The organism is Pseudomonas sp. NPDC089408, from assembly GCF_044749445.1.
Lineage (GTDB): Bacteria > Pseudomonadota > Gammaproteobacteria > Pseudomonadales > Pseudomonadaceae > Aquipseudomonas.
In genome coordinates this window covers 1-57,671 of record NZ_JBIVHY010000014.1, presented here as the reverse complement: position 1 = coordinate 57,671, position 57,671 = coordinate 1, and the positions used below count along the sequence as shown (strand labels likewise).

Below are 57,671 nucleotides of genomic sequence, written 5' to 3'. Positions count from 1 at the left end.
ATGATCACCGAAGACACCCATTACACCGTAGGCAAAACCACCTTCTGCCAAGGCGAAAACGGCACCCACCCTATGTTCCGCATCGAGCCAGGCATTCCCTGCCGCGACGCCCGCGAGCAATCATCGGAGTTGATGGGCTACGTACGCGAACTGACTATCACCGGCCTGATGGACGAGAAACCGATGATGATCTGGGCCGCCCACTACCTGAGTGCAATGGCCAAGGCGCTGATGGATGATGCCGAGCTGGGCATGATGCGCTGAGGCTGACGTTGCCTGGGGCCAGTTGGCTGTGTTGCACCGAATACCAGCCACTCCCCCAGGTACCGTACCTATATGGCTTGCCGGCGATGGGCCGCAACGCGGCAGTTCGACGCCTCGATAAACGCGCTCCTACAAAGGTATGCGTACGCCCGAATTATCAAAAATCAATCGTACCGGAGAACTTCACCAAGCGCGGATCACCTTGGGTCAGGTAACCGCCGTTAGCCGAAGCCCAGTAGTTCTTGTCAGTCAGGTTCTCGACATTCACCCGTAAGGTCAGGTCCTTCTCCGCCACCCTGAGCTTGTAACGGGCGCCGGCATCGAAACGGTTCCAGGTTGGCAGGCTTACGGTGTTCGCCGCATCGACGAACTGGCCACCGGTGCGCAGCATGCGCGCATTCAGCGCCAGCCCCGGTACGCCCGGCACATCCCAGTCGACGCTGGCATTGAGCTGGAAGGTCGGTACACCAATGGCGTGGTTGCCATCGTTGCTGCCGTTGGCAGTATTCTTCTGCTCCGAGGTCATGCGCGTGCCGCCGGCCATCAGGCGCAGGCCTTCGACAGGCTCGCCGAATACACTCAGCTCCAGGCCTTTGTTGACCTGTTCGCCGTCGCGAATGAAGACATTGTTCAAGGTATAGCCGTCCGACGGTTTCTCGATGCGGAACACGGCCAGGTTCGCACCAAAGGTCTGCCGGTCGAACTTGATACCGGCTTCAAGCTGCTTGGTTCGGCCCGGCGGGAACATCTCGTTGGCGTTCGACACAGTGGCTGGCGGCGTCGGTCCTTGAGCCAGGCCTTCAATGCGATTGGCATACAACGAAATGCTGTCGGTGGCCTTGAACACGATGCCGTACACCGGCGTGGTGATCGACTTGTCGTACGGGTCACCTTTACGGCTGCCGTCACTGGCTGGGTTGGGCGCACCTCGGAGTGTGCCACCATCGTAGTTGTAGCTTTCCACCCGCAACTGCTGCCGGCGCAGGCCGTAAGTCAGCAAAAGGCGGTCATCAAAGACGCCAATAGTGTCGGAAATCGCGATGCTGCGGGCGCGGGTCTTGCCAGTGACACCGGGGTCGCCCATATCGCCACCGGTGCTGGTAACAGTGCTCGGTTTGGCCTGCTGCACGGTGTCGTAGATGTGGGTGCTGATCGGCGAATAGAAGGTATAGGCGTTTTCTGCCTGGGTCCACAGGGTGTTGGCGCCCACGGCGATCTGGTGGCTGACCGGCCCTGTCTGCAGCCGGCCATTCAGGCCGGTGCTGAAGCTGGTGTTGTCTTCGCCGTGGACAATGTCGGATGGGGTCATGGTCGCTGCACCGCTGTTGCCGACCAGCACCGGCGTGCCATAGGTGCCCTGCTCGCGGCTGTGGCGAGCACCACCGGCGAGGTAGGCGGTCCAGTTGTCGCTCAGGTCCCATTCGCCACGGACCATGCCGAAGGTGTCTTCCGACTCGCTGTAGCTCCAGCTCTGGCCATAGTTATGGTTGGCATCCGGCGCGGTCGGGGCCTTGGTGGTGGTACTGCCCAGGCGCACCGAGTTGCGCAAGTGGTTGATTCGTTGCTTCTGGTAGCCGATATCGGTCGACACACGAAAGTTGTCGCCGCGGTAGTCCAGGCCAGCGGTGAATAGCTTGGTGCGCTGGTCCTGGTCGTCGACGGCGGTTTCACCTTCGCGCTGGCTGAGGTTCAGGCGCGCGCCGAAGCGGTTGTCTTCACCAAAACGCTGGCCGATATCCAGATGCTCGCCCATACGGCCATCCGAGCTGATGTCCTGGGTGTAACGGCGGGTCGGCACGTCGCCAGCCCGCTTGGGCTGCAGGTTGACGTTGCCGCCCAGGCCGGTGCCGGTCGGGCTCACGCCGTTGAGGAAGGCATTGGGCCCCTTGAACACTTCGACCCGCTCGACACCGTCGGTGGACATGATCTGGCGTGGCAGGATGCCGTACAGGCCGTTGAAGGATATATCGTCGCCCGCCAACGGCAGGCCACGAATCACGAAGACCTTGGACTGGTTGCCAAAGCCGAATGATTCGCGCACCGAGGGATCGTTGGCCAACACGTCGCCGATGTCTTCGGCCTGCTGATCCTCGATCACCTTGGCGGTATAGCTGGTCATCGTAAAGGGCACGTCCATGTAGTCCTGGTTGCCCAACACGCCCATCTGCCCGCCGCGTGCAACCTGGCCGCCAGCGAATTCGTCCGGCAATGCACCTGGCCGCGCTTTCAAGGCATCCGCACTGACGTCGGTTGCCTCCAGCTGGATCGGCTCGGCAGCTTGCGCCATCAGCGTAACGGAACAGCAGATTGCCAATAATGCAGGGCGTGAAGGCGTAGGGAGCGGCATTGGGTAAGTCCTGACAGCGCGGGGAATGCAATAAGGCACAAATGGTAATTATTAACAAATGCAAACATCAACCATCCCCATAAAAACGGATCACCATTCATCAGAAATTCTGATTACGATCGTCTTTCATCATCAGCCAGAGTGGGCATACAGTCGCTTCAGTCATCCCAGTACCAACGGTAGAGCCCATGTCCAGCCAACAACAACAAACCGCCTCCCCTGCCCTCGACCAACTGATCCAGCGCTCCAGCCTGCCCGGCCCGGCGCTCAGCGAAGCCCAGGCGCACGCCTTGCTGCAGGTGCATTACGGCGTGGCTGGCGAGTTGTCGGCGCTGGGCAGCCAGCAGGACCTGAACTTGCGCGTCGACTCGGCGCAGGGCAACTTCGTGCTCAAGGCCTGCCATGGCAGTTACGCCCAGGTCGAACTTGAGGCGCAGCATGCCGCCCTCGCCTACCTGCGTGAGCACGGCCTGCCGGTGCCCACCGTGCGCGCGGCGCACAGCGGCGAAACCCTGCTGGCCGTGGACATCGAAGGCCAGCCATTGCGCGTACGTCTGCTCGATTACATCGACGGCCAACCGCTGACCCGCCTCAAGCATATGCCGACACAGCTGATGGCCGAACTGGGCAGGCTCTGTGCACGGCTCGACAGTGCCCTGGCCGGCTTCGACCACCCCGGCCTTGCGCGCACCCTGCAATGGGACCCGCAACACGCCCAGGCGCTGATCCAGCACCTGCTGCCCGTGCTGCAGAACGCCGACCAGCGCAGCCGCATCGAACAGGCTACCCGAGTGGCCGCTGAACACCTGGCGCCGCTGGTAGATCGCCTGCCGAGCCAGGCCGTGCACCTGGACATCACCGACGACAACACCGTGTGGGCCCGTGACGGCGAGCGCCAGTGGCAACTGCAAGGGGTGATCGACTTTGGCGACCTGCTGCGGACCTGGCGCATCGCTGACCTGTCGGTGACCTGTGCTGCGCTGCTGCACCATGCCGAAGGCAACCCGCTGCGGATCCTGCCGGCGATCAGCGCTTATCAGGCGCTCAACCCGCTGACCGAAGCCGAAGTACGCGCCCTGTGGCCACTGGTGCTTAACCGCGCCGCGGTCCTGGTGCTGAGCAGTGCGCAGCAACTGGCCGTTGACCCGGGTAACCAGTACACCCGCGACAACGTCGCCCATGAATGGGAAATCTTCGACACCGCCACCTCCGTGCCGTTTGCGCTGATGGAGGCGGCCATCCTGCAGGCTGCCGGCCTGCAACCCGCCGCGCCGGACCTGAGCGGTTGTGCCCCGCTGCTGCCCGAGCTGCAGGGGCAGGCCGTGACCCGCCTCGACCTCGGCGTGCTCAGCCTGCATTGTGAAGCAGGCAACTGGGAGCAAGCCGGCTTCGACCAGCACCTGCTGAGGGCGCAACCCGCCCCGGCCTGCAGCCTGCACGGGCAGTATCGCCTGTCGCAAACCTATATCGACCGCCCCGAAGAGCCGGCCACCTGCGCCCTTGGCGTTGAGTTGCATGTGCCCAACGGCAGTTTGGTACAAGCACCAGCAGCCGGCACCTGGCAGCGCCATGGCGATGGCCGTGGCTGCCTGCGCAGTGCGAACTGGGCATTGTGGCTGCACGGGCTGGAAGGTGCCCCGGCAGATGGCCAGGTCTTGGAACAGGGTCAGTCGCTGGGCAGCAGCTGTGGCTTCCTCAGTGTGCAGTTGTGCCTGGACAACAGTATCCGGCCGCCGTTCTTCGCCGCCCCCTCGCAGGCTGCTGCCTGGCTGGCCCTGTGCCCGTCACCGGCCGCGCTGCTGGGCTTCGATTGCGATGCCGACCCGCTGCCAGACCCACAGGCCCTGCTGGCCCGCCGCGATGCCAGCTTCGCCCGCTCGCAAAAGCACTACTACGCACAACCGCCACACATCGAACGCGGCTGGCGCAACTACCTGATCGACATGCAGGGCCGCTCGTACCTCGACATGCTTAACAACGTCGCGGTGCTGGGCCATGGCCACCCACGCATGGTCGCCGAATCGGCGCGGCAGTGGTCGCTGCTGAACACCAACTCGCGCTTCCACTATGCCGCCATCACCGAATTCTCCGAGCGCCTGCTCGACCTGGCACCGGATGGCTTCGACCGGGTGTTCATGGTCAACAGCGGCACCGAAGCCAACGACCTGGCAATTCGCCTGGCCTGGGCCTACAGCGGCGGGCGCGACCTGCTCAGCGTGCTGGAGGCCTACCACGGCTGGTCAGTAGCCACCGATGCCATCTCTACCTCGATCGCCGACAACCCGCAGGCCCTCGACACCCGCCCGGACTGGGTGCACCCGGTTGAAGCACCGAACACCTTCCGCGGCCGTTTCCGCGGGGCCGACAGCGCTGCCGACTACCTGCGCGATGTCGACGCCAGGCTGGCTGATCTTGATGCCCATGGCCGCCAGCTGGCCGGCATCATCTGCGAACCGGTATACGGCAATGCCGGCGGCATCTCGCTGCCCGCGGGCTACCTGCGCGAAGCCTATGCCAAGGTTCGTGCCCGCGGCGGCGTGTGCATCGCCGACGAAGTGCAGGTCGGTTATGGTCGCCTGGGCGAATACTTCTGGGGCTTCGAGGAACAAGGCGTGGTGCCCGACATCATTACCATGGCCAAGGGCATGGGCAATGGCCAACCACTGGGCGTGGTCATCACCCGCCGCGAAATTGCCGAAGCGCTGGAGGCCGAGGGCTACTTCTTTTCCTCGGCCGGAGGCAGCCCGGTCAGCTGCCGCATCGGCATGGCCGTGCTGGACGTGATGCAGGAAGAAGGCCTGTGGGACAACGCCCGCGACACCGGGCGCTACTTCAAGGCGCGGTTGCAGGCAGTGGTAGACAAGCACCCGCTGGCGGGCGCGGCACATGGGTCGGGTTTCTACCTGGGGCTGGAACTGGTGCGTGACCGTGAAACGCTGGAGCCGGCGACCGAAGAGACCCTGTTACTGTGTGATCGGCTGCGGGATCTGGGTATTTTCATGCAGCCGACGGGAGATTACCTGAACATTCTCAAGATCAAGCCACCGATGTGTACCAGCCGGGCCAGTGTGGATTATTTTGTCGACAGTATTGACCGGGTGCTTGGCGAAGGGTTGTAGGGAATTGGGTGGGGCTGGGGGTGTTGGGCTTTAGATCTTTAGCGCCTGTGAGATCGAGCGCCGCCCGCGCGGCGCTTCGCGGCGCAAGGCCGCTCCCACATTTGTTTCGGGCCAATCTCTCCTGGGCATTCACCTCTACCCGCCTTGTTTGTTCGCTTCGATTTCGAGGGTTGCACACCTGCTCTTCTGCAAATTCCTGTGATACACCAAGGGCGCGCGCGCCTGTGGCACAGGATTAACTGGCCCGAAACAGATGTGGGAGCGGGCTTGCCCCGCGATGCGCCGCGCGGGCGGCGCTCGATCTCACAGGCGCCCTGAAACTCACGGCCTACCCTTTGCTGCAACATCAATTACCCTTCGATTAAAAAGGTTCACCCATCATGGCCTTCTCCAGCGATTCCCTGGCAATCTTCCTCGCCGTGCTGGACGCCGGTTCATTCTCCGCCGCCGCCCGCAAGCTGGGCCGTGTGCCTTCTGCCGTGAGCATGGCAATCGCCCAGCTGGAAGCCGAACTGGACCTGCCGCTGTTCGACCGCGCCACACGCAAGGCGCTGCCCACCAGCGCCGCCCTGGCCCTGGAACCCCAGGCCAGGCAGGTGATCTGCCAGCTCAACCTGCTCGACGCCCAAGCCCTGCAACTGCACAAGGGCCTGGAAAAACGCCTGACCATCGCCATGGCCCCCGAGCTGCAGACCGGCCGCTGGAGCCAGCCCCTGGAAGTCCTCGCCCAGGCATTTCCAAGCCTGGAAATCGAAGTGCGCTCGGCCACCCAGACCGAAGCCATTCGCCTGCTGCACGACGGCAGTGTGCAACTGGCGCTGGTGTTCGAACGCCCCGGCATCGATGAACGCGAGTCATTCCTTGAGGCCGGCAGCCAGTTGCTGGTGGCCGTCGCCTCGCCGCGCCATCCGGCCGGGCAGAACAGCGGCACACCGTTGCCAGAAGAAGCCTTCGCTGAACAACGGCAGATCATTGTTGCCTCCGGCAAGGCCACCGGCTCGGACCCGCGCATGGTGCTGTCGCGGCGCATCTGGCTGACCGACAGCTACCTGGCCACGCTCGATCTGGTGCAATCCGGGCTGGGCTGGGCCTACCTGCCGCAGCCGCTGGTTGAACCACTGATTGCCTCAGGCGCACTGGCTGAGGTGCGTTTCGACAACATGGCCAGCCGCCTGCGCTTGTGGGTGGACATCATCTGGATCAAGTCACGGCCACTGGGCCTGGGCGCCCGGCGCTACCTGGACGTCATGCGCCAATGCTTTGAAACAGAATCACCGAGGTCCTGAGCGATACCCGGCTACGCTTCGAGCAGACCAATGGTTACCCGGTAAGGACACTGACATGACCATCACTCGACGCGACTTCCTCAATGGCGTAGCCCTCACCCTCGGTGCAGGGCTCACCCCGCTGCAGATACTGCAGGCCGCAACGTCCGGCCGCTACTACCCCCCTGCCCTCACCGGCCTGCGCGGCAGCCACCCCGGCGCGTTCGAGGTGGCGCACCAGATGGGCTGGGAGAAGAAGGTATTCGACACCAGCAGCCTGAAGGTAGAGGAGCACTACGACCTGGTGGTGGTCGGCGCCGGCATCAGCGGCCTGTCCGCCGCCTGGTTCTACCGCCAGCAGCACCCGCACGCACGCGTGCTGATCATCGAAAACCACGACGACTTCGGCGGCCACGCCAAACGCAACGAGTTCCAGGCCGGTGGGCAACTGGTCCTCGGCTACGGCGGCAGCGAAGCCTTCCAGTCGCCCAACCACCTCTACAGCGAAACGGTCAATGGCCTGCTCAGGCAATTGAACGTGGACGTGAACCGTTTCCAGACCGCCTTCGACCGCAACTTCTACCCCAACCTCGGTCTGTCTCGTGGGGTGTTCTTCGACCAGGCCGGCTTCGGCGAAGCAAAGCTGGTCAGTGGCGACCCAACACCGATGGTCGCCGACGACATCGCCCCGGACAAACTCAACGCGCGCAGCTGGCGCGCGTTCATCAGTGACTTCCCGTTGCCCGAGGCCGACCGCCAGGCCTTGATCGACCTGCACGAGGCCCCCCGCGATTACCTGGCCGGCAAAAGCCTTGAGCAGAAAGAGACCTACCTGGCCAAGACCAGCTATCAGGACTTCTTGCGCAAGGACGTTGGCCTGAGCGAAGTCGCAGCGCGCTACTTTCTCAGCCGCACCAACGACTTTTCCGCGCTGAGCATCGACGCCGTGGCCGCCGCCGATGCCTATGGTGTGGGCTTTCCCGGCTTCGCCGCCATGGGCCTGGCGCCAATCAGCGCCGAGCTGAAAGCAGAAATGGAAGAGCCCTACATCTACCACTTCCCCGACGGCAACGCCTCGCTGGCACGCCTTCTGGTACGCAGCCTGATCCCCGCTGTTGCGCCCGGCAACACCATGGACGACATCGTCCTGGCGCCCTTCGACTACACCAGGCTGGACCTTGCGCAAAGCCCGGTGCGCCTGCGCCTGAACAGCACCGCCGTCAGCGTCAGCAACCGTGATGGAGGCGTCGATATTGGCTACAGCCGGGCCGGCCGGCTGCATCGGGTACACAGCAAGCACTGCGTACTGGCCTGCTACAACATGATGATCCCCTACCTGCTGCGCGACCTCTCCGCCGAGCAGGCTCACGCCTTGGCGCAAAACGTGAAGTTCCCGCTGGTGTACACCAAAGTGGTGATTCGCAACTGGCAGAGTTTCATGAAGCTTGGCGTGCACGAAATCTATGCCCCGAACCAGCCCTACAGCCGTGTCAAACTGGACTACCCGGTGGACATTGGCGGCTACCGCCATCCGCGCGATCCCAACCAGCCCATCGGCCTGCACATGGTCTACGTGCCGACCACGCCCAACGCCGGCCTCGATGCCCGCAGCCAGGCCCGTGTCGGCCGCAGCAAGCTGTACGCCATGAGTTTCGAGCAGATGGAGGGCATGGTCCGTGATCAGCTCCAGGCCATACTCGGGCCGGCTGGCTTCAACTACCAGACGGATGTGCAGGCCATCACCATCAACCGTTGGCCGCATGGTTACGCGTACTATGCCAACAGCCTGTTCGACGACCAGGAAGAGAGTGAGAAGCTGATGAACCTGGCCCGGCAGAAAGTCGGAAATGTGGCGATCGCCAATTCCGATGCGGCCTGGGAAGCGTATGCACATGCCGCTATCGATGAGGCTGCGCGAGCAGTCAACGAGTTGAGCTGAAACTGAGTTCCCAAGCAGTCCGCATACCCTGAGGGAGCGGCTTTAGCCGCGAAGAATCCAACGCGGTGCATGGCACCGGCTGCGCCGGTGTTCGCGGCTAAAGCCGCTCCCACAGGGTCACTGCCAAGTCAAAGAGAGCGGTTCCGGGGTTATGCTGTCGGCGCCACCAACCTGTACCCCACCCCTGCCTCGGTGATGATGAACCGCGGTGCCGTGGGGTCATCGCCCAGCTTCTGCCGCAGATGCCCCACCACGATCCGCAAATAGTGGGTGTCCTCCACATGGCTAGGCCCCCAGATTTCCTTGAGCAATTGCTGCTGGGTAATCACCCGCCCCGGGTGACCGGCCAACAGCGCCAGCAGCGCATACTCCTTGCGCGTCAGCGCCACTTCCACACCGTCCAGGGTCACCCGGCGAAACGCAAAATCCACGGTCAATGGCCCAAAGCTGGCCGCCACCTCCGAACCACCGGCCTGCGGTACCTGGCGCAGCAAAGCACGCACCCGGGCGAGAAACTCCTGGATGCCGAACGGCTTGGTCACATAGTCATTGGCACCGCCATCCAGCGCATCGACCTTCTGCACTTCACTGGCGCGCACCGACAGCACCATCACCGGCACCGCGCTCCATTCGCGCAGCTCCCGCAGCACCTGCTGGCCGTCCATGTCCGGCAGGCCCAGGTCGAGCACCACCAGGTCCGGCTTGCCCAGGGCCGCCTGAGTAAGGCCTTCGGCGCCGGTCGCCGCCTCGAGCACCTTGTAGCCTTGCGAGGCCAGGCTGATGCGCAGGAACTTGCGAATCTGCGGTTCATCGTCAATGACCAACAGGGTGGCGGACTGGCTCATGGGCGTTCGCTTTCGGCTTCAGGTTGAGGGGGCAGCGGCAAGCATAGAGTGATGCCGGTGCCCTGGCCATCGATGCCTTCACCCACCAGGATCTGCCCGCCATGGGCGCCGATCATGCCCTGGCAGATCGCCAGGCCCAGGCCGGTGCCCTGCCCGCCGCGATCGCCGCGGGCGGCGGTGTAGAACATGTCGAAGATCTTCTCGCGGTCGGCTGCCGGGATGCCGGGGCCCTGGTCGCTGACGGTAATGCGCAACTGCTCATCCTGCACCGCCACTTGCAACTCCAGCCGCCCATTCGCCGGCGAGAAGCGTGCGGCGTTCTCCAGTACATTGACCAGCGCCTGTTCGATCAGCGCGGCATGCACGAACAGCAACGGTAGCTCGGCCGGCACGTCGGTGTGCACGCGCAGCGGCGCCAATACCACGCGCAGGCGGTTGAGCGCACTGCCGACAATGTCCGCCGGGGCTACCCAGTCGCGGGAGAGCTTGAGGCCACCATGGCCCAGGCGGGTCATGTCCAGCAGGTTCTGGATATAGCGGTCGAGGCGCTCGGCCTCGTTGCGGGTGCCTTCCAGCAGCTCGCGGCGGTCTTCGGCCGGGATTACTTCGCCCAACGCCAGCAGGCTGTCTATGCTGCCGCGCATGGCGGTCAACGGTGTGCGCAAGTCATGGGATACAGAGGCCAGCAAGGCGCTGCGCAACTGCTCGGTTTCGCCATGCAGGCGCGCGGCCTCCAGCTGTTCGGCCAGGCGGGCGCGGGCCAAGGCCTGGGCCAGCGGCTGGCCAAGGGCGACAAGCAGGCGGCGGCGCGGGTCGCTCAACGGCTGAGCGGAGCGCGGGCGCACGCCCAGCAGCGCCAGCGGCTGCTCGTCCACCGCCAACGGCCACCACCACCAACGGCCATTGGGCAGGGTGTCGCTGCCGTGACCAGCGGCCTGGCCGTGCTGCCAGGCCCAATCGGCGGCGGCTCGTTCGGTATCGCTGAAGGCGTGGGCTGCGCCGCTGGCCACCTGCAGTTGGCCTTCGGCGTTGCGCTCCAGCAGGCACACCTGCATGTCCTGCCAGCCATCAAGGTGCTGCCCGGCGGCGTTGAACACAGCCTGGCGATCGGTGGCCACCGTCAGCCGGCGCGACAGGTCGAGCAACTGGCTGGTCTGCGCCTGGGTTTCGCGCAGCGCCTGCAACTGGCGGCGCTGGCGGGCAGCCAGGTTGCCGGTAAGCGCGGCCATCAGCAGGAAGAACACCAAGGTCAGCACGTCTTCTTCGCGCTGAATGCTGAACGAGAAATTGGGCGGGATAAACAAGAAGTCGTAGGTGAGGAACGACAGCGCGGCACAGGCCAGCGCAGGCCCCAGGCTGCTGCGTACCGCCACCAGCAGCACCGCAGCGAGGAACACCAGCGAGATATTCGGCAGCGCCAGCACGCTCGACACCGCCCAGGCCAGGCCCGCAGCCATCACGGTCGCCAGCAAGGCCAACAGGTAATGCCGCCATACCCACACCCGACGCACCGCCGAGCGTGGCGCCGCAGGCTGAACATCGCGGTCCAGCACGTTGATTTCCAGGCCATGGCTTTCGCGCAGCAGCCGCGCAGCAACACCGGCCCCGAACAGCCGCCGGTATAGCCGATCGCGGGACTGCCCGACCAGCACCAGGCTCGCACGCCGTTCGGCCGCATGCTGGATGAGCGTGCGCGCCACTTCGCCAGCGCGCAGCAATACCACTTCCCCGCCCAGGCGCTCGGCCAGCTGCTGGGCGGCCTGCAGGCGCAGGCGTGCGGTTTCGTCACGCAAGCGGCCGTTATCCACATGCACCAGGCTCCACGGCAGGTGGCGGCGCTGGGCTACGCGGCTGGCGTGGCGCACCAGGCGCTCGGCCTGGTCGTCACCGTCCACACCGACCAGCAAGCGCCCGCGCAAGGCCGGGGCTTCCTGGCCGCGCTGGCGATAACCGTGGGCCAGGTCGGCATCGACCTGGGCGGCGGCCGTCTGCATGGCCAGTTCGCGCAGGGCGGTGAGGTTGGTTTGCGAGAAGAACGCATCGATGGCCGCCCGCGCCTGCTCGGGCACGTACACCTTGCCTTCGCGCAGGCGTTCGAGCAGCTCGCGCGGCGGCAGGTCGATCAGCACCAGCTCGAAGGCTTCCTGCAGCACCCAGTCCGGCAGGGTTTCGCGCACTTGCACACCGGTGATGTCACGAATTTTGTCGTTAAGGCTTTCCAGGTGCTGGACGTTGACCGTGGTGTACACGTCGATGCCTGCAGCCAGCAGTTCCTGCACGTCTTGCCAGCGTTTGGCGTGGCGGCTGCCGGGGGCGTTGGTGTGGGCCAGCTCATCGACCAGCGCCAGGGTGGGCGCGGCTTGCAGCAGGCCGTCGAGGTCCATTTCCTCCAGGGTAACGCCACGGTACTGGCTACGCAGCATGGGCTGCTGTTGCAGGCCGGCAAGCAGCGCCTCGGTTTCGCTGCGACCGTGGGTTTCGACGACGCCGGCCAGCACCTGCACGCCTTGGCGTTGCTGGGCGTGGGCGGCCTGGAGCATGGCGAACGTCTTGCCGACACCGGGGGCGGCGCCGAGAAACACCTTCAGCCGGCCCCGGCCGGTTCGCGGGAGAGTAGCCAACAGCGCGTCTGCGCGGGCGGAATCACTCATGTTTCATCCTTTAGTATTGCGGCGACCTGCAGGTTCTTTGGGCCTGCTTTGAAGGCCCCAATATCAGTGATTCAACTGATCAAGCGCCTGGTTCAACGCCAGCACATTGACCACCGGCGGACCAATCAATGGGTGGAGGGTGGCCTCTTCCTGCAAGGCTTGCAAGCGCTCCACCGGCAACTGCCGCGCCGCTGCCACCCGCGGAATCTGGTAAGCCACTGCCTCCGGTGACAAGTGCGGATCAAGGCCGCTGCCCGATGTCGTCAGCAATGCCTGTGGCACCGGCCCCTGCTGCGCCTGATACAGCGCAGCCGCATCAGCCTTGACCCGTTCCACCAGCGCCGGGTTGCTCGGTGCCAGGTTGCTGGCACTGCTGGCCACGGTAGCGTAGGCACCTGCCGAAGGCCGCGAATGGAACCAGCCATCGCCCTGGAGGTCCTGGGCGATCAGCGCCGAACCGCGCACCTTGCCCTGCTCATCGCGCACCAGGCTGCCGTTGGCCTGGTTCGGGAAGACCACCTGGGCAATACCGGTCACCGCCAGCGGGTAGAGCGCCCCCGTCACCAGCGTCATCAACAAAGCCAGGCTCAATGCCGGGCGTACATAAGCATTCATGGCGGCCTCCTCAGACCAGGTGCAGGGCATTGAGCAACAGATCGATCAGCTTGATCCCGGCAAACGGCACGGCAATGCCGCCCAGCCCGTAGACCAGCAGGTTACGCCGCAACAGGTGCGCAGCACTGGCCGCCTGCACCCGCACGCCTCGCAGCGCCAGCGGGATCAACACGATGATGATCAGCGCGTTGAACACGATGGCCGACAGAATCGCGCTCTGCGGGCTGGCCAGTTGCATCAGGTTGAGCACGCCCAGCTGCGGGTAGATGGCGGCGAACAGCGCCGGCAGGATGGCAAAGTACTTGGCCACGTCGTTGGCGATGGAGAACGTGGTCAGCGCACCACGGGTAACCAGTAGCTCCTTGCCGACCTGCACCACGTCCAGCAGCTTGGTCGGGTCGCTGTCGAGGTCGACCATGTTGGCCGCCTCGCGCGCTGCCTGGGTACCGTCGTTCATGGCCATGCCCACGTCAGCCTGGGCCAGTGCCGGGGCGTCGTTGGCACCGTCACCGCACATCGCCACCAGGCGGCCGTCGTTCTGCTCCTGGCGAATGCGCGCCAGTTTCTTCTCCGGCGTAGCTTCGGCGAGTACATCATCCACCCCCGCTTCAGCGGCAATGGCAGCAGCGGTCAGCGGGTTGTCGCCAGTTACCATCACCGTGCGGATGCCCAGCTTGCGCAACTCGGCGAAGCGCTCGCGGATTCCGGGCTTGACCACGTCCTTGAGGTGGATCACCCCCAGCAGGCGCTTGTCCAGGCACACCAGCAGCGGTGTGCCGCCGCTCTGGGCAATGCGCTCCACTTCACGGGCTAGCGCCGGCGGCATTTCCAGGCGCTGCATACCGACGAAAGCCAGCACCGCGTCGACGGCGCCCTTGCGGTAGCGGCGCTGCTGGAAGTCGATGCCCGACAGCCGTGTTTCGGCACTGAAGGCCACGGCCTGGTACTGCCCGGCAGGCGGTTCGACAAAGTCATGCAGCTGGCGCAGGTATTCGACAATCGACTTGCCTTCGGCAGTGTCGTCGGCCAGCGAAGCCAGCAAGGCGCCTTCCCCCAGTTCACGGGCGGTGACGCCCGGCGCAGCATGCAGCGCACTGCAGCGGCGGTTGCCGAAGGTGATGGTGCCGGTCTTGTCGAGCATCAGCGTGTGCACGTCACCGGCTGCCTCTACAGCTCGGCCCGAGCGGGCAATCACGTTCAGCCGCACCAGCCGGTCCATGCCGGCAATACCGATGGCCGACAGCAGGCCGCCGATGGTGGTAGGGATCAGCGTCACCAGCAAGGCGGCGAGGAAGATCAGCGGCAGGCTGCCGCCGACAAAGTGGGCGAACGGCTGCAAGGTCACCACGACGACCAGGAAGATCAGGGTCAGGCCGATCAGCAGGATGTCGAGGGCGATCTCGTTCGGGGTTTTCTGCCGCTTGGCGCCTTCGACCAGGGCAATCATCCGGTCCAGGGTCGACTCGCCCGGGTTGCTGGTGATGCGGATCAGCAGCCAATCGGAAACCAGCCGCGTGTTGCCGGTCACGGCGGAGCGGTCGCCGCCTGATTCGCGAATGACCGGTGCAGACTCGCCCGTAATCGCGGCCTCGTTGACCGCAGCGATACCTTCAAGCACCTCGCCATCACCGGGGATCATTTCGCCGGCCACCACGCGGACCACATCGTCCTTGCGCAAGGCACCGGCGGCAACGGTCTCGTAGCTGCCATCACGCTGGCGACGCTGGGCGGTGAGGCCCTGGCTACCCGCCTTGAGGCTGTCGGCGCGTGCCTTGCCCCGGCCCTCGGCGAGGGCTTCGGCGAAGTTGGCAAACAGCACCGTAAACCACAGCCACAGGGCGATCTGCACGGCCACGCCGGTGCTGACGCCGCTGCCGGGAGCTAAGCACAACACGGTTGTCAGCACGGCGGTAAGGGCCACCACCAGCATGACCGGCGAGCGCTTGAGCTGACGCGGGTCGAGTTTGACGAATGCCTGCACCAGTGCCGGCCGCCACAGCGCGGCGAGCCGCGTCTGGTCCTTGGCACTGTGACGGGCTTGTACTTCAGGAATGGGCATGTTCATGGTCAGTCCTCAGAAACCCAAGCTCAGGTGTTCAGCAATTGGCCCAAGGGCCAGGGTCGGCAGGAAGGTCAGGCCGCCGACCAGCAGGATGGTCACCAGCAACAGGCCGGTGAACAGCGGGCCATGGGTGGGGAAACTGTTCAGCCCCTGGGGCGCGCTTTTCTTCGCTGCCAGGCTGCCGGCCAGCGCCAGGATCGGCAGGATGTAGCCGAAGCGGCCGATGAGCATCGCCAGCCCGATCATCAGGTTGTGGTACACCGTGTTGGCGCCAAAGCCGGCAAAGGCCGAGCCGTTGTTGGCCGTGCCCGAGGTGTAGGCGTACAGCAACTGGCTGAAACCGTGCGCCCCCGGGTTGCTGACCGCCCCCGCCGGGCCTGGCAGGCTGGCAGCTATCGCCCCCAGCACCAGCACGCCAACGGGCATCACCAGCAAGGTCGCCACCAGCAGTTGCACTTCACGCGCCTGCAGCTTCTTGCCCAGGTACTCCGGGGTGCGGCCAATCATCAAGCCGGCCAGGAATACGGCGATCAGCACAAACAGCAACATGCCGTACAGCCCGGCACCGACGCCGCCGAAAATCACCTCGCCAACCATCATGTTGACCATCGCCACCATGCCGGTCAGCGGGTTGAGGCTGTCGTGCATGGCGTTGACCGAGCCGTTGGAAGCGGCGGTGGTGGTCACTGTCCAGAGCACCGAACCGGTGGTGCCGAAGCGGCTTTCCTTGCCCTCCATGGGTGCGCTTTGCTGTACCTGCGCGCTTTCCAGGGCCGGGTTGGGCTGGTGCTCGGACCACAGCGCCGTGCTGCCGCCGATCAGGAACAGGGCCAGCATGCAGGCCAGGATCGCGCGGCTCTGTCGCAGGTCCTTCACGTAATGGCCGAAGGTAAATACCAGGGCCACCGGAATAAGGATGATCGACGCCACCTCGAACAGGTTGCTCCAGGCCGTGGGGTTCTCGAACGGGTGCGCCGAGTTGACGCCGAAGAACCCGCCACCGTTGGTGCCCAGTTGCTTGATGGCGATCTGGCTGGCGGCCGGGCCCAGCGGGATGGTCTGGTCAGCACCCTGCAACGTCAGCGCGTGTGCATAGTCGGCAAAGCTCTGCGGTACGCCCTGCCATACCAGCAGCAATGCCAGCAGCAGGCACAGCGGCAGCAGGCCGTAGAGGGTGGCGCGGGTCATGTCGACCCAGAAGTTGCCCAGCGTCGAAGTACTGCGCCGGGCAATACCTCGGCACAGGGCAACCAGCACGGCCAGGCCGGTGGCGGCGCTGACAAAGTTCTGCACAGTCAGGCCTAACATCTGGCTCAGGTAGCTGACCGACGCCTCGCCGCTGTAGGCCTGCCAGTTGGTGTTGGTAACGAAGCTGACGGCGGTATTGAACGCCAGCGACCACTCCTGGCCCGGCAGGTGCTGCGGGTTGAGCGGCAGATGGCCCTGCAACAGCAGCACCGCAAACAACAGCAGGAAACCGGCCAGGTTGAACGCCAGCAGGGCCAGGGTGTACTTCCGCCAGTTTTGCTCCTGGCTGGCGTTTACCCCGGCCAGCCGGTAGCAGGCTTGCTCGACCGGGCCCAGCAGCGGCGACAGCCAGGTGCGCTGGCCTTCCATGACCTTGTAGTAGAACCGCCCGAGCCAGGGTGCCGGTAGCAGCACGAGGGCGAAGAATGCCAGGAGCAAGGCGTAATCGTAACTGTGCATGGCCGCTCCCTAGCTGCGATCGGCGCGCAGCAGCGCCACCAGCAGATAAAACGCCAAGGCCACTGCCAGCAGCAGTGACAGCCCGTCGAGCATGTTCATGAGTGGTTCTCCCCGTGGTGCGGCTTGGGCCGCTTTGGGGGAATTGTCCGAGGGAGGGGCGTAAAGGGGCGAGATCGAGGGGTGGGGGTGGGTATAAAGAATGCGTAAAGATCAGCGTTTTGAAGGGTCTGGACCGGCCTCTTCGCGGGCTTGCCCGCTCCCACAGGAGGTGTGCAGGACCTGAGGCTTATGCATGACTTGGGGGAGCGGGCAAGCCCGCGAAGAGGCCGGCACACAAACATGTACAAACACCAATCAAAACAATTCTCATTTGTGGTATTTTGCCGCCCTCGCTCGCTCGTCCGCCAAGGTGGCCCATGTCCGGTTCAGATCTGAAGGCACTCTATCTCGCCCATCGCGAAGAGATTCAGGCGTATCTTGACCGCCGCCTGCGCTGCAAGGAAACCGCAGCCGACCTGACCCAGGACACCTTCATTCGCCTTTCTGAACAGATGGGCCGCAGCCGCATCGAGAACTTCCGCGCCTACCTGTTCTCCAGCGCGCGCAACCTGTTCATCGACCATACCCGTCGCCAGCAGCACCGCAAGAGCGAACCACTGGACTCGCCCGAGGCCAACGCAGTGGCCCAGCCCTGCGCAAACCTGGAACAGGCGGCTATCGCCAATCAGCAACTGGCCGCATTGAACAGCGTGATCCAGAACATGCCCGAGCCCTGCCGCGAGGTCTTTCTGATGGTGCGGGTCGAAGGCATGACCTATGTCGACATCGGCGCCCGCCTGGGTATCTCCCCCAAGACGGCCTACAGCCGCATGGTCAAGGCCCTGGAACTGTTGAAACAAGGCATGTCCCGGTAATGCAAGGCCTGCCACAATGCACCCACCCTGCTCTTGCCTGTGAAGCGTTGAACCCATGAACCGCGAACCGCCGTTTACCGACCCCGCCTCGCCCGCCGACGACATCGGTCAGCAGGCCAACGCCTGGTTCGCGTTGTTCCATGGCGGCACGCCCAGCCCGGCACAGCGCGAGGCTTGGGCTGCGTGGGTGGCGGCGGACGCACGCCATGCCCTGGCCTATGCGGAACTGGAGAATCTTTGGGCCGCCTCGGCGCAGCTGTTGCAGCCGCCTGTGGCCAGGCAAGCGCCCCCAGCACGCCTCTCTCGCCGCCGCTTCATCGGCATGGGGATCGCCGCCAGTGCCGCAGCCGCCAGTGCCAGTGCCGGCTTTTTCTGGCTCAAGGGCATGGACACGCCCTTCGCCGACCTGGGCACCGCAGTGGGACAGCGACGAATCGCCCGCCTGCCGGATGGCTCGACCGTGGAGATGGCCGGGCATAGCGCCATGAACCTGGATTTTTCGCCAACCCGTCGTGTAGTCGAAATGCTGCATGGGCAGGCGTTCTTCATGGTACGGCCGAGCAGCGCAGGCCCATTCACGGTTGTCAGCAAGGCCGGTGAATTGCGCTGCAGTGAGGCCGAGTTCTCCTTGTCCTGCCACGCGGATGCCGCGCAGGTAGCGGTGCACCGACATCGCGTTCAGGTACTGGCGGCCACCCAGCAGACCGAGCTGGAAGAAGGCCTGGCGCTGCGTTTCAGCCCACGCTCGACCGGCGATATACAGCGCGCCGAGCTGGAGCAGGTACTGGCCTGGCGCAGCGGGCGCCTGGTGTTCTTCAACCAGCCGTTGCAGGCGGTGGTGGATGAACTGCAGCGCTGGCGCGAGGGGCGTATCTTCATCATGGACAAGCAACTGGCGGCCCGGCGGGTAAGCCTGATCCTCAACCTGGAGCAACCTGGGCAAATGCTCGATGTGCTGTCCCGCGCGTTGGCGGTGCGCACGGCACGCTATACCGACCTGGTTACCCTGCTCTACCCCGCCTGACCGCAAAGCAGGCGCGGTTTTGTTAAAAAACTTCAAAGTCCCATCAGACATTCAAATGCCTCATGCGTCTTAACGGCACTGAGCGTTATTCGCATATTTGCATTTGCATGGGGCGCCCCGAATGGCCACGCAACACGACCGCAACCTCTTGATCCACCCACGCTGGCAGCGCAGCGTGCTCAGCGCAGCAATGGCCTGTGCCATGCTGGCCGGCGTCCCCCAGGCGCAGTCGGCCCCCGCCACGCCGGCGGCAAGCGCGCCACACAAACTGTCGCTGAACATCCCGGCCCAGCCGCTGCGCCAGGCGCTGCTGGTGTTCAGCCAGCAATCCGGGCAAAACGTGCTGCTCGACGGCAATGTCGATGCCAGCCTGCGCAGCACGGCGGTGGTCGGCAGCTACTCGGCCGATGACGGCCTGGCGAGGTTGCTGCAAGGCAGTGGTTACAACTTCGCACGTACCGACGCCGCAACCCTGTATCTGCTGCCTGGCGAGAGCCAAGGCACCGGCCACCAGGTGACCTTGGCCCCGACGCAGGTGCAGTACCTGCAGGCCCAAAGTAATGGCCAGAGTCGCGGCTACCAGGCCAGGCCCGCCACCAGTACCACACGCCTGGGCCTGAGCAATCGTGAAACGCCCCAGGCGGTGTCCAGCGTCACCCGCGAACAACTCGACGACTTCAAGCTCAACAGCGTGAAGGACGCGCTGCGCAACGCCCCCACCGTCACCGTCGAGCAGTTCGAAACCGACCGCACGGCATTCACCTCGCGCGGCTTCACCATCGATAACTTCGAATACGACGGCATGGGCATGCCCTTCTCGTCCGGTGTACTGCTGGGCGACCAGGACCTGGCCGAGTTCGAGCAGATCGATGTGTTGCACGGTGCCAACGGCCTGATGAGCGGGGCCGGGAATCCATCGGCCACAGTCAACTTCGTGCGTAAAAGGCCGACCGACACCTTCCAGGCCAGGATTGGCGCCAGCATCGGCGCCTGGGACAACCGCCGCGCAGACCTGGATGTGAGCGGCCCCTTGACCGACAGCGGCAACGTGCGCGGGCGCTTCATCTACGCCCACGACAAGGGCAACTCATATCTGGACCGCTACAGCCACGAACTGAATGTCACGGCGGGCCTGCTGGACTTCGACCTGAGCGAAGCAGACACCTTGACCGTGGGGTTTTCCGAACAGAAAAGCGACGCCAACGGCAGCACCTGGGGCGCACTGCCGATGGCCGACTACCAAGGCAACCCGATTCACTACGCCAGCCGCAGTTCGAGTATTGGCCAACCGTGGACCTACTGGAATATCCATACGCAACGGGCCTTTGCGGAACTGGCGCATGACTTTGGCGAGGGCTGGCAAGGCAAAGTTACGCTGACCGGAGTAAACCAGCATCAGGATACCCAGATGCTATACGCCATCCCTTTCACCGCCGATGACGTCTTCGCCTATATCAACCGCACCACCAGTACCGAACACCAGCTCATTGGCGAAGCGCAGTTGTCAGGCCCCTTTGCCCTGTTCGGGCGGCAACACGAGCTGACGCTCGGCGCCAATTACGGCCGTAGCCGCCACGATGAGCGCGGTTATTACCGCAACAGTTCCGGAAACGAAATTGTCAGCCTTGCCGATGCACTGGCTGGCGCCGTGGTGAAACCACCGCTGACCTACACAGACGAACTCAACACCCAGCACTTCACCGACCGCCAGAAAAGCCTGTATGCCGGCGCACGTTTCAGCCTGGCCGATGACCTGCACTGGATTGCCGGCGCCCGTATGCTCAGTGCCGATGGCGATGGCATGGGTTATGGCGCAGCACACGATACCCGGGTGCACGGCAAGGTCACGCCCTACACCGGGCTGGTCTACGACCTGAACGCGCAATGGAGCCTGTATGCCAGCTGGACCGAGATCTTCAAACCGCAGTATCTGCGCAGCAGCGCCGGAGGCGTGATCGAACCGCTGGAAGGCAAAAGCACCGAGTTGGGCATAAAAGGTAGCCTGCTGGAAGACCGCCTGACCGTCAGCGCCGCCCTGTTCAAGACCGAACAGCAGAACGTGGCGGTGACCACTGGCGAAATCGTCAATGGCCAGTACACCTACCGTGGCGAAGATAACGACAGCCAGGGTGTGGAACTGGAAGCCTCGGGCGAGGCGATGCCCGGCCTGGACCTGGCCGCCGGTTACACCTATGTGCATATCGAGGATGACAAGGGCGACAAGACCCGCCGCTATGTGCCGAGCCACAGCCTGCGTGGCAGTGTCACCTATCGCCTGCCGAGCCAGCCACAAGCCCGGGTCGGAACACGCGTGCAATGGCAAAGTGCGACGCAGGCCGATGGCAACAGCCGGGTGCGCCAGGAGGCCTACGCGCTGGTGGACCTGATGGGTAGCTACGAATTTGATGAACACTGGAGTGCGTCGTTGAACCTGAACAACGTGTTCGACCGCAAGTACCTGCTATCGCTGTACCAGTCGGCAGGCTCCACCAACTACGGCGCGCCCCGCAATCTCACCGCATCGGTAACCTGGAAGTACTGAGCGGGGTGCCCTAATTACAGTTGGTTAATCAGTAATGGCCGACAGGTGCTTGCCTTGAGATTTTGAGGGCCTGCGAGATCGAGCGCCGCCCGCGCGGCGCTTCGCGGCACAAGGCCGCTCCCACATTTGTTTCGGGCCAATTATTCCTGTGCCTTTGGCGCGCGCACCATAGGTGCATGGCTGGAGATTGATGAAGAGCAGTTGCACAGCCGATATTGAATGGAACAAACAAGGCGGCCAGTGATGAAGTCACAGGAGTGATTGGCCCGAAACAAATGTGGGAGCGGCCTTGTGCCGCGAAGCGCCGCGCGGGCGGCGCTCGATCTCACAGGCACTGCCAAAGCCACGGCGAACACCTAGCTGCAAAGAAGCCTCAACATGCTATCGCTGAAGTGGCGGCTGTTCAGCGTTACGGCTCCAGTCCAGCAACAAGCTGTAACCCACCGCCAGCAAGGTCGGCCCGATGAACAGGCCGATAAAGCCAAACGCCAGCAAGCCACCAAACACCCCCAACAACACGATCACCAGCGGCAGGTTACCGCCGCGGCTGATCAGGTACGGTTTGAGCACGTTGTCCACCCCGCTGATGACGAACGTGCCCCAGATGCCCAGGAACACCGCCATGCCGTACTCGCCCTTCCACACCAGCCAGGCGGTGGCCGGGATCCAGGCCAGTGGCGGGCCCATGGGGATCAGGCTGAGCATGAAGGTCACCAGGCCCAGCACGATAGCCCCCGGCACGCCGGCAATCAGGAAGCCGATCAACGCCAGCAGGCCCTGCGCCGCCGCCGTGCCGATCACCCCGTTGACCACCCGCTGTACGGTACCGGCCACCAGGTCCAGGTAGTACTCGGCACGCTCGCCCATCAAACGGTGCAGCAAGCGCAGTACAAACGCTGACAAGCGCGGCCCGTCACGGTAGAAGAAGAACACGAACACCAGGCTCAGGGTCAGCTCCAGCACACCGCTGCCGATCTGCGCACTGCGCGCCAGCAGCCAGTTGCCCACCTGCCCCAAGTACGGCTTGACCGAGGCCAGCAAGGCCGAGCCCTGCTGGTCCAGCGACTGCCACCCACTGACCAGGCGCTCGCCCACGAACGGGATGCCACCCAACCAGGCCGGCGCATCCGGCAGGCCGTCAACCTGCACGTCACGCACGAACGCCGTGGCATCACGAATGTGGTCGGCCAGGTTGAACCCCAACCACACCAGCGGCAGGGCCACGATCAGGATCCAGGCAGTGGTCAGCAAGCTGGCCGCGAGCGTCTCGCGCCCGCCCAGCACACGCGTCAGCAAGCGCATCAACGGCCAGCTGGCAAAAGCCAGGATGGCCCCCCACAACAGCGCCGAAATGAACGGCGCCATCACCCACAGGCCAGCGCCCAGCAACGCCAACAGCAGAATCTGGACCAGCAGGCGATCATTGTTAACCATGGGGGCGCTCGTTCAACGGATCAGTTCAAGGTGCAGGCCGTCGGTGGGCGCAGTGCCAACTTCGAGGCGGCCATTACGCACGCCAGCCTTGGTCAACGCCTCGCGCCAGGCCTCGGCCTGGGCGCCACTGAGGCTGGCGCGCAAGGTGCTGTCGAGGTTCAGGCTGCGGGCCAGCAGGCTCACCCAGGTGTCTTGCGGTGCAGCCAGGTCAGGGTAGTCGAGCTTGCCGGTGTCGCGCATTTCGCGCAGCACCGTGGCGGCGGTCGGCAGCAAGTCGCCCAGCGGGCTGCCGGCGACGAATTCCTCCACATGCAGGTAGGCGCGGCGGTTGCCACGGGTAACGCTGTACAGCGCGACCAGCGTGTCGGCCTCTTCTGCCGAGCGGCGCAGCAGAATGAACGCCTGCTGTTCGTCACCACCGTTGAGGCGGGCATTGGCAAACACATCGTTGGCCCACAGGCTGGCCTCGCCGCAATCGCGGCCCTGACACCAGAACAACGGGTAGCCACCGTCGCGCTGCAGCGCTTCGCGGGCGCTGGTGAAGGCTTCACGAGCGCTGCGTTCGACCGGCAGCTCGTAGGTGACCGAACTGACCTGGCCGCGGCTTTCGACCTTGTCCTCGACCCGCAGGCGGCCGCTGATCTTGCGTAACGGGCCCAGCGGATAGACGCGCTCCTGCTCCACGGCCGGACGCTGGTCGACCACCTTGGCGTCTTGAGGCACCGGCAGGCTGCCGGCCCACAGCATGGGGCTGGCGAACGCCAGGCAGGCGACGACTGCAGTACGGATGGCTAAAGGCGCGCTCATTGGCGAACCAGGCGGCGCGCTGCGCCGAAGTGAAGCTCCAGGATGTCTGGCAGTTGCATGGTTGTCTCCCTTTCAACCCGCCAAGCCTCGACACTTGTCCGGTGCAAGTCAAGCAAAGCCAAAGAAGCGATTGAAACAGTCTGCGACAAGGGCCGCGCCCTGTTCATCATTCAGGTGCAGGTGATGCCCACCCGGCAGTGTCACCTGCTCAAAGGGTAGCTGTTCCAACAGACGGGTGTGGCGCGCCAGCATGCCATCGGCGGCCACCACCAGCCGCGCCGGGCAGTTCACCCGGCGCACATAGGCCATGGCCTGGGCTTCGCTCAGGCGCACCGGCGACGGCAGGGTCAGCCGGCTGTCGCTGCGCCAGCTGTAGCCACCTGGCACTGGCATCAGGCCACGCCGGGCCAACAGTTCGGCGGCCTCGCGGCTGACCGCGACCATGCCTTTCATGCGCGCCTGCACGCCCTGTTCCAGCGTCGTGTACACCGATTTGCGCTTGCCATCCAGCCGCAGCTGGGCTTGCAACGCCATGCCCAGGCGCTCACCGGCATCCTGCGCGGCACCGGTCGGCGGGATGACACCGTCGATCAAGGCCAGGTGGCTGACCCGCTCCGGCAACGCGCCGGCCAGTTGCACCGAAATAATTGCCCCCAGCGAATGGCCCAGGAGGGCGAAACGCTGCCAGCCCAGTTGCTCGGCGACCCGCAGCACGTCATGGGCATAGTCCGCCAGCGCATAGCCGGCGCCAAGCGGGCGGTGCTCCGAGTAGCCATGCCCGGCCAGGTCCAGGGCAACAATGCGCAGCCCCTTCAATTGCGGCGCCAGGCGGGCGAAGCTGTTGGCGTTGTCCAGCCAGCCATGCAGGGCGATCACCGGTAGCCCGTCTTCGGGGCCGAACAGGTGCGCGGCCAGTTCGATATGGCCCAGGCTCAGGCGGATTTCCTCGACCTGCGCGCTCATGCCTGGCTCCAGCGGTCGAACAGGCCCTTGATCAGGCTGGCAGTGTCAGCCGGCCGCTCCAATGGGAACATGTGCCCGCCTGGCACGCTGTGGTACTCCCCCATGGGCATGCCACGCACGGCCAGAGTATGGTGGCGGCGAATAACGTTGCTCCGGTCGCCGCGCACCATGGCCAGCGGCACCTGCAACTGGCGCGCAGGGGCGGGGCTGGTATGCGGGATGCTGCGGTAAATGCTGATTTCAGTCGCCGGATCAAAGCGCAACTGCAGGCCTTGTTCCATCGTTTGCAGGCCGTGTTCTACGTAAGCATCGAGGCAGTCGGGGTCGAAATGGCGGAACAATGACTTGCCGGCGAAATAGTCCCGGGCACTGTCGCGGTCATTGAAGGTTTCACGACGGCCCAGGGTGCGCCCAGCCGGGGTAATTCGGTCGATAAAGCCAAAGCGCTTGGCAGTGCGCAGCAACCACTGGTCCGCACGGGTCAGCACCGGCGAGTCGAGCATGACCACCCCACGGTAATACTCGGGGCAGCGCAACGCCGCGTGCAGGTGCAGTACCCCACCCAGCGAATGGCCGACGCCCCAGACCGGCTGGTCCTGCTGCGCCAGGTGATGCAACAGCTCATCGACCAGGCTCTGCCAATTATCGTCCACCGGAAAGCGTGGATCGTGCGCGTGCTGGGCCAGGTGCTGCACTTGATAGTCCGGCGCCAGCGCGGCAAACAACTTGCCGTAGGTGGCCGAAGGAAAACCGTTGGCATGGGCGAAGAAGATCTGCTGCGACATGGCGCCAGGTCCGGACGGGGATGATGGCCCATTGTCGGTACCGAAGGGGATTTCGGCAATGTCCGGAAAGGTCATCGGCGGTGGCGATCAGGCCATGAGGAGCGGTCGAAACTGTTCAGCGACCGCCGCAGACACGCTTGCATGTAAGCCAGCTGGCTCTGCAGCGCTTCACGGGCCAGGTGCTGGTCCGGGTAGCCCAGTTGCAGCCGGCGCAAGGCCAGGCAACTGGTTTGCAGCAAGTGGGTTACGCGCTGGCAGGCGTCCTGGAGGGTAAGCAGGTCGTGCTCGCTCTGTTGCCTGACGGCGGGCTCCAGTTCGGTATTGGCCGCGACCTTGTGCATCAACTGATAAAGTTTGGCATCGGCTGCTTCTCGCAGCAGGCTGTACTGGGCAAAATCAAGCGAAGCGCCCTGATCAACCTTTTCAATGGTGGATTGCAGGTCCAGGGAGCACAACAGCTCCCACATCACACCGCTCATTCGTCGCTCCCTGACTGCTTGCTTTGGGGCAACGCTAGCAATGCATAGATAAGTGCGGCAACTGACAGAAATGCCAGTTGCCTTGTCGATTTCCAGGGCACTTGTGGGAGCCCCCAGTCCTCAAGCCGGTGCGTCAAGAGCCCGCAGAGTCATCAACCCAGCCAGCGGCCACTCCCCTTCCAGCTCGGCCAGGCTGGCAGTACTCATGGCCGCCGGCTGCTGCTTGTGGCCATGTTCCAGCGCGCCGACCAAGGCGCCCACCAACGGCTGGTGGCTGACCAGCAGTACATGCTCCAGCCCCAGCTGCTCGATTTCGCCGATGGCCTGCTGCACATCGCTCTCCGGGGTCAGCCACGGCACGGTGCGCACCGGCTCGGCAAAGCCCAGGGTGTCATGCACCAGCGCCGCCGTCTGCTGGGCGCGTACGTACGGGCTGGCGATGATCGCCTGCAGCGGCTGCCCCAGCAGACGAGCAGCGCTGTGCAGCACCTGCTCGCGACCATGTGCAGTCAGGCGGCGCTCGGCATCGGTGTTGGCCCGTGGCTCTGCCTCACCGTGGCGCAGCACCCACAGCTTCACAGCTTGGGTTCCTCGTCACGCACCGGGTGGGGGGCCGGCGCCACGGCGTGTGCAGCCTCACCTTCCGGCGCACGCGCTGCCGGCCAGTCCGCGAACGGCCAAGGCTTCTGGTCCGTGTGGAAACTGCCGAAACGGCCGATCTGCGCCAGGTACTGGCTCAGGCTGTCGCCGAAGTTCATCAGGCTAGCGCTGGGTGCGCCATATACCAGGCGGTAGATCAGTTGCACCAGCACCAGGCCTCCCAGCAGCAGTTCGGCCAGTTGCCAGACCACCAGGAACACCAGCATCCACAGCACCCGCAGGATGATCGACTCGCGCTGGGCGCGCTCCGGGGTATCGTTCATGTACCGCTCCTTGCTCTGTTCGGCTCAGTTGAAACCGCTGATGGAAATGAAATCGACGTCGGTCTTAGGTTCGGCGCGCATCAGGTGCTCGATCACCTGGTTTAGCGTGCGGCCTTCGAAGAGGATGGCATGCAGGCCCGCCACCAGCGGCATGTACACCTGTACCTCGTGGGCCTTGGCCTTTAGCACCTTGAGCGTGTTGACGCCTTCGGCCACTTCGCCCAGGCGATTGACCGCCTCCTCCAGGCTCTGGCCCTGGCCCAGCGCGTAACCCACCTGGTAGTTGCGGCTCTTGGGCGAGGAGCAGGTGACGATCAGGTCACCGACACCGGCCAGGCCGAGGAAGGTCATGGGGTTGGCGCCCTGGCTGACGGCAAAGCGGGTCATCTCGGCCAAGGCCCGGGTAATCAGCATGCTCTTGGTGTTCTCGCCCATTCCCAGCGCCACAGCCATGCCGGCGATGATCGCATAGACGTTTTTAAGCGCCCCGCCCAGTTCGACGCCAAAGCGGTCGGCACTGGCGTAAACGCGGAAGGTGCGCCCGTGCAGCACCTCTTGCACGTGCTGGCACAACGCTTCGTCTTCGCTGGCGACCACCGTGGCGGTCAGCGCGTGCTCGGCGATTTCGCGTGCCAGGTTGGGCCCGGACAGCACGCCAATGCGCGCCTCGGGGGCGATTTCTTCGAGAATCTGGCTCATCAGCTTGAAGCTCTGCGCCTCGATACCCTTGGTCAGGCTGACCAGGCCCTTGCCACGCAACAACTCGGCGTGCGGTGCCAGCACGCTGCGCAAGGCGCTCGATGGCAGGGCAACGAACACCAGCTCGCAGGCTTGCAGGGTGGCCAGCAGGTCGTTGACTGGCTCGACGCCATCGTGCAAGCGGATACCTTTGAGGTAACGCGGGTTCTCACGATTGAGGCGCATGGCCTCGGCCTGCGCCGGGTCGCGCATCCATTGGCGCACCGGCACACCATTTTCCGCCAGCAGGTTCGCCACGGCGGTGCCGAAGCTGCCGCCGCCCAGAACTGCAACAGGTTGCTGTTCAGTCATATTCAATCCGTTAAAGCCAAAAATTAAGTGGCGACCCCGCCATTATACGGCTCGTCTGCGACAGAACCAGTGTCAGGGTGTTTGTGGTGTAAGGCTTGAAATGTGCAGCGCGGCGGAAATCGAGCGCCGCCCGCGCGGCGCTTCGCGGGGCAAGCCCGCTCCCACAGTCTGTTTCGGGCCAATCATTCCTGTGAAATCACCGCTGTCCGCCTTGTTTGTTCGACGCGATATCGCGACAAGCACCAAGTCGGACAGCGGTGAACTCACAGGCGTAACTGGCCCGGAACAGATGTGGGAGCGGGCTTGCCCCGCGAAGCGCCGCGCGGGGGGCGCTCGATTTCCGCCGCGCTGCACAATTCAAGCCCTACACCCGAAGCCCCACTGGCAAAACCCCCAAGGTCAGTTACCATGCCTGTTTCAATCCTGATACAAGGCTGCTCTGTGTTCCCTGGCACGCCCCCATACCCACACCTGCTCATATTGACTGCCCTGCTCGGCGGCCCGGCCGTGGCCGACGACCTGTTCATCGACAACACCGACCTGCCACAGGTTCTGACCGCCACGCGCCTTAAACAGTCACCGGCAGCGGTGCCGGGCAGCATGACCGTGCTCGACAGCGAGCTGATCCGCGCCAGCGGCGCACGCGACATCCCCGAACTGTTGCGCCTGGTGCCAGGCATGATGATCGGCTACGGTGCAGGCAACCAGCCCACGGTCAACTACCACGGCAGTAACGTCAACGACGCCCGGCGCATGCAAGTACTGATCGATGGCCGCTCGGTGTACCGCGCCGGTCTGGCCACGGTGGACTGGAGCGACATCCCCCTGGCCATGGAGGATATCGAGCGCATCGAGGTGTTCCGCGGCCCGAACACGGTCAGTTATGGCGCCAACGCGCTGATGGCCGTGGTCAACATCCTCACCCGCAACCCGGCCGACAGCCATGGCACGCGCATGAAGCTGACCCGCGGCCAGGACGGTATCAACGATTACTACCTCAGCCACGGCTTCGGCTGGGAGGGCGGCGACATGCGCCTGTCGGTCTCGGGCCAGCAGGACGACGGCTTTGACGAAAACCAGTTCGGCCAGGACTACCGTGACAGCCGCCGCCTGAACCGCTTCAACCTCAGCGCCAGCCACAACCTGGCCGTCGACCAGACCCTGGAATGGCAAGTGGCGGCGAAGGAAGGCAGCAACCAGCGGCCTTATACCTACCAGCCGGTGTTTGCCCGCTACGAAGCCGGCGACAACGCTGACGTCAATGCCAAGGACTACGCCGGCTCAATACGCTGGACCAAGGATTTCAGCGCCGAACACAGCCTGTACATCCAGGGCTCGGCGCAGCACTTTGACCGCCAACAGGTATGGCGCGCCTGTGATGCCTTGCAGTCATTCAGCAGCGAGCTGACCCAGCTTTGGCAGATGAACCCCGATTTTGCGGAAAAAGTGGCACGTGGCGTTGCCCTGGGTGACCTGCCTGCCACCAGCGATCCGGTGCTCAGCGCGCTGTCGAACAAGGTGCAGGAACAATGGAAGGCCGGCGGTAGCCAGCCGGTCTGCGGCGATGTCGACCAGAGCACGCGCGAAACCCGCTACGACCTGGAAATCCAGGACACCTTGAGCCTGACCGACAGCCTGCGCCTGCTCAGCGGCATGAACTACCGCTATGATCGTGCCGACTCGAAGACCTACTTCAACGGCAGCCTCGACGACCAGACCTGGCGCCTGTTCGGCCAGCTGGAATGGCGCGCCGACGAACACTGGATCCTGCAGGGCGGCGCCATGTTCGAGGACTCGCGCCTGTCCGGCAGCTCGCTGACCCCACGCGTCGCGGTCAACTACCTGATCACGCCGCGCCACGGCCTGCGCGCGGTGTATTCTGAGGCCGTGCGCTCCCCCGACATGTTCGAGAACAACGTCAACTGGAGCTACACGGTCAAGAACCTCTCCCCCAATGCATTCGGTTTGCAAAACGGCGAATACTTTGTCAAGACCCGCGGCCCCGGCGACCTCGAACAGGAGCGCATGCGCTCGCGCGAGCTGGGCTACAACGGCTACTTCAGCGACATTGACCTGAGCATGGACGTGAAGCTGTTCTATGACGAGATCACTGGCATGATCAGCGAGCCACTGAAGAACAACCAGTACATCGCCAGCAATGCCAACAAGGCCCGGTTCACCGGCAGCGAGGCGCAACTGGACTGGCGCCCCACCCTGCACGACCGCCTGCGCCTGACCTACGCCTACGTCGATGCGTGGGCCAGCAACACAGACGACCGCCGCCTCAGCGCCCGCAACAGCGGCTCGGCCGGCTGGATGCATGAATGGGGCGCCGGCTGGTCGAGCGCACTGTTCTATTACGGCGACGATGCACTCAACGAATACCGTTACGAGCGCTTGGACCTGCGCCTGGCCAAGCGCTTTCGGGTGTATGGCAGCAACCTTGAACTGGCGGCGCTGTGGCAACAGCGCCTGGACGATGAACCGACCACGGCGGCGCAGAACCGCTTCGACAGCCGCCACCGCCTGAGCGTCAGTGCGGAGCTGGAATTCTGATGGCCTTGCTGCTGCGCCTGTTGCTGCTGTGCCTGTGGCCGCTGGGGCCGTTGTCGGCCGCCGAAATCCTCCTGATCGGTGCCGAAGACCAGCCCGGCATCCGCAATTTCGTCGCCGCACTGGAAAGCCGCCGGCCCCATGACCACGTGCATTTCCAGGCCACCGCCGACCTGCCGCGCCCGGGCAAGCTCAAGAGCGACCAGCGCCTGATCCTGCTCGATAATGCCGCGCTGGAGTGGCGCTTGGCCGAAACCGCCGGCCCTCCGGCCCTGGCCATGCGCGTCAGCCGGGTACAGGCTGAACAACGCCTGGGAAAGTCGCGCCCCGCGTTCCTCACCTTGCTGTGGAGTGACGCACCGCCCGGCCGGCAATTGCGCCTGGCGCGCTACCTGCTGCCGCAGGCCCAGCGCGTGGGTGTGTTGTACGGTGAGCACAGCAGCTTCCTGCTCGACGAATTGCGCCATGCCGCTCGCCCCCTGGGCCTGGAGATCGTTGCCCAGGACTGGTCCGACCCGCGTGACAACCGGCCGCTGCAGCACCTGCTGGGCAACAGTGACGTGCTGCTTGGCCTGGACGACCCCGACCTGTACAACTCCAAGACCGCAAAGAACCTGCTGCTGAGCAGCTATAGCCGGCAAATGGCCCTGATCGGCCCGAACGCAGGCTTTGTTCGCGCCGGCGCCCTGGCCAGCAGTTACAGCGACCAAGACGACTGGTTGGCAGAACTCGACCAGTTGCTCGACCAGCCGCCCGCGCGCTGGCCGCGCAGCTTGTATCCGGCGCACTACGGTGTCAGTGGCAACCAGCAGGTAGCCCGTGCCCTGGGCCTTGAACCGATCGATCCGAACGCCGCCGCCAAGGTCCTGGCCGAAGGAGAACCCACCCCATGAGCAAGCGCCTGAGCTGGGACATTCACACCCGCACCCAGATCATCAGCCTGGGCCCGGCCCTGCTGCTGACCTTGCTGCTGATCAGCTTCTTTACCTTCGTGCGTATCCAGGACTTGCGCCAGGAGCTCAACCACACGGGGCAACTGATCGCCAACCAGCTGGCACCCGCTTCGGAATACGGGGTGATTTCCGGCAACAATGAAGTCCTCGAAGGGCTGATGCGCGCCACCCTCAGCATCCCCCACGTGCGCTTCCTTGAGGTGCAGGACAGCCGCAACCACATTCTGGTATACGTCGAGCAGTCCGATGAAAGCACCAACCGTGCCCAGCAGGTCGAAGTGTTCCAGGCGCCCATCCGCCTGCAACAGATCCGCCTGGACAACGACTTCCTGCAACAGGGCAAGGCCACCACCCCAGCCATCGGTGACGACTACCTGGGCCGGGTGATCGTCGGCATGTCCGATGACGCCTTCAGCCAACGTCAACAGGAAATCGTGATCAAGGCCGGCATCCTCGCGCTGTTTGCCTTGTTGTTCACCTTCTTGCTGGCGCGCCGCCTGGCCCTGAGCCTGGCCAAGCCGATCAGCGACATGGGCCATGCGGTCAAGGCCATTCAGCAAGGCGAGTACAACACCCCCTTGCCGGTGGTCGACGACAGCGAGCTGGGCCACCTGGCGCGGCATATCAACAACCTGGCCAGCGCCCTGGAGCAAGCCAGCGATGAACAGAAGCAGGCCATTGCCGAATTGGTCCAGGCCCGTGAAGAGGCCGAGCAGGCCAACCGCGCCAAATCGGACTTCCTGGCAATGATGAGCCACGAACTGCGCACCCCAATGAATGGCGTGCTGGGCATGCTGCAATTGCTGGAAACCACCCCACTCAGCAATGAACAGGCCGATTACACCGCGGTAGCCAGCGAGTCCACCGGGCACTTGCTGAAAGTAATCAACGACATTCTCGACTTCTCGCGCATCGAACGGGCGGCGCTGCAGCTGGAACACATCGACTTCAACCTCGGCGAGCTGATCACCAGCAGTGTCCAGTCATTCCAGCACAGCGCCCAGCAGCGCGGCCTGGGCCTGCACCTGCAACTGCCGAGCGGCCTCGAACAGTTGCAGGTAAACGGCGACCCCACACGCATCCGCCAGATTTTGCTGAACCTGGTCGGCAACGCACTGAAGTTCACCGAACGCGGCCAGGTACAGGTCGAAGCCCGCTGGCAGGTACTCGACCAGCAACTGATATGGCTGACCTGCAGCGTGCGTGACAGCGGGATTGGCATCGACAGCGACCGCCTGGAAATGATGTTCGTGGCCTTCCAGCAAGCCGACAGTTCGATTTCCCGGCGTTATGGCGGCACCGGTCTGGGGCTGTCTATCGCCCGTACCTTGGCCGAGCGCATGGGTGGCAAGCTGCGCGGCGAAAGCCGTGTAGGCCTGGGTTCGACCTTTACCCTGGAGATGCCCCTGGCCCTGGCCAGCCCTGCCCCTGTGCCGCTGCCGCGGCCAACGGACGCGCCCTCACCCGCCCCCAACGGTAAACAGGTACTGCTGGTAGAGGACAATCCGGTCAACCAGAGCGTCATCGAAGCCATGTTGCGCAGCCTGGGGCTGACCGTATGCACGGCCGTAGACGGCCTTGAGGCGGTTGACCTGGTCGGCCGGCAACGCTTTGCCGCCGTGCTGATGGACTGCCGGCTGCCGCACATGGACGGCTATGAAGCCACCCGACGCATCCGCCAGCTGGCTAACGGCGCCGGCTTACCGATCATCGCCCTGACTGCCAATGTGCTCGACGGTGACCGCGAGCGCTGCATGGCCGCCGGCATGGACGACTACCTGAGCAAACCCTTGCGCCGCACCGAACTGCAGCGCGTATTGCAACGCTGGTTACCCGCTCAGACAACCGCGACTGGCGATAAATGCTAAAGTGCGGCAGTCTTAAACACTGGACAGGACCTTCATCGGACCTGAAAATAGACGTTTCAGTGCACACCTGTACTTCTTTCGCCAGGTGCGCTGTGACTTTCACCACAACGCAATAGTCTACCTGTAGGCTACCGCCCCGAAGCCTTTGGTTTTCGGGCCGGTCGGGAAGATTCATCCCCTGCCACAGGGGGTTATTGAGGAGCTCGCATGACCAAACAACACGCCTTTACTCGGGAAGACCTGCTGCGCTGCAGTCGCGGTGAGCTGTTCGGCCCAGGTAATGCGCAACTGCCCGCGCCGAACATGCTGATGGTCGATCGCATCACCCATATCAGCGAAGAAGGCGGCAAGTACGGCAAAGGTGAGTTGGTCGCCGAGCTGGATATCACCCCGGACCTGTGGTTCTTTGCCTGCCACTTCGAAGGCGACCCGGTCATGCCGGGCTGCCTGGGCCTTGACGCCATGTGGCAGCTGGTCGGTTTCTTCCTCGGCTGGCAGGGCCTGCCGGGCCGTGGCCGTGCGCTGGGTTCGGGCGAAGTGAAGTTCTTCGGCCAGGTATTGCCTACCGCCAAGAAAGTCACTTACAACATTCATATCAAGCGCGTCCTGAAGGGCAAGCTGAACATGGCCATCGCCGATGGCTCGGTCAGCGTCGACGGCCGCGAGATCTACACTGCCGAAGGCCTGCGGGTCGGCGTGTTCACCTCCACTGACAATTTCTAAGGGTTATTCGCATGCGCCGCGTCGTTATCACTGGTCTGGGCATCGTTTCGTGCCTGGGCAATGACAAAGCTACCGTCACCGAAAACCTGCGCAACAGCCGTCCGGGTATCCGTTACAACCCGGAATACAAGGAAATGGGGCTGCGTAGCCAGGTTTCCGGGTCCATCGACCTCAACCTCGAAGAACTGATCGATCGCAAGGTCTACCGTTTCGTCGGCCACGCGGCTGCCTACGCCTACCTGGCGATGCAGGACGCGATCAAGGATTCCGGCCTGACCGAAGAGCAAGTGTCCAACCCGCGTACCGGCCTGGTGGCTGGCTCCGGCGGCGCCTCGACCCTGAACCAGATGGAAGCGCTGGACACCCTGCGCGAGAAAGGCGTCAAGCGCGTCGGCCCATACCGTGTAACCCGCACCATGGGCAGCACCGTTTCGGCCTGCCTGGCCACCCCGTTCAAGATCAAGGGTATCAACTACTCGATCTCGTCGGCCTGCGCCACCTCGGCTCACTGCATCGGTACCGCGCTGGAGCAGATCCAGTGGGGCAAGCAGGACATCGTCTTCGCCGGTGGCGGTGAAGAAGAGCACTGGAGCCAGTCGTTCCTGTTCGATGCCATGGGCGCCCTGTCGACCAAGCGCAACGAAACCCCGGAGCTGGCCTCGCGCGCCTACGACGCTGACCGTGATGGCTTCGTCATCGCTGGCGGTGGCGGCATGGTAGTGGTCGAGGAGCTGGAACACGCCCTGGCCCGTGGCGCCAAGATCTACGCCGAAATCGTTGGCTACGGTGCAACTTCCGACGGCTACGACATGGTTGCCCCGAGCGGCGAAGGCGCCATCCGCTGCATGCAGCAGGCGCTGTCCACCGTCGACACCCCGATCGACTACCTGAACACCCACGGCACCTCGACCCCGGTCGGTGACGTTGCCGAGATGAAAGGTGTTCGTGCCGTGTTCGGCGACAAGGCTCCGAAGATCAGCTCGACCAAGAGCCTGTCGGGCCACTCGCTGGGCGCCGCCGGTGTGCACGAGGCGATCTACTGCCTGCTGATGATGGAAAACAACTTCATCGCCGGCTCCGCCAACATCGACGAGCTGGACCCAGAGGTCGCCGACCTGCCGATCCTGACCAAAACCGAAGAGAACGCCAAACTCACCACCGTGATGAGCAACAGCTTCGGCTTCGGCGGCACCAACGCCACCCTGGTGCTCAAGCGCTGGGAAGGCAAGTAAGACGCCGCAGCTGTAATTGAAAACGCCCCGACTGGTTCGGGGCGTTTTTATTTGTGTTGCCTGTGCTGGCCTATTCGCGGGTAAACCCGCTCCTACAACGGACGTCATAATTCGTGAAAATTGCAGATTACCTGTGTAGGAGCGGGTTTACCCGCGAATAGGCCAGCACAGGCGAAACTCTATTGTTTAGGCAACACCGCCAGAAAATTCTCCCGAGCCACTTTGTTGGCCACCTGTTCCGGCAACGCATCCAGAAACGGCCTGAACCCGTGCAACTGCTCCCCCAGGCTGCCAAACCGCCCCACCACATCCGACCCCAGCATGAACCGTTCCGGGTACTTCTCGACCAACGCCACCCATTCCTTGCGCGGCACGCCCTTGTCATCCAGCAGATAAGGCTGCAGCACACTCCACGACAGATCGACATACAGGTTCGGGTAATCCTCCAACAACCGCGTCAACACCGGCAGCAAAAAGTCCATCTGCGTCTGGTGCCGGTGTATCTCCATGCTGCTGCCGGCATGCGCCCAGATGAACCGCGTATGCGGGTGATTGCGCAGCGGCTCTTCGATCTCTGCCAGGTACAGCGGATTGCGCTCGCGCTTGGAGGTGATGTTGGAATGCAGCAGCACCGGCAGGTCGCGCTCTGCGGCCAAATGGTAGATACGCGTCATGGCCTCGTTGTTGGCGCGCGGCGTGTCACCACTGGTCAAGGCAGTCAGGTCATCATGGCGGGTGAACACCTCACCGATGCCCTGCCACATGCCCGGGTACATGTCGAGCATGCGCTCGATATGGCTGACGGCATTCTTGTCCACCGGGTTGAAGCCAGTCAGGAACGCGTGAAAGCGTTTACGCTGATCCGCCGGCAACTGCTGCAGGGCGGCAGCCACATAAGTGTCAGTGGCGCTGTACCAGTAGGCATCGGCATCGTCACCGGCGTAGTAGCGCGGGCGCTTGGGCTCGTCTTCGTGCCACTTCTTGGCCACCGGGATGCCGGAAATCATCGATTGTTCAATGCCTGCGGCATCCATGGCCTTGAGCAATGCCGGCATGCCTTCGCTTTCCTGAAAGAAGTCGACGTAGTGCAGGTGGGCATCGCTGTAGCGGTAGTCGCGCGCCTGGGCCGCCTGGCACACACAAGCAGACAACAGTACGCAAGCCAGCGCTCTGGCAATCATTGGGCAGCTTCCTTATCCAGGTACGAGAAGAGTAGACCGGCCGGCCAACGAGACGGTTCAGCCGCAACGGGCAAACCGTTATGCTTCCAGCTTCGCCACCTCGCCTGGAGCCATCTTCATGAGCAGCCCACTGGTCATCCGCCCCCGCGCCGAGTCGGTCGAGGGCCAGCCGATCCTGCGCCCGCTGCCATCGGCGCAGTGCCGCAGTGTTGGCCCATTCGTGTTTTTCGACCACATGCTCGAAACCGACTATGCCCCGGGGCATGGCATGGACATCCGCCAGCACCCGCATATTGGCCTGTCGACCCTGACCTACCTGTTCGAAGGGGCGATCCTGCACAAGGACAGCCTGGGCTCGGACCAGCGTGTGTTGCCCGGCGATGTCAGCTGGATGACTGCGGGCAGCGGCGTCGCCCACGTCGAGCGTACGCCCGCCGACGCCCTCGCCCACGGTTCGCGCCTGCACGGCTTGCAGGTGTGGCTGGCATCACCGCGCGAGCATGAACAAGGCGCCGCCAGTTACAGCCATCATCCGGCAGCCAGCCTGCCGGTCAGTGACAGCCTCGGGGTGCGCATCTGCATGATTGCCGGCAGCGGTTTCTGCCTGGCGTCACCGGTACCGGTGCTGTCCCCTACCCTGTATGCGCATGTGCAGATGCAACCGGCAACTACCTTGGTGGTGCCGACTGAGCATGCGCAGCGGGCGCTGTATCTGCTGGACGGAGAACTGCAGATGAACGATGAGGACGTGGCGCCGTGCAGCCTGGTGGTGCTGCCGGAGGGTGAAGAGGTGAGGCTGTACGCGGAGGGTGAATGCCAGCTGGTGCTGATTGGTGGCGCGCCGCTGGATGGGCCGCGGCGGATGAACTGGAATTTCGTGGCCAGTGAGCCGGAGCTGATCGAACGGGCCCGGGCCAGGTGGGCTGCTGGGGATTGGCCGAGGGTGCCGGGGGAAACTTCGAGGATCGAGTTGCCTAGGTGATTTTGGGGCTGCTTTGCAGCCCATCGCGACACAAGGCCGCTCCTACAGGGGGCCTCGCAAGACATCATCAACGCGATCTTCTGTAGGAGCGGCCTTGTGTCGCGAACGGGCCGCCGAGCGGCCCCCTGCATTCTCAGCGCTGGAACACTTCAGTCAGCAGGTTATGCATCGAGCGGAACGCCCGCTCCGAAGTGCGCCGGTCATACTGCATCTTGCCCGGCACATTGGCATTCGGGTCGGTAAACGAGTGCACTGCTCCGCCATAGCTGAGCAACTGCCAGTCGACCTTGGCCGCATTCATCTCATCTTCAAACGCCGGCAGCTGCTCTTTCGGCACCAACGGGTCCGAAGCACCGTGCAGCACCAGCACCGAGCCCTTGATGCGCTTGGCATCCTCAGGGTTCGGCGTATCCAGGGTACCGTGGAACGACACCGCCGCACGCAGGTCGGCCCCCGTCCGCGCCAGCTCCAGCGCACAGCATCCACCGAAGCAGAAACCAAAGGTGGCAACCTTGCCCGGCTCCAGCAGCGCCTTCGACTGCCCCAGCAGCTGCGCCAGGGCTTCCTGCATGCGCTTGCGCAGTTCGCCACGGTCATTCTTCAGCGGCATCATCGCCGCGCCAGCCTCGTCGGCATTGGACGGGCGCACCGATTGCCCATACAGGTCGGCAATCAGCACCACATAGCCCTTCTCGGCCACTTCCTTGGCAATGCGCTCTGCACCTTCGCCAATACCCATCCAGTTCGGCGCCATCACCAACCCAGGGCGGCCCAAGGCTCCTGGCTCATAGACCAGGCGGCTTTCATAGGTTTTGCCGGACAGGTGATAGACCAGCGATTCGACGATTACTTTGCTCATCAAGCACTCCTTTGGCACTCGTCATAAAAAAGCCCGCCGAAGCGGGCTTTCCTTTGCATCAACTCAAGCAGACAGCTCGACCAACAGCTTGTTCAGGCGACGAACGTACGCCGCCGGGTCCTTCAGGCTGTCACCGGCCGCCAGGGCCGCCTGATCGAACAGGATGTGCGACAGCTCGGCGAAGCGGTCTTCGCTCTGCTCGTTGTCCAGCTTCTCGATCAGCGGGTGGCCTGGGTTGAACTCGAAGATCGGCTTCGACTCCGGCACCTTCTGCCCGCTGGCCTCCAGAATCTGGCGCATCTGCAGGCCGAGATCCTGCTCGCCAATCGCCAGGATCGCCGGCGAATCGGTCAGGCGGTGCGATACGCGCACTTCGGCCACGCTGTCACCCAGCGCAGCTTTCAGGCGCTCGACCAGGCCTTCCTTGTCCTTGGCCACTTCTTCCTGGGCTTTCTTGTCCTCTTCCGAGTCCAGCTTGCCCAGGTCCAGGTCGCCACGGGCAACGTCGACAAACGACTTGCCGTCGAATTCGTTGAGGTAGCTCATCAGCCACTCGTCGATGCGGTCGGTCAGCAGCAGCACTTCGATGCCTTTCTTGCGGAAGACTTCCAGGTGCGGGCTGTTCTTGACCTGCGCGTACGACTCGCCGGTGAGGTAGTAGATCTTGTCCTGGCCTTCCTTGGCGCGTGCCAGGTAGTCGGCCAGGGCAACGCTCTGCTCGCCGCTGTCGTCCTGGGTGGAGGCAAAGCGCAGCAGGCCGGCGATCTTTTCCTTGTTGGCGAAGTCTTCGGCCGGGCCTTCCTTCAGCACCTGGCCGAAGTTTTTCCAGAAACCCTTGTACTGCTCTGGCTCGTTCTTCGCCAGCTTCTCCAGCATGTCCAGCACGCGCTTGGTCAGCGCAGTCTTCATCGAATCGATGATCGGGTCTTTCTGAAGGATTTCACGTGAGACGTTCAGCGACAGGTCGTTGGAATCGACCACACCCTTGATGAAGCGCAGGTACAGCGGCAGGAACGATTCGGCCTGATCCATGATGAACACACGCTGCACGTACAACTTCAGGCCGCGCGGTGCTTCGCGCTGGTAGAGGTCAAACGGTGCGCGGGCCGGCACGTACAGCAGCGAGTTGTATTCGAGCTTGCCTTCGACCTTGTTGTGGCTCCAGGCCAGCGGGTTTTCGAAGTCGTGGCCGATGTGCTTGTAGAACTCCTGGTATTCCTCGTCCTTCACCTCGGTACGCGAACGGGTCCACAGTGCACTGGCGCGGTTGACGGTTTCCCACTCTTCGGCCGGCTGCTCTTCGCCCTCGGCGGCAGCTTGCTCTTTTGGCAGCTGGATCGGCAGGGCAATGTGGTCGGAGTACTTCTTGACCACGTTGCGCAGGCGCCAACCATCAGCGAACTCCTGCTCGTCCTTCTTCAAGTGCAGCACGATGCGGGTACCGCGCTGTGGCTTGTCGATGGTGGCGACTTCGAACTCACCCTCGCCCTTGGACGACCAGTGCACGCCCTCGGCAGCTGGCTGGCCGGCACGACGGCTATACACGTCAACTTTGTCGGCAACGATAAAGGCCGAGTAGAAGCCCACGCCGAACTGACCGATCAGGTGCGAGTCCTTCTTCTGGTCACCGGTGAGGTTCTTCATGAAGTCGGCAGTGCCGGACTTGGCGATGGTACCCAGGTGGGCGATGACGTCTTCGCGGCTCATGCCGATGCCGTTGTCCTCGAGGGTCACGGTACCGGCGTCCTTGTCGAAGCTCAGGCGAATCTTCAGGTCAGCGTCGCCTTCCAGCAACTCTGGCTTGGCCAGGGCTTCGAAACGCAGCTTGTCGGCGGCGTCGGAGGCGTTGGAAATCAGTTCCCGCAGGAAGATTTCCTTGTTCGAGTACAGCGAGTGAATCATGAGGTGCAGCAGTTGCTTTACCTCGGTCTGGAAGCCCAGCGTTTCCTTTTGTGTTTCCACAGTCATGGTCTTCGAAACTCCGATCAGATGGCAGTGGCGCCCGGCGGCCTGTTCGGCCTGCGCTATTGGCGGATGTCATTCAGATGGGGGCTGCCCGGATGATTTCAAGGGCTTTTCCGGCTCGATCTTGAAATGCGCGCGGGCCGTGGCGATCGGTGACTGCCTGTCAGCCTGCCAGGCAGTGATGGCGACGTTGGTCACCCGCCGGCCCTGGCGCCACAACTGGCACTGGGCGTAGGTATCGCGAAAATGCCCGGCGCGCAGGTAGTCGATGGAGAAATCGATGATCTTCGGAATGCTCGCGCTGTCACTGTAGATCAGCAGGTACAGCGCTGCCGACAACTCCATGAAGCCGGCAATCACCCCGCCGTGGATAGCGGGCAACAGCGGGTTACCGATGTTGTCCGGGTTGGCCGGCAGGCGGAACAGCAGGTCATCGCCCTGGCGCTCGCACGCGATGCCGATCAGCCCGGCGTAGGGGATCAGCGCCAGCAAGGGCCGGTAGTCACCCAGCGCATGGGCGGCGTTAAGCCGCTGGCGAACGGCGTGCGGAATCATGCCCTACCCTCCTTCAGGCTGTTGCCGAAGCGGATGCCGCCCTTGATCTCCTGGCCCAGCCGCATGAACGTGCCCACGACCTGGCAAATGGGCTGCTCGGGGTCGTCCTGGTAGGCGGTGCCACGGGTGAAGATCACGTCACGGGTCACCCGGTAGCACTGGGCATGCCCGTAGATGTCTTTGCCAGCTTCGGCCGGGTGCATGTAGTCGATACGCAGGTCCAGGGTCGGGCACACCTCGAACCGCGGCAGCACGCATAACGTGGCCATGCCGCAGGTGGTGTCCATCAGCGTGGTCAACGCACCGCCATGCACGGCACCGGTTTGCGGGTTGCCGACAATAGCCGGCGACCACGGCAGGATCAGGGTCATGCCAGCGTCATCGGCTTGCGCCACACGCATCTGCAACAACTGGCAATGTTTCAATGCCGAGAGGAAACGCTCGGCCATGGCCATCAAGGTTGAATCGCTCATTGGCTAGAACCACCTGCCGCCGCTAAACGGCATAAATTCATTAAAAAGTCTATATAGAACACGGCGTTATATATCTGTAATCTTTGTTGAACTTATTCCGCGTAGTGGCACTCGAAGGAACAAGTCACTTATTCCACCAAGGAGAAACACCCCCATGCGTAAACCTTTTGCTTTTGCTCTGATGCTGGCTGCTGCCATGGGCCTGGCCGCTTGCGATAAAGCGAGCGAAGACAAAGCCCAGGACGCACAAGAACATGCTGAACAAGCCCAGGAAAAGATGGGTGAAGCTCAGGATAAGATGAACGACGCTGCCAAGGAAAACGCCGAAGCTGCCAAAGATCAGGCCGAAGCCGAGCAGAAGGCTGCCGAAGAAGCCGCTCCGGCTACTCCGGCTCCGGAAGCGGCGCCAGCCACCCCGGCCGAACCTGCCAAGCAGTAATCGACCGAAACAAAAAAACCCGACAATGTCGGGTTTTTTTGTGCCTGTCATTAATTAGTTAAACGTTTCAGTTGCTAATAGCTGAACTTTCCTTTGCAGCCTCTGTCGGCGCATGTTCGGTCGGTGTGAATACCATGACGTCCAATACATCGGAGTGGAACTCGCGGCGATAGAGAATCAGCACAACGCCCACACTGACGATCATGAACAACCACGGGCTGATGAACCAGGTGAGCATGGCCATGCCAAAGTAATAGGCGCGCAGGCCGAAGTTGAACTGGTTGGCCGCCAGCGATAACACCCGCGCCGCGCGCGAGGCGAATGCCTTGCGCTCCTGCTCGTTGACCAGCCGCTCGCCAATCATCGGAGCCGAGCCCACCAGCACCGCGGCAAAGTTGTACTGGCGCATGCACCAGCTGAAGGTGAAGAAGGCATAGACAAAGACCATGGCCAGGCACAACAGCTTGATCTCTGACATGCCCTGGGAGGCCTGCTGCACCAGTGGCAGGTCGGCCAGCAGCGACAGCGCCCGGTCAGAGGCACCGAGCACGGTGAGGATGCCGGCGAGGATGATCAGGGTACTGGAAGCAAAGAACGATGCGTTACGCTCAAGGTTGCCGATCACACTGGCGTCGGCAATGCGGTTGTCGCGCAGCAGCATGCGGCGCATCCAGTCTTCGCGGTACAGGTGCAGCACACTGGCCAGGCACGCAGTGTCGCGCCCCTTCCAGATCGCATAGCGGGTGTAGCCACCCCAGCACAGGGCGAACCAGGCGATGGCCAACAGGTTGTTGAGGTTGCTTTGGATAAAGTTCATGCAGGGTTCCCGAAAGGGCCAGGTGCCTAGAGGATAGGGACCGGGTTTCGACGCTGGCAAGCGGCAAAAGGCACACCCGCAAAGAGAAATCTGCACTACTAAAGCAGCTCCAGATCTGACGCGGTCAAGTGTAGGAGCGGCCTTGTGTCGCGATAGGGCTGCAAAGCAGCCCCGGCAATCTGTACTGCGAAGCTGAATTCCTGGGGGCGCTTCGCACCCCTATCGCGACACAAGGCCGCTCCTACACCTGATCGCGCCACCTGTCAGGCGCAAACAAAAAGCCCCGCATCCTCTCGGATACGGGGCTTTCCAGTTTCAACCCTTGGCGCACACCCTTCGGCTTGTGGCCGGTGCCGCCCTCAGGTTTCAACCTGCCAGGTCAGGCCAGCGCCTCGCGCGGCTTGCCGAGCATGCGGTCGCAGGCCACGGCGCCAACCAGGGTCACCACCGACGGCACCAGCCAGGCCAGGCCCTGGTCGCTCAGCGGCAGGTGCGCCATGAAGTCTGGCAGCACGTGGGCAATGCTGCTGCCCTTGATCGCGTCGACCATGCCGAACACCAGCGACACCAGCATCACCGGCGCCAAAATGCGGGTCGGCGAATTCCACAGGTCCTTCACGAAGCTCAGGCCGACCACCACGATGCAAGGCGGGTAGATGGCAGTAAGCACCGGGATCGAGAACATGATCAGCTTGGTCAGGCCCAGGTTGGAGATCAGCAGCGAGAAGCCGGCCAGGATCACCACCAGCGCGCGGTACGACAGCGGCAGGATCTGGCTGAAGTATTCGGCGCAAGCGCAGGTCAGGCCAACCGCCGTCACCAAGCAGGCCAGCGCGATCAGCACGGCAAGGAAGCCACTGCCCAGCGAGCCGAAGGTGTGCTGCACATAGGCATGCAGAACAGCCGCACCGTTGGTGGCGTCAGCCGCGATGTCGTGGCTGGTGGCGCCCAGGCGGAACAGGCTGATGTACACCAGGGCCAAGCCGACACCGGCGATCAGGCCGGCAATGATGGCGTAACGGGTGATCAGCTTCGGCGACTCCACGCCGCGCGAGCGGATGGCGTTGACGATGACGATGCCGAAGACCAGGGCACCCAGGGTATCCATGGTCAGGTAACCATCGGAGAAGCCTTTGGAGAAGGCTGCGGCGGCATAGGCCGGCTGCGCCTCACCAATGCTGCCCGCTGGCAGCGCGAAGGCAGCAATACCCAGCGCGGCCAGGGCGATGATCTTCAGCGGCGCCAGGAAGCGGCCCACGGTATCGAGCAACTTGCCCGGGTACATGGACACGGCCAGCACCACGGCGAAGTACACCAGGCTGTAGATGAACAGCGCCAGCGGGCTCTCACCGGTCAGCGGTGCAACGCCCACTTCGAACGACACGGTCGCGGTACGCGGGGTAGCGAACAGCGGGCCAACCGACAGGTAGCACACGGCCGCCAGCAGGCCACCGAAGAACTTGCCGATCGGGCTGCTCAGGGCGTCCATGCCGCCACCGACCTTGGCCAGGGCGACCACGGTGATGACCGGCAGGCCTACGGCCGTTACCAGGAAGCCCAGGGCCGCCATCCACACGTGCGGGCCAGACTGCAGACCGACGATAGGCGGGAAGATGATATTGCCTGCACCCACGAAAAGCGCAAACGTCATAAAGCCAAGCGCCAGGATATCCTGGCCTTTGAGAACTTTCATTTAAGGTAGTACCACACTGCTGAAATCGGGATTCGAGAGGGGATTTCCCTTTGGATGAGGGGAAATGCTGCCCGGCTTGATAGGCCAGACCCGTTTAGCGTGTCGTTCCCTTTTGGGGTACGGGCACAGAGTGAACGCGTAATGTAACTGTTTTGTCAGTTAAACGCACTGGCACAGTGCTGCTTGTCCGATGTGCGTACATGTTTGTCGTCTGTGCAACCGAGGACAGTAGGAATTATCCTCGGATTGAAACATTCGTCTGTGTGAAAATTCCTATCAAACCCATCGAAAAAGCCATGTTGTCAGTTAGGGCCTCTTCGCGGCGGTTCGACGCCTCGATGAACCCGCTCCTACATGGAGATCACCGCAGGCCCGGAATGTGGCGGTCTCTTGTAGGAGCGGGTTCACCCGCGAAGAGGCCGGCACAGAAAAACATCAATCCCAAAAACGACAAAGGCCACCCGAAGGTGGCCTCTGTGCGCGTGGGGGGTGTAGCCGTATTACTTCTTGGCTTCCCAGCCAGTCAGCTCGGCCAGGGCCTTGCCGATGTCAGCCAGGGAACGCACGGTTTTTACACCTGCGTCCTGCAGGGCGGCGAACTTCTCGTCCGCAGTGCCCTTGCCGCCGGAAATGATGGCGCCAGCGTGGCCCATGCGCTTGCCCGCAGGTGCGGTAACACCAGCGATGTAGGAAACGACAGGCTTGGTTACGTGGGCCTTGATGTAGGCCGCGGCTTCTTCTTCAGCCGAACCGCCGATCTCACCGATCATGACGATCGCTTCGGTCTTCGGGTCTTCCTGGAACAGCTTCAGGATGTCGATGAAGTTGGAGCCCGGGATCGGGTCACCGCCGATGCCGACGCAGGTCGACTGGCCGAAGCCGGCGTCGGTGGTCTGCTTGACAGCTTCGTAGGTCAGGGTGCCGGAACGCGAAACGATACCGACCTTGCCTGGCAGGTGAATGTGACCTGGCATGATGCCGATCTTGCACTCGCCTGGGGTGATGACGCCTGGGCAGTTAGGGCCGATCAGGGTAACACCCAGCTCGTCGCACTTGACCTTCGCATCCAGCATGTCCAGGGTAGGAATGCCTTCGGTGATGCAAACGATCAGCTTGATGCCGCCAAAGGCCGCTTCCAGGATCGAGTCTTTGCAGAACGGAGCCGGGACGTAGATAACCGAGGCGTCAGCGCCGGTAGCTTCCACGGCTTCCTTGACGGTGTTGAACACCGGCAGGCCCAGGTGGGTGGTGCCACCCTTGCCTGGGGTTACGCCGCCGACCATCTTGGTGCCGTAGGCGATGGCCTGTTCGGAGTGGAAAGTACCCTGCGAGCCAGTGAAGCCCTGGCAGATGACTTTGGTGTCTTTATTGATCAGGACGCTCATTACTTGCCCTCCGCAGCTTTGACAACTTGTTGAGCAGCGTCGGTCAGGCTGGTTGCCGCAATGATGTTCAAACCGCTTTCTGCCAGTACTTTAGCGCCCAGTTCGGCGTTGTTACCTTCAAGGCGAACAACAACCGGTACCTTGACGCCGACTTCTTTCACTGCACCGATGATGCCTTCGGCAATCATGTCGCAGCGAACGATGCCGCCGAAGATGTTGACCAGAACGGCCGCGACATTGCTGTCGGACAGAATGATCTTGAACGCTTCGGTAACGCGCTCTTTGGTAGCACCACCGCCAACGTCGAGGAAGTTGGCCGGCTTGCCGCCGTGCAGGTTGACGATGTCCATGGTACCCATGGCCAAGCCGGCACCGTTGACCATGCAGCCGATGTTGCCTTCAAGGGCAACGTAGTTCAGTTCGAACTTGGCAGCGTGGGCTTCACGGGCGTCGTCCTGCGACGGGTCGTGGAAGGTTTTCAGCTTAGGCTGACGGTACATGGCGTTGGCGTCGATGTTGATCTTGGCATCGAGGCAGTGCAGGTCGCCATCGGCCTTGATCACCAGCGGGTTCACTTCCAGCAGTGCCAGGTCGTGATCCTTGAACAGCTTGGCCAGGCCAACGAAGATCTTGGCGAACTGAGTAACTTGCTTGCCTTCCAGACCCAGCTGGAATGCCAGCTCGCGACCCTGGAACGGCTGAGCGCCGACCAGCGGGTCGATGGTAGCCTTGAGGATCTTCTCAGGAGTGTCGTGCGCGACTTTCTCGATGTCCACGCCACCTTCGGTGGAGGCCATGAACACGATACGGCGGCTCGAACGATCGACTACAGCGCCCAGGTACAGCTCTTTGGCGATGTCAGTGCAGGATTCGACCAGGATCTTGGAGACTGGCTGACCGTTGGCGTCAGTCTGGTAGGTAACCAGATTCTTGCCCAACCATTGCGCAGCGAACGCCTTGGCGTCTTCCTTGCTGCGAACCAGCTTGACGCCGCCCGCCTTACCGCGACCACCTGCGTGAACCTGGGCTTTTACGACCCACTCGTTCCCGCCGATCTTGTCGCAAGCTTCTGCTGCAGCTTCAGGGGTGTCGACTGCGAAACCCTTGGAAACTGGCAGGCCGTACTCAGCGAACAGCTGCTTACCCTGATACTCGTGAAGATTCATGCTTTTTACCGTCTTCGTTAGGTACTGCGCTTCGGTGCTGCGCCAATACTGGCGCCGCACCACCTGTGACCGTTGACCCCGGGTTATCCCATGTGATCCGGTCCGGCGGACGTTCCGCGGTGAGTCATGCACGCAAGACTCACGACGGGCTGCCCGCCGTGGTTTCTTATGATTAACGCTTCTTACGGTTGGCTACGTGAATGGCGCCGCCATTCACTGCCAGCGCTGCTTCATGCAACGCTTCGGACAGGGTTGGATGGCTGAAGACCATCATGCCCAGATCCTCGGCACTGGTGCCGAATTCCATTGCGATTGCGCCCTGCTGTACCAGTTCGGCAGCCGATGGGCCAATTACGTGTACACCCAGAACGCGGTCGGTCTTGGCATCGGCGATGACCTTGACGAAACCACCGGTGTCGTTGGCAGCCATCGCACGGCCGCTGGCCGCGAACGGGAAGGTGCCTACGTTAACCTCAACACCCTCGGCCTTCAAGGACTGTTCGGTCTTGCCCACCCATGCGATTTCCGGGTGGGTGTAGATGACCGACGGGATCAGGTCGTAGTTCATCTGGGCCTTGTGGCCCTTGATGCGCTCAACCACCATGATGCCCTCTTCCGAGGCCTTGTGGGCCAGCATCATGCCGCGTACCACGTCACCGATGGCGAATACGCCCGGTACGCTGGTGGCACAGTGATCGTCGACGAAGATATAGCCACGCTCGTCGATGGTCACGCCGCTGTCGGCAGCCAGCAGATCAGTGGTCACCGGGCGGCGGCCGACCGCAACGATCAGCTTGTCGAAGGTGATCTTCTGCTCGCCTTCGGCGTTGGTGTAGGTCACTTCAACTTCGTTGCCGTTGACTTTCGAGCCGGTGACGCGAGCGCCCAGCTTGATGTCCAGGCCTTGCTTGGTCAGGGTCTTCTGGGCTTCTTTCGACACGGCAGTGTCGGCAGCCATCAGGAAGGTGTCCAGGGCTTCCAGGACGGTCACTTCAGCACCCAGGCGAGCCCATACCGAGCCCAGCTCCAGGCCGATCACGCCAGCACCGATAACGCCCAGGCGCTTCGGTACGGCCTGGAACTCCAGGGCGCCGGTGGAGTCGACGATGACATTCTGGTCGACCGGAGCCGGCGGAATGTCGATCGGGCGCGAGCCGGAAGCCAGGATCACGTTCTCGGCTTCGATGACTTCGGTGGTGCCGTCAGCCTTGGTAACTTCGACTTTCTTGCCAGCCAGCAGCTTGCCGTGGCCCTGGATCGAGGTAACGCCGTTGGCCTTGAACAGGGTGGCAACGCCACCGGTCAGGTTCTTGACGATGCCGGCCTTGCGGCCAACCATCGCGGCAACGTCCATCTTCACTTCGCCAGTGGAGATACCGTGAACGTTGAAGCTCTCTTTGGCTTCCTTGTACTTCCAGGAGCTGTCCAGCAGTGCCTTGGAAGGAATGCAACCTACGTTCAGGCAGGTGCCGCCCAGGGCCAGCTTGCCCTCGGCGTCGGTGTACTTCTCGATACAGGCAGTCTTCAGACCGAGTTGGGCGGCCTTGATGGCAGCCACATAGCCGCCAGGACCAGCACCAATTACCACTACATCGAATTTCTGGGTCATAAAAGATTCCTTGTGAGCTTCAAGCGGCAAGCTGCAAGCCGCAAGACAGACAGGCTTCTACTTGAAGCTTGCCGCTTGCAGCTTACAGCTGCTCGATTAGATGTCCAGCAGCAGGCGAGACGGATCTTCCAGCAGGTTCTTGATGGTGACCAGGAAGGTTACCGCTTCCTTGCCATCGATCAGGCGGTGATCGTAGGACAGCGCCAGGTACATCATCGGGCGAATCACAACCTGGCCGTTGATGGCCATCGGACGCTGGATGATGTTGTGCATGCCCAGGATTGCGGCCTGCGGCGGGTTGACGATCGGGGTCGACATCATCGAACCGAAGGTGCCGCCGTTGGTGATGGTGAAGGTGCCACCGGTCATTTCTTCAATCGACAGCTTGCCGTCACGGGCCTTCTTGCCGAAGGTGGCGATGCCGTTTTCGATTTCAGCCAGGCTCATCGACTCGGCGTTACGCAGTACCGGAACCACCAGGCCACGGTCGCTGGAAACCGCAACACCGACGTCGGCGAAGCCGTGGTAGACGATGTCGTTGCCGTCGATCGATGCGTTGACAGCCGGGAAGCGCTTCAGGGCTTCGGTGGCGGCCTTGACGAAGAACGACATGAAGCCCAGGCGTACGCCGTTGTGGGTCTTCTCGAACAGGTCCTTGTACTTCGAACGCAGGGCCATGACTTCGGTCATGTCGACTTCGTTGAAGGTGGTCAGCATGGCCATGTTCGACTGGGCTTCGACCAGACGCTCGGCGATCTTGGCACGCAGGCGGGTCATCGGCACGCGCTTCTCGGTGCGGTCGCCAGCAGCGGTGACCACCGGAGCCGCAGCGGCCGCAGCAGGCTTGGCAGCCGGTGCAGCGGCAGGTGCCGACTTCTTGTTGGCAACAGCAGCTACCACATCTTCCTTGGTGACGCGACCGCCTTTGCCGGTACCGGCAACGGTAGCCAGGTCGATGCCGTTCTCTTCAGCCAGCTTACGGGCAGCCGGGGCAGCGATCGGGTCGTCTTCGCCAGCGTCGGCAGCAGCGGCGGCCGGAGCAGCAGCAGGTGCGGCGGCAGCGGCAGGCGCGGCAGCAGCACCGCCTTCAACGATCGAACCCAGGACTTCGTCGGACAGGACGGTGTCGCCCTCGCCCTTGACGATGTCGCCCAGTACGCCGTCAGCGGTAGCCAGGACTTCCAGGACCACCTTGTCGGTCTCGATGTCGACGATCAGCTCGTCACGCTTGACGGCTTCGCCCGGCTTCTTGTGCCAGGTGGCAACGGTGCCATCGGCAACCGATTCCGGGAAGGTTGGGGCTTTGATCTCGATAGCCATTATCTGTGTTTCCTTAAATTCGGTTTCAGGTGCGCGAAGGCGTTAGACAGTGAAGGCGTCTTGCAGCAGTTTTTCCTGCTGTTCGGCGTGCTTCGAAGCGTAACCACAAGCTGGCGCGGCAGAAGCGTCGCGGCCGGCGTATTCCAGGACCAGTGCCTTGTTGTGGCGGCCCAGGATGCGGCGCATGTGGTGCTGGCTGCTGTACCAGGCGCCCTGGTTCATCGGCTCTTCCTGGCACCATACGGCGTGCTTGAGGTTGCTGTATTGCGCCAGGATTTCGACCAGGTCGTCTTCCGGGAACGGGTACAGCTGCTCGAGACGCAGGATGGCGATGTCTTCGCGGCCTTCGGCACGGCGTTTTTCCAGCAAGTCGTAGTAGACCTTGCCGCTGCACAGCACCAGGCGCTCGACCTTGGCCGGATCGATTGCGTCGATTTCCGGGATCACGGTCTGGAACGAGCCTTCTGCCAGGTCTTCCAGGGTCGAGATGGCCAGCTTGTGGCGCAGCAGCGACTTCGGCGTCAGGACCACCAGCGGCTTGCGCAGCGGGCGAATCACCTGGCGACGCAGCAGGTGGTAAATCTGTGCCGGGGTGGTTGGTACGCAGACCTGGATGTTGTGCTCGGCGCACAGCTGCAGGTAACGCTCCAGACGCGCGGAGGAGTGCTCCGGCCCCTGCCCTTCATAACCGTGTGGCAGCAGCATGGTCAGACCGCACAGGCGGCCCCACTTGTGCTCGCCGCTGGTGATGAACTGGTCGATCACCACTTGCGCACCGTTAGCGAAGTCGCCGAACTGGGCTTCCCAGATCACCAGCGCGTTCGGCGTGGTGGTGGAGTAGCCGTATTCGAACGCCAGTACCGCTTCTTCGGACAGGAACGAATCGTACAGGTCGAAACGTGGCTGGCCCGGGAACAGGTTCTGCAGCGGGATGTAGGTGCTGGCGTCCTTCTGGTTGTGCAACACCGCGTGGCGGTGCGAGAAGGTGCCACGGCCGATGTCCTGGCCGGTCATGCGGATCGGGTGACCTTCGAACTGCAGGGTGGCGTAGGCCATGGTCTCTGCATAACCCCAGTTGATCGGCAAGCCACCGGCCTGCATCTTCTGACGGTCTTCGTAGATCTTCGACACCTGACGCTGGACCACGAAACCTTCCGGCAGCTCAAGCAGCTTGGCCGACAGGTCTTGCAGGGTCTTGAGGTCGAAACGGGTGTCGTGACGCGCGGTCCAGGCATGGCCCAGGTAGGGGCGCCAGTCGACGAACAGCTCGCGGTTCGGCTCCTTGACCAGGCTCTTCACCACGTGCAGGCCGTTGTCCAGCGCATTGCGGTACTCGTCGACCTTGGCCTGGGCGCGATCGGCATCGATACGACCGGCCTGGATCAGCGCCTCGGCGTACAGCTCACGGGTGGTGCGCTGCTTGCTGATCTGCTGGTACATGAGCGGCTGGGTGCCGTTCGGCTCGTCGGCCTCGTTGTGGCCGCGACGACGGTAGCAGACCAGGTCGATGACCACGTCACGCTTGAACTGCATGCGGTAATCGATGGCCAGCTGGGTGACGAACAGCACTGCTTCCGGGTCATCGCCGTTCACGTGCAGGATCGGCGCCTGGATCATCTTGGCCACGTCGGTGGCGTACTCGGTGGAGCGCGCGTCCAGCGGGTTGCTGATGGTGAAACCAACCTGGTTGTTGATCACGATGTGCACGGTACCGCCGGTCTTGAAACCGCGGGTCTGCGACATCTGGAAGGTTTCCATGACCACGCCCTGGCCGGCGAATGCTGCGTCGCCGTGGATCGAGATCGGCAGCACCTTGTCGCCAACGGTGTCGTTGCGACGGTCCTGACGGGCGCGCACCGAACCCTCGACCACTGGCGAAACGATTTCCAGGTGGGACGGGTTGAACGCCATGGCCAGGTGAACTTCGCCACCGGTGGTCATCACGTTCGAGGAGAAGCCCTGGTGATACTTCACGTCACCGGAGCCCAGCTCGTTCATCTTCTTGCCTTCGAACTCGTCGAACAGCTCGCGCGGGTTCTTGCCGAAGGTGTTCACCAGCACGTTCAGACGGCCACGGTGGGCCATGCCGATGACAACTTCCTTGGTGCCGTAGGAGCCGGAACGCTGGATCATTTCGTCCAGCATCGGGATCAGGCTCTCGCCACCTTCAAGGCCGAAGCGCTTGGTGCCCGGGTACTTGGTGCCCAGGTACTTCTCCAGGCCTTCACCGGCGGTAACGCGCTCGAGCAGGTGGGCCTGCACGTCGGCGGAAAACTCCGGACGGCCGCGCACGCTTTCCAGGCGCTGCTGGAACCAGCTGCGCTGCTCGGAATCGACGATGTGGGTAAATTCGGCGCCAATGGTGCGACAATATGTCTTCTGGAGTGCATCGAAGATGTCGCGTAGGCTCGCCTCCTCTTTGCCGATGAACAGGTCGCCGGCACGGAAGGTCGTATCAAGATCGGCATTGGTCAAGCCGTAGTGATTGATCGACAGGTCTACGGGCGCAGGGCGCTGCCACAACCCCAACGGGTCGAGCTTGGCAGCCTGATGACCGCGCATACGATAGGCCTGGATCAGTCGCAGAACTTCAACCTGCTTCTTCTCGTGTTCACTGCTCACGCTCCCGGCAGATACCGGTTGGGCGCGGCGCTGGTTCTTTGCCAGCAGTACGAAATGGTCGCGGATTGTCGAGTGCGATACATCGGTAGCGGTGCTGCCGTCGGCTGGCAACTTCTGGAAGTAAGTGCGCCACTCTTCTGGCACAGCGTTAGGGTCGTGCAGGTAGAGCTCGTAGAGCTCTTCCACATATGCAGCGTTACCACCTGAAAGGTGGGCGCTATCCCACATGCGCTGCATCACGCTTTCTTGCATGCTTGGTCACCCTCGATTAGGGGACTGATCGGCGAGAGCCACAGCAAACCTGGAAAAGTCCGAAAACTAGCGACTGAACCACGCCACCTGGATCCTGCTGATTTTCCGGGTACCAGCCCGGAAAGCCCCTGCTGGTCTCATATCTTCATAGGTAATGAGCGCGGGCTTTGTGGGCCCTTGCCCGGGTTTACCTCAGTGCGGGCTCACCACCCGCACCTCGGCTTACTGCAGGTACAACACTTTGTATCAGGTGCCGCTTTGCAGCAGCATGTTACGTACGTGACCGATTGCCTTGGTCGGGTTCAGACCTTTCGGGCAAACGTTTACGCAGTTCATGATCCCGCGGCAGCGGAATACGCTGAACGGGTCATCCAGGGACGCCAGGCGCTCCTGAGTCTTGGTGTCGCGGCTGTCGGCCAGGAAGCGGTAGGCCTGCAGCAAGGCAGCGGGGCCCAGGAACTTGTCCGGGTTCCACCAGAACGACGGGCAGGAAGTCGAGCAGCAAGCGCACAGAATGCACTCGTACAGGCCGTCCAGCTTGTCGCGGTCTTCCGGCGACTGCAGGCGCTCGATGGCCGGTGCCGGGGTATCGTTCTGCAGGAACGGCTTCACCTTCTCGTACTGCTTGTAGAAGATGCTCATGTCGACCACCAGGTCACGAATGACCGGCAGGCCTGGCAGCGGACGCAGAACCAGCTTGTTGCCCTTGACCACACCCGACAGCGGGGTGATGCAGGCCAGGCCGTTCTTGCCGTTCATGTTCATGCCATCGGAACCGCACACGCCTTCACGGCAGGAGCGACGGTACGAGAAACCCTCGTCCTTTTCCTTGATCAGCGCCAATACATCGAGAACCATCAGGTCCTTGCCGCCGGTATCGACGTCGAACGACTCCATCTTGGGCGCCGAGTCGGTGTCGGGGTTGTAACGGTAAACTTCGACTTTCAACATAGCAGCCACCCTTAGTAAGTCCGGATTTTTGGCTCAAAGGCCGGAACGGTCTTCGGCGCAAAGTTGACGCCGCGCTTGGCAACGCGCTTCTCACCCGGGTAGTACAGGGTGTGGCACAGCCAGTTTTCGTCGTCACGGTCTTCGAAGTCTTCACGGGCGTGGGCGCCGCGGGACTCTTTACGGGCTTCGGCCGCGATGGCGGTAGCTTCGGCGACTTCCAGCAGGTTCTGCAGCTCCAGCGCTTCGATACGCGCGGTGTTGAAGGCCTGGGACTTGTCGTTGATCTTCACATTGGCGATACGGTCACGCAGACCGGCCAGCTGCTCGATACCCTTCTGCATGTATTCGCCAGTACGGAATACACCGAAGTAGTTCTGCATGCAGCTCTGCAGCTCGCGCTTCAGGCTGGCAACGTCTTCGCCAGTGGAGCGCTCGTTGAGCTTGTTCAGGCGGTTCAGGGCAACGTCGATGTCGGTATCGCTGGCGTCGAGGTGTTCGATGCCGTCGCTCAGTGCCTTCTCCAGGTGCAGGCCGGCAGCACGGCCGAACACCACCAGGTCGAGCAGCGAGTTGCCGCCCAGGCGGTTGGCACCGTGAACCGATACGCACGCCACTTCACCTACGGCGAACAGACCAGGAATGATGTGATCCTTGCCTTCTTCGTCCATGGTGATGGCCTGGCCATGAATGTTGGTGGCTACGCCGCCCATCATGTAGTGGCAGGTTGGAACAACCGGGACCGGCGCGACGACTGGGTCGACGTGGGCGAAGGTCTTGGACAGTTCGCAGATACCTGGCAGGCGGCTGTGCAGCACTTCCTCGCCCAGGTGGTCCAGCTTCAGCAGTACGTGGTCCTTGTTCGGGCCCACGCCGTTGCCGGCGATGATTTCCTTGACCATGGAACGGGCAACCACGTCGCGGCCGGCCAGGTCTTTCGCGTTCGGCGCGTAACGCTCCATGAAGCGCTCGCCGTGGGCGTTGATCAGGTAACCACCTTCACCGCGACAACCTTCGGTAACCAGTACACCGGCGCCGGCGATGCCGGTCGGGTGGAACTGCCACATCTCGATGTCCTGCACCGGTACACCGGCACGCAGGGCCATGCCGATACCGTCACCGGTATTGATCAGGGCGTTGGTGGTAGAGGCGTAGATACGGCCCGCACCGCCAGTGGCCAGAACGGTGGCCTTGGACTTGATGTACATGGTCTCGCCGGTTTCGATGCAGATCGCGATCACACCGACAAAGGCGCCTTCCTGGTTCTTCACCAGGTCAACGGCATAGTACTCGTTGAGGAAGGTGGTACCGGCTTTCAGGTTGCCCTGGTACAGGGTGTGCAGCAGCGCGTGACCGGTACGGTCGGATGCGGCACAGGTACGGGCGGCCTGGCCACCTTTACCGAAGTCCTTGGACTGGCCACCGAACGGGCGCTGGTAGATACGGCCGGTTTCGGTGCGCGAGAACGGCAGGCCCATGTGGTCCAGCTCGAAGACCGCAGCCGGGCCTTCCTGACACATATATTCGATAGCGTCCTGGTCACCGATGTAGTCGGAACCCTTGACGGTATCGTACATGTGCCAGCGCCAGTCATCGTTCGGGTCGGCCGAAGCGATGGCGCAGGTAATGCCGCCCTGGGCGGATACAGTGTGCGAACGGGTCGGGAAGACCTTGGTGACTACGGCAGTCTTGTGGCCGCCTTGAGCCAGTTGCAGCGCAGCGCGCATGCCGGCGCCGCCGCCACCGATGATGATGGCGTCGAAGGAAATGGTTGGAATGCTAGCCATGGATCAGATACCCCAGAGAATCTGCACACCCCAGACGAAGTAAGCGAACATCGCAACGCCGCATACCGCCTGGAACAGGAAACGAATCGCAGTTGCCGACTTGCCGAACGACATAGGCGTCAGGTAGTCGGTTGCAATGGTCCACATGCCGACCCAGGCGTGAGCGCCCAGGGCAACGAGGGCCAGCAAGCTGAAGATTCGCATCGCGTTGTTGGAGAACAGACCATGCCACTGGGTGTAGTCGATGCCTGGGTGGGCGACCACGTAGCCGATCAGGAAGATGAAGTAAGCCGCGAGAACGACCGCAGAAACGCGCTGCGCCATCCAGTCATAGAGGCCCGAACGCGACAGGTTCGTGACATTGGTTACCATACCCAAACTCCCACCAGAACGATCAGCACCACGGAGATGACGATCACGATTTTCGAGCCCAGCTTGCCGCCTTCCAGCGTCTCACCGATGCCCATGTCCATGATCAGGTGACGAACACCTGCCACGAGGTGATAAAGCAGGGCGGACAGCAGGCCCCAGGTCACGAACTTGGCCAGCGGGCTGGTCAGACACGCCTTCACCTCACCGAAGCCTTCCTCGGAACCCAGCGACTTGCCCAGTGCATAAAGCATGATGGCAAGGCCGATGAACAGGATGACGCCGGAGATACGGTGCAGGATGGACGTGTACGCAGTGACAGGAAGCTTGATGGTCCTTAGGTCTAGGTTTACAGGTCGTTGGCTTTTCACGGCTTTTTTCACACTGAAGAGCCCCTAGCGAATCAGGGCAAAGTTGTTGGTAAGTGTACTGGTCAGGTACCCACCACCCAGGGAACGGCGACCCCCAGCAGTTCGGGCTTGCAAGCCCCTGGCGGTCGGGTGCCGAGTATAGACAGTTAGGCTGCTTATGACAACGTGACGGGGTAGCCCAAATAGCGCATTGCCTTTAGCGAACAAAAGGCGTAAATGGGCGAGAATTTCGGGAAAAATCAGGCTTGAATGCCTGATTCAACAAGCCTTTAGGCAAATTGACATCTGAATTTATCCCTCTATAGTGGTGCGGGCCCTGCGTGGGGGGTCTGTCTGATGATTTCAAGCATTAATAGGAGGCCACATGGCTGACAAAAAAGCGCAGTTGGTCATCGAGGGCGCTGCCCCCGTCGAGCTGCCCATTTTAACCGGCACCGTTGGTCCTGATGTAATCGACGTCCGCGGGTTAGGGGCCACTGGTCACTTCACCTTCGACCCCGGTTTCATGGCGACCGCCTCGTGCGAGTCGAAGATCACCTATATTGACGGCGACAAAGGGATCCTGCTGCACCGCGGCTACCCGATCGAGCAACTCGCCGAACAGTCCGACTACCTCGAAACCTGCTACCTGCTGCTCAACGGCGAACTGCCGAATGCCGAGCAGAAGGCCCAGTTCGTCAGCACCGTCAAGAACCACACCATGGTTCACGAGCAGCTGAAGTCCTTCTTCAACGGTTTCCGCCGCGACGCTCACCCGATGGCGGTGATGTGCGGTGTGGTCGGCGCCCTGTCGGCGTTCTATCACGACTCCCTGGACATCAATAACCCGCAACACCGCGAAATTTCCGCGGTGCGCCTGGTCGCCAAGATGCCGACCCTGGCCGCGATGGTTTACAAGTACTCCATGGGCCAGCCGATGATGTACCCGCGCAACGACCTGTCGTACGCGGAAAACTTCCTGCACATGATGTTCAACACCCCGTGCGAGATCAAACCGATCAGCCCGGTGCTGGCCAAGGCAATGGACCGGATCTTCATCCTCCATGCCGACCACGAGCAGAACGCTTCCACCTCCACCGTCCGTCTGGCCGGCTCGTCGGGTGCCAACCCGTTCGCCTGTATCGCCGCCGGTATCGCTGCACTGTGGGGCCCGGCCCACGGCGGTGCGAACGAAGCTGTACTGACCATGCTCGATGAAATCGGCGATGTCTCGAACATCGACACCTTCATCGCCAAGGCCAAGGACAAGAACGACCCGTTCAAGCTGATGGGCTTCGGTCACCGCGTGTACAAGAACCGCGACCCGCGCGCCACCGTGATGAAGCAGACCTGCGACGAAGTCCTGCGCGAGCTGGGCATCAAGAACGACCCGCAGCTGGAACTGGCCATGCGCCTGGAAGAGATCGCCCTGACCGATCCGTACTTCATCGAACGCTCGCTGTACCCGAACGTCGACTTCTACTCGGGGATCATCCTCAAGGCAATCGGCATTCCGACCAGCATGTTCACCGTGATCTTCGCCCTGGCACGCACCGTGGGCTGGATCTCGCACTGGAAAGAAATGCTCTCCAGCCCGTACAAGATCGGCCGCCCGCGCCAGCTGTACACCGGCGAGCAGAAGCGCGACATCGTTGCGCTGAAGGACCGCAAGTAAGCTGTCATGGCCGAACGCAAAAAGGCTGCCCTCGGGCAGCCTTTTTTATTCATCGTCTGTCGCAAATCCCTGTAGGAGCGGGGGGGGGGGGGGGGGGGGGGGGGGGGGGGGGGGGGGGGGGGGGGGGGGGGGGGGGGGGGGGGGGGGGGGGGGGGGGGGA

At 62.8% G+C, this 57,671-nt stretch carries 46 protein-coding genes; 15 read left to right on the top strand and 31 right to left on the bottom strand.

The window, feature by feature from the left end; genetic code table 11:
* Positions 1 to 264 carry a DUF3077 domain-containing protein gene (locus tag ACIP02_RS20605; RefSeq protein ID WP_400619861.1) on the top strand — a complete coding sequence of 88 codons (264 nt, stop codon included), beginning with the start codon at positions 1 to 3 and terminating at the stop codon, positions 262 to 264.
* A 157-nt stretch (positions 265 to 421) separates the two neighbouring features.
* On the opposite strand, the gene ACIP02_RS20600 is transcribed toward ACIP02_RS20605, so the two are convergent.
* A complete protein-coding gene (locus ACIP02_RS20600) occupies positions 422 to 2,611 on the bottom strand; it encodes a TonB-dependent receptor (protein ID WP_400619858.1) in 2,190 nt (729 codons plus the stop codon).
* 188 nt (positions 2,612 to 2,799) lie between these two features.
* Here ACIP02_RS20600 and ACIP02_RS20595 point away from each other — a divergent pair, with 188 nt between their 5' ends.
* The 3 genes from ACIP02_RS20595 to ACIP02_RS20585 all read left to right on the top strand — a co-directional run bounded on the left by ACIP02_RS20595 (position 2,800) and on the right by ACIP02_RS20585 (position 8,934).
* Positions 2,800 to 5,730 carry an aminotransferase gene (locus tag ACIP02_RS20595; RefSeq protein WP_400619855.1) on the top strand — a complete coding sequence of 977 codons (2,931 nt, stop codon included), beginning with the start codon at positions 2,800 to 2,802 and terminating at the stop codon, positions 5,728 to 5,730.
* 380 nt (positions 5,731 to 6,110) lie between these two features.
* The gene (locus tag ACIP02_RS20590; RefSeq protein ID WP_400619852.1) at positions 6,111 to 7,016 is read left to right on the top strand and encodes a LysR family transcriptional regulator; all 906 of its coding nucleotides are present in this window, start codon (positions 6,111 to 6,113) and stop codon (positions 7,014 to 7,016) included.
* 55 nt (positions 7,017 to 7,071) lie between these two features.
* Positions 7,072 to 8,934 (top strand): FAD-dependent oxidoreductase, encoded by a 1,863-nt coding sequence (locus tag ACIP02_RS20585; protein ID WP_400619849.1) that lies wholly within the window; start codon positions 7,072 to 7,074, stop codon positions 8,932 to 8,934.
* A gap of 149 nt (positions 8,935 to 9,083) precedes the next feature.
* Here ACIP02_RS20585 and ACIP02_RS20580 read toward each other — a convergent pair whose 3' ends face one another.
* The 6 genes from ACIP02_RS20580 to kdpF form a co-directional block, all read right to left on the bottom strand.
* Positions 9,084 to 9,779, bottom strand: a complete 696-nt coding sequence (locus tag ACIP02_RS20580; RefSeq protein ID WP_400619846.1) for a response regulator — start codon at positions 9,777 to 9,779, stop codon at positions 9,084 to 9,086.
* A complete protein-coding gene (locus tag ACIP02_RS20575) occupies positions 9,776 to 12,430 on the bottom strand; it encodes a DUF4118 domain-containing protein (RefSeq protein WP_400619843.1) in 2,655 nt (884 codons plus the stop codon). Before ACIP02_RS20575 ends, ACIP02_RS20580 begins: the two co-directional genes overlap by 4 nt.
* A gap of 63 nt (positions 12,431 to 12,493) precedes the next feature.
* Positions 12,494 to 13,045 (bottom strand): potassium-transporting ATPase subunit KdpC, encoded by a 552-nt coding sequence (gene kdpC / locus ACIP02_RS20570; RefSeq protein ID WP_400619840.1) that lies wholly within the window; start codon positions 13,043 to 13,045, stop codon positions 12,494 to 12,496.
* 10 nt (positions 13,046 to 13,055) lie between these two features.
* Positions 13,056 to 15,110 carry a potassium-transporting ATPase subunit KdpB gene (gene kdpB / locus ACIP02_RS20565; protein WP_400619837.1) on the bottom strand — a complete coding sequence of 685 codons (2,055 nt, stop codon included), beginning with the start codon at positions 15,108 to 15,110 and terminating at the stop codon, positions 13,056 to 13,058.
* 9 nt (positions 15,111 to 15,119) lie between these two features.
* Positions 15,120 to 16,814: a potassium-transporting ATPase subunit KdpA gene (kdpA, locus tag ACIP02_RS20560; RefSeq protein WP_400619834.1), complete on the bottom strand. Its 1,695-nt coding sequence runs from the start codon at positions 16,812 to 16,814 to the stop codon at positions 15,120 to 15,122.
* Positions 16,815 to 16,823: 9 nt separating this feature from the next.
* On the bottom strand, positions 16,824 to 16,913 hold the full coding sequence (kdpF, locus tag ACIP02_RS20555; RefSeq protein WP_003251485.1) for a K(+)-transporting ATPase subunit F: 90 nt from the start codon (positions 16,911 to 16,913) through the stop codon (positions 16,824 to 16,826).
* A gap of 317 nt (positions 16,914 to 17,230) precedes the next feature.
* Between kdpF and ACIP02_RS20550 the strand changes: the two genes are divergently transcribed.
* The 3 genes from ACIP02_RS20550 to ACIP02_RS20540 all read left to right on the top strand — a co-directional run bounded on the left by ACIP02_RS20550 (position 17,231) and on the right by ACIP02_RS20540 (position 21,294).
* The gene (locus tag ACIP02_RS20550; RefSeq protein WP_400619829.1) at positions 17,231 to 17,728 is read left to right on the top strand and encodes an RNA polymerase sigma factor; all 498 of its coding nucleotides are present in this window, start codon (positions 17,231 to 17,233) and stop codon (positions 17,726 to 17,728) included.
* 55 nt (positions 17,729 to 17,783) lie between these two features.
* On the top strand, positions 17,784 to 18,752 hold the full coding sequence (locus ACIP02_RS20545; RefSeq protein ID WP_400619827.1) for a FecR family protein: 969 nt from the start codon (positions 17,784 to 17,786) through the stop codon (positions 18,750 to 18,752).
* Between the two features lie 121 nt (positions 18,753 to 18,873).
* Positions 18,874 to 21,294, top strand: a complete 2,421-nt coding sequence (locus ACIP02_RS20540) for a TonB-dependent siderophore receptor (RefSeq protein ID WP_400619824.1) — start codon at positions 18,874 to 18,876, stop codon at positions 21,292 to 21,294.
* A gap of 381 nt (positions 21,295 to 21,675) precedes the next feature.
* Here the strand turns inward: ACIP02_RS20540 and ACIP02_RS20535 are convergent, their stop codons facing one another.
* From ACIP02_RS20535 to ACIP02_RS20500, 8 genes are all read right to left on the bottom strand, one after another.
* Positions 21,676 to 22,728 (bottom strand): AI-2E family transporter, encoded by a 1,053-nt coding sequence (locus ACIP02_RS20535; protein ID WP_400619822.1) that lies wholly within the window; start codon positions 22,726 to 22,728, stop codon positions 21,676 to 21,678.
* Positions 22,729 to 22,740: 12 nt separating this feature from the next.
* Complete coding sequence (locus ACIP02_RS20530) at positions 22,741 to 23,535, bottom strand: DUF4892 domain-containing protein (RefSeq protein WP_400619819.1); 795 nt, start codon at positions 23,533 to 23,535, stop codon at positions 22,741 to 22,743.
* A gap of 108 nt (positions 23,536 to 23,643) precedes the next feature.
* On the bottom strand, positions 23,644 to 24,498 hold the full coding sequence (locus ACIP02_RS20525; protein ID WP_400619816.1) for an alpha/beta hydrolase: 855 nt from the start codon (positions 24,496 to 24,498) through the stop codon (positions 23,644 to 23,646).
* Positions 24,495 to 25,283: an alpha/beta fold hydrolase gene (locus ACIP02_RS20520; RefSeq protein ID WP_400619813.1), complete on the bottom strand. Its 789-nt coding sequence runs from the start codon at positions 25,281 to 25,283 to the stop codon at positions 24,495 to 24,497. Before ACIP02_RS20520 ends, ACIP02_RS20525 begins: the two co-directional genes overlap by 4 nt.
* Positions 25,284 to 25,354: 71 nt before the next feature.
* On the bottom strand, positions 25,355 to 25,762 hold the full coding sequence (locus ACIP02_RS20515) for a hypothetical protein (RefSeq protein ID WP_400619810.1): 408 nt from the start codon (positions 25,760 to 25,762) through the stop codon (positions 25,355 to 25,357).
* A 120-nt stretch (positions 25,763 to 25,882) separates the two neighbouring features.
* On the bottom strand, positions 25,883 to 26,341 hold the full coding sequence (sixA, locus tag ACIP02_RS20510) for a phosphohistidine phosphatase SixA (protein WP_400619808.1): 459 nt from the start codon (positions 26,339 to 26,341) through the stop codon (positions 25,883 to 25,885).
* On the bottom strand, positions 26,338 to 26,685 hold the full coding sequence (locus ACIP02_RS20505) for a DUF4389 domain-containing protein (protein WP_400619802.1): 348 nt from the start codon (positions 26,683 to 26,685) through the stop codon (positions 26,338 to 26,340). The genes sixA and ACIP02_RS20505 overlap by 4 nt, the downstream gene beginning before the upstream one ends.
* A gap of 24 nt (positions 26,686 to 26,709) precedes the next feature.
* On the bottom strand, positions 26,710 to 27,735 hold the full coding sequence (locus ACIP02_RS20500) for an NAD(P)H-dependent glycerol-3-phosphate dehydrogenase (RefSeq protein ID WP_400619798.1): 1,026 nt from the start codon (positions 27,733 to 27,735) through the stop codon (positions 26,710 to 26,712).
* A gap of 408 nt (positions 27,736 to 28,143) precedes the next feature.
* On the opposite strand from ACIP02_RS20500, the gene ACIP02_RS20495 reads away from it, so the two are divergent.
* The 5 genes from ACIP02_RS20495 (at position 28,144) to fabB (ending at position 35,064) form a co-directional block, all read left to right on the top strand.
* A complete protein-coding gene (locus ACIP02_RS20495) occupies positions 28,144 to 30,291 on the top strand; it encodes a TonB-dependent receptor plug domain-containing protein (protein ID WP_400619795.1) in 2,148 nt (715 codons plus the stop codon).
* Positions 30,291 to 31,181: an ABC transporter substrate-binding protein gene (locus ACIP02_RS20490; RefSeq protein ID WP_400619793.1), complete on the top strand. Its 891-nt coding sequence runs from the start codon at positions 30,291 to 30,293 to the stop codon at positions 31,179 to 31,181. Before ACIP02_RS20495 ends, ACIP02_RS20490 begins: the two co-directional genes overlap by 1 nt.
* Positions 31,178 to 33,109, top strand: a complete 1,932-nt coding sequence (locus tag ACIP02_RS20485) for an ATP-binding protein (RefSeq protein WP_400619790.1) — start codon at positions 31,178 to 31,180, stop codon at positions 33,107 to 33,109. The genes ACIP02_RS20490 and ACIP02_RS20485 overlap by 4 nt, the downstream gene beginning before the upstream one ends.
* Positions 33,110 to 33,316: 207 nt before the next feature.
* Positions 33,317 to 33,832, top strand: a complete 516-nt coding sequence (gene fabA / locus ACIP02_RS20480) for a 3-hydroxyacyl-[acyl-carrier-protein] dehydratase FabA (protein WP_008089108.1) — start codon at positions 33,317 to 33,319, stop codon at positions 33,830 to 33,832.
* Between the two features lie 11 nt (positions 33,833 to 33,843).
* A complete protein-coding gene (gene fabB / locus ACIP02_RS20475; RefSeq protein WP_201207074.1) occupies positions 33,844 to 35,064 on the top strand; it encodes a beta-ketoacyl-ACP synthase I in 1,221 nt (406 codons plus the stop codon).
* Between the two features lie 179 nt (positions 35,065 to 35,243).
* On the opposite strand, the gene ACIP02_RS20470 is transcribed toward fabB, so the two are convergent.
* Positions 35,244 to 36,245 (bottom strand): amidohydrolase family protein, encoded by a 1,002-nt coding sequence (locus ACIP02_RS20470; RefSeq protein ID WP_400619787.1) that lies wholly within the window; start codon positions 36,243 to 36,245, stop codon positions 35,244 to 35,246.
* A gap of 118 nt (positions 36,246 to 36,363) precedes the next feature.
* Between ACIP02_RS20470 and ACIP02_RS20465 the strand changes: the two genes are divergently transcribed.
* The gene (locus ACIP02_RS20465; protein WP_400619784.1) at positions 36,364 to 37,227 is read left to right on the top strand and encodes a pirin family protein; all 864 of its coding nucleotides are present in this window, start codon (positions 36,364 to 36,366) and stop codon (positions 37,225 to 37,227) included.
* Positions 37,228 to 37,360: 133 nt separating this feature from the next.
* Here the strand turns inward: ACIP02_RS20465 and ACIP02_RS20460 are convergent, their stop codons facing one another.
* From ACIP02_RS20460 to ACIP02_RS20445, 4 genes are all read right to left on the bottom strand, one after another.
* The gene (locus ACIP02_RS20460) at positions 37,361 to 38,086 is read right to left on the bottom strand and encodes a dienelactone hydrolase family protein (protein WP_325976245.1); all 726 of its coding nucleotides are present in this window, start codon (positions 38,084 to 38,086) and stop codon (positions 37,361 to 37,363) included.
* A 63-nt stretch (positions 38,087 to 38,149) separates the two neighbouring features.
* On the bottom strand, positions 38,150 to 40,054 hold the full coding sequence (gene htpG, locus ACIP02_RS20455; protein WP_400619781.1) for a molecular chaperone HtpG: 1,905 nt from the start codon (positions 40,052 to 40,054) through the stop codon (positions 38,150 to 38,152).
* A gap of 69 nt (positions 40,055 to 40,123) precedes the next feature.
* Complete coding sequence (locus tag ACIP02_RS20450) at positions 40,124 to 40,606, bottom strand: PaaI family thioesterase (protein ID WP_400619778.1); 483 nt, start codon at positions 40,604 to 40,606, stop codon at positions 40,124 to 40,126.
* Entirely contained in the window at positions 40,603 to 41,079 is a 477-nt protein-coding gene (locus ACIP02_RS20445) for a PaaI family thioesterase (protein WP_400619775.1), read from the bottom strand. The genes ACIP02_RS20450 and ACIP02_RS20445 overlap by 4 nt, the downstream gene beginning before the upstream one ends.
* Before the next feature lie 154 nt (positions 41,080 to 41,233).
* Here ACIP02_RS20445 and ACIP02_RS20440 point away from each other — a divergent pair, with 154 nt between their 5' ends.
* Entirely contained in the window at positions 41,234 to 41,518 is a 285-nt protein-coding gene (locus tag ACIP02_RS20440; protein ID WP_019472034.1) for a hypothetical protein, read from the top strand.
* Positions 41,519 to 41,585: 67 nt separating this feature from the next.
* Here the strand turns inward: ACIP02_RS20440 and ACIP02_RS20435 are convergent, their stop codons facing one another.
* From ACIP02_RS20435 to sdhC, 11 genes are all read right to left on the bottom strand, one after another.
* Positions 41,586 to 42,335, bottom strand: a complete 750-nt coding sequence (locus tag ACIP02_RS20435) for a DUF599 domain-containing protein (RefSeq protein WP_400619771.1) — start codon at positions 42,333 to 42,335, stop codon at positions 41,586 to 41,588.
* Positions 42,336 to 42,714: 379 nt separating this feature from the next.
* A complete protein-coding gene (gene brnQ, locus ACIP02_RS20430) occupies positions 42,715 to 44,028 on the bottom strand; it encodes a branched-chain amino acid transport system II carrier protein (protein WP_400619768.1) in 1,314 nt (437 codons plus the stop codon).
* Positions 44,029 to 44,528: 500 nt separating this feature from the next.
* Positions 44,529 to 45,413 carry a succinate--CoA ligase subunit alpha gene (gene sucD, locus ACIP02_RS20425; RefSeq protein ID WP_003254203.1) on the bottom strand — a complete coding sequence of 295 codons (885 nt, stop codon included), beginning with the start codon at positions 45,411 to 45,413 and terminating at the stop codon, positions 44,529 to 44,531.
* Positions 45,413 to 46,579 (bottom strand): ADP-forming succinate--CoA ligase subunit beta, encoded by a 1,167-nt coding sequence (gene sucC / locus ACIP02_RS20420; protein WP_201207068.1) that lies wholly within the window; start codon positions 46,577 to 46,579, stop codon positions 45,413 to 45,415. The genes sucD and sucC overlap by 1 nt, the downstream gene beginning before the upstream one ends.
* 172 nt (positions 46,580 to 46,751) lie before the next feature.
* A complete protein-coding gene (gene lpdA, locus ACIP02_RS20415; protein ID WP_284356601.1) occupies positions 46,752 to 48,188 on the bottom strand; it encodes a dihydrolipoyl dehydrogenase in 1,437 nt (478 codons plus the stop codon).
* A 96-nt stretch (positions 48,189 to 48,284) separates the two neighbouring features.
* Positions 48,285 to 49,508: a 2-oxoglutarate dehydrogenase complex dihydrolipoyllysine-residue succinyltransferase gene (gene odhB, locus ACIP02_RS20410; protein WP_400619763.1), complete on the bottom strand. Its 1,224-nt coding sequence runs from the start codon at positions 49,506 to 49,508 to the stop codon at positions 48,285 to 48,287.
* Between the two features lie 42 nt (positions 49,509 to 49,550).
* A complete protein-coding gene (locus ACIP02_RS20405) occupies positions 49,551 to 52,382 on the bottom strand; it encodes a 2-oxoglutarate dehydrogenase E1 component (RefSeq protein ID WP_400619760.1) in 2,832 nt (943 codons plus the stop codon).
* Between the two features lie 246 nt (positions 52,383 to 52,628).
* A complete protein-coding gene (locus ACIP02_RS20400) occupies positions 52,629 to 53,333 on the bottom strand; it encodes a succinate dehydrogenase iron-sulfur subunit (RefSeq protein ID WP_012315348.1) in 705 nt (234 codons plus the stop codon).
* A gap of 11 nt (positions 53,334 to 53,344) precedes the next feature.
* Positions 53,345 to 55,117, bottom strand: a complete 1,773-nt coding sequence (gene sdhA / locus ACIP02_RS20395; protein ID WP_172287553.1) for a succinate dehydrogenase flavoprotein subunit — start codon at positions 55,115 to 55,117, stop codon at positions 53,345 to 53,347.
* 3 nt (positions 55,118 to 55,120) lie between these two features.
* Positions 55,121 to 55,489, bottom strand: coding sequence for a succinate dehydrogenase, hydrophobic membrane anchor protein (sdhD, locus tag ACIP02_RS20390; protein ID WP_008091903.1), 369 nt, complete (start codon positions 55,487 to 55,489; stop codon positions 55,121 to 55,123).
* Positions 55,483 to 55,869 (bottom strand): succinate dehydrogenase, cytochrome b556 subunit, encoded by a 387-nt coding sequence (gene sdhC / locus ACIP02_RS20385; RefSeq protein ID WP_008091902.1) that lies wholly within the window; start codon positions 55,867 to 55,869, stop codon positions 55,483 to 55,485. The genes sdhD and sdhC overlap by 7 nt, the downstream gene beginning before the upstream one ends.
* Before the next feature lie 352 nt (positions 55,870 to 56,221).
* On the opposite strand from sdhC, the gene gltA reads away from it, so the two are divergent.
* The gene (gltA, locus tag ACIP02_RS20380; RefSeq protein WP_400619754.1) at positions 56,222 to 57,511 is read left to right on the top strand and encodes a citrate synthase; all 1,290 of its coding nucleotides are present in this window, start codon (positions 56,222 to 56,224) and stop codon (positions 57,509 to 57,511) included.
* Positions 57,512 to 57,671: the final 160 nt, after the last annotated feature.

Excerpts from the sequence above, each read along its gene's own strand:
- ACIP02_RS20605 (WP_400619861.1), top strand. The coding sequence starts at position 1 with ATGATCACCGAAGACACCCATTACACCGTAGGCAAAACCACCTTCTGC.
- ACIP02_RS20600 (WP_400619858.1), bottom strand. The coding sequence starts at position 2,611 with ATGCCGCTCCCTACGCCTTCACGCCCTGCATTATTGGCAATCTGCTGT.
- ACIP02_RS20595 (WP_400619855.1), top strand. The coding sequence starts at position 2,800 with ATGTCCAGCCAACAACAACAAACCGCCTCCCCTGCCCTCGACCAACTG.
- ACIP02_RS20590 (WP_400619852.1), top strand. The coding sequence starts at position 6,111 with ATGGCCTTCTCCAGCGATTCCCTGGCAATCTTCCTCGCCGTGCTGGAC.
- ACIP02_RS20585 (WP_400619849.1), top strand. The coding sequence starts at position 7,072 with ATGACCATCACTCGACGCGACTTCCTCAATGGCGTAGCCCTCACCCTC.
- ACIP02_RS20580 (WP_400619846.1), bottom strand. The coding sequence starts at position 9,779 with ATGAGCCAGTCCGCCACCCTGTTGGTCATTGACGATGAACCGCAGATT.
- ACIP02_RS20575 (WP_400619843.1), bottom strand. The coding sequence starts at position 12,430 with ATGAGTGATTCCGCCCGCGCAGACGCGCTGTTGGCTACTCTCCCGCGA.
- kdpC (WP_400619840.1), bottom strand. The coding sequence starts at position 13,045 with ATGAATGCTTATGTACGCCCGGCATTGAGCCTGGCTTTGTTGATGACG.
- kdpB (WP_400619837.1), bottom strand. The coding sequence starts at position 15,110 with ATGAACATGCCCATTCCTGAAGTACAAGCCCGTCACAGTGCCAAGGAC.
- kdpA (WP_400619834.1), bottom strand. The coding sequence starts at position 16,814 with ATGCACAGTTACGATTACGCCTTGCTCCTGGCATTCTTCGCCCTCGTG.
- kdpF (WP_003251485.1), bottom strand. The coding sequence starts at position 16,913 with ATGAACATGCTCGACGGGCTGTCACTGCTGCTGGCAGTGGCCTTGGCG.
- ACIP02_RS20550 (WP_400619829.1), top strand. The coding sequence starts at position 17,231 with ATGTCCGGTTCAGATCTGAAGGCACTCTATCTCGCCCATCGCGAAGAG.
- ACIP02_RS20545 (WP_400619827.1), top strand. The coding sequence starts at position 17,784 with ATGAACCGCGAACCGCCGTTTACCGACCCCGCCTCGCCCGCCGACGAC.
- ACIP02_RS20540 (WP_400619824.1), top strand. The coding sequence starts at position 18,874 with ATGGCCACGCAACACGACCGCAACCTCTTGATCCACCCACGCTGGCAG.
- ACIP02_RS20535 (WP_400619822.1), bottom strand. The coding sequence starts at position 22,728 with ATGGTTAACAATGATCGCCTGCTGGTCCAGATTCTGCTGTTGGCGTTG.
- ACIP02_RS20530 (WP_400619819.1), bottom strand. The coding sequence starts at position 23,535 with ATGAGCGCGCCTTTAGCCATCCGTACTGCAGTCGTCGCCTGCCTGGCG.
- ACIP02_RS20525 (WP_400619816.1), bottom strand. The coding sequence starts at position 24,498 with ATGAGCGCGCAGGTCGAGGAAATCCGCCTGAGCCTGGGCCATATCGAA.
- ACIP02_RS20520 (WP_400619813.1), bottom strand. The coding sequence starts at position 25,283 with ATGTCGCAGCAGATCTTCTTCGCCCATGCCAACGGTTTTCCTTCGGCC.
- ACIP02_RS20515 (WP_400619810.1), bottom strand. The coding sequence starts at position 25,762 with ATGAGCGGTGTGATGTGGGAGCTGTTGTGCTCCCTGGACCTGCAATCC.
- ACIP02_RS20505 (WP_400619802.1), bottom strand. The coding sequence starts at position 26,685 with ATGAACGATACCCCGGAGCGCGCCCAGCGCGAGTCGATCATCCTGCGG.
- ACIP02_RS20500 (WP_400619798.1), bottom strand. The coding sequence starts at position 27,735 with ATGACTGAACAGCAACCTGTTGCAGTTCTGGGCGGCGGCAGCTTCGGC.
- ACIP02_RS20495 (WP_400619795.1), top strand. The coding sequence starts at position 28,144 with ATGCCTGTTTCAATCCTGATACAAGGCTGCTCTGTGTTCCCTGGCACG.
- ACIP02_RS20490 (WP_400619793.1), top strand. The coding sequence starts at position 30,291 with ATGGCCTTGCTGCTGCGCCTGTTGCTGCTGTGCCTGTGGCCGCTGGGG.
- ACIP02_RS20485 (WP_400619790.1), top strand. The coding sequence starts at position 31,178 with ATGAGCAAGCGCCTGAGCTGGGACATTCACACCCGCACCCAGATCATC.
- fabA (WP_008089108.1), top strand. The coding sequence starts at position 33,317 with ATGACCAAACAACACGCCTTTACTCGGGAAGACCTGCTGCGCTGCAGT.
- fabB (WP_201207074.1), top strand. The coding sequence starts at position 33,844 with ATGCGCCGCGTCGTTATCACTGGTCTGGGCATCGTTTCGTGCCTGGGC.
- ACIP02_RS20470 (WP_400619787.1), bottom strand. The coding sequence starts at position 36,245 with ATGATTGCCAGAGCGCTGGCTTGCGTACTGTTGTCTGCTTGTGTGTGC.
- ACIP02_RS20465 (WP_400619784.1), top strand. The coding sequence starts at position 36,364 with ATGAGCAGCCCACTGGTCATCCGCCCCCGCGCCGAGTCGGTCGAGGGC.
- ACIP02_RS20460 (WP_325976245.1), bottom strand. The coding sequence starts at position 38,086 with ATGAGCAAAGTAATCGTCGAATCGCTGGTCTATCACCTGTCCGGCAAA.
- htpG (WP_400619781.1), bottom strand. The coding sequence starts at position 40,054 with ATGACTGTGGAAACACAAAAGGAAACGCTGGGCTTCCAGACCGAGGTA.
- ACIP02_RS20450 (WP_400619778.1), bottom strand. The coding sequence starts at position 40,606 with ATGATTCCGCACGCCGTTCGCCAGCGGCTTAACGCCGCCCATGCGCTG.
- ACIP02_RS20445 (WP_400619775.1), bottom strand. The coding sequence starts at position 41,079 with ATGAGCGATTCAACCTTGATGGCCATGGCCGAGCGTTTCCTCTCGGCA.
- ACIP02_RS20440 (WP_019472034.1), top strand. The coding sequence starts at position 41,234 with ATGCGTAAACCTTTTGCTTTTGCTCTGATGCTGGCTGCTGCCATGGGC.
- ACIP02_RS20435 (WP_400619771.1), bottom strand. The coding sequence starts at position 42,335 with ATGAACTTTATCCAAAGCAACCTCAACAACCTGTTGGCCATCGCCTGG.
- brnQ (WP_400619768.1), bottom strand. The coding sequence starts at position 44,028 with ATGAAAGTTCTCAAAGGCCAGGATATCCTGGCGCTTGGCTTTATGACG.
- sucD (WP_003254203.1), bottom strand. The coding sequence starts at position 45,413 with ATGAGCGTCCTGATCAATAAAGACACCAAAGTCATCTGCCAGGGCTTC.
- sucC (WP_201207068.1), bottom strand. The coding sequence starts at position 46,579 with ATGAATCTTCACGAGTATCAGGGTAAGCAGCTGTTCGCTGAGTACGGC.
- lpdA (WP_284356601.1), bottom strand. The coding sequence starts at position 48,188 with ATGACCCAGAAATTCGATGTAGTGGTAATTGGTGCTGGTCCTGGCGGC.
- odhB (WP_400619763.1), bottom strand. The coding sequence starts at position 49,508 with ATGGCTATCGAGATCAAAGCCCCAACCTTCCCGGAATCGGTTGCCGAT.
- ACIP02_RS20405 (WP_400619760.1), bottom strand. The coding sequence starts at position 52,382 with ATGCAAGAAAGCGTGATGCAGCGCATGTGGGATAGCGCCCACCTTTCA.
- ACIP02_RS20400 (WP_012315348.1), bottom strand. The coding sequence starts at position 53,333 with ATGTTGAAAGTCGAAGTTTACCGTTACAACCCCGACACCGACTCGGCG.
- sdhA (WP_172287553.1), bottom strand. The coding sequence starts at position 55,117 with ATGGCTAGCATTCCAACCATTTCCTTCGACGCCATCATCATCGGTGGC.
- sdhD (WP_008091903.1), bottom strand. The coding sequence starts at position 55,489 with ATGGTAACCAATGTCACGAACCTGTCGCGTTCGGGCCTCTATGACTGG.
- gltA (WP_400619754.1), top strand. The coding sequence starts at position 56,222 with ATGGCTGACAAAAAAGCGCAGTTGGTCATCGAGGGCGCTGCCCCCGTC.